A 56,503-nucleotide genomic window follows, 5' to 3' on the forward strand; every position below is an offset into this window, starting at 1 on the left:
GGGATCCTGTGCTGCACCGGCTGGGCACAGCCGAACCCGTCGCCCTGGCTCTCAGTACACCCCTGAACATCAGCCTCGCCCGTACCGTGTACGCACCCGACAGGAGCGATCGGGATCCGGCCGAACTCTGCGACACCGCGCGCTTCCCGACAAGTGCCGTGATCGGGGAGCACCTGTTCGACGCCTTTATCCCGAGCGCGTACCGCACACCCAGCAGCGTTGCCACCCGGCAGGATGACTGCGGATGGACGGTCGAACGGGCGGAGAAGGCCTTCCTGTTCCTAGCCAGGGCCCTCCATTCGGGCAGCATCTCGGCGATCCGCCCGATGGCGGACCTGCGGGACCGTCTGGTGCCAGACGTCTGGCGCAGGATCACCTATGCGGTCGCCTCCGTCGCCCTCGTCGTGCTCCTGGCTCTGCTGGTGCAGGAGTACTCCGGCAGCCTCCCCGACTGGTGCTGGTACACGGTGGCCGCATGGACGGTCTACAGACTCGCTCGGATTCAGTCCTACAAACTGCTGTACTGGCCTTCATCGATGCTGGCCGGTTTGATTGGCCAGTGGCGGTACGCCGGGGCGGCTTGCGCGGTTGTCGCGTTCTGGCCTTTGCGACTGCCGCCCTTGTGGATCGCTGGCTGGTGCGCGGGCTGGCTCGTCAGCCTGGTCATGGCAGATAGGCGGGACTTCTGCAGGCTCTATACGTGGGCCTTTCACCATACGTGGGCGATTCTCAGACCCTATTCGTGGTCTGAATTGCTGGCCGCTGCAGGCACCGTGGCCGCGGTCCAGGCAGCCGACAGGTACGCCCACCTGCCGATCGCACCCTGTCTCGTCGGCCTCGCGGCTTGGCAAAGCTACCGGCTTGTGGCCGGGGCGGCGCTCTATCTCCGACCGATGCTTAGCCGACGGCCACCACCACCCCGCGTACGCATGGGCTTCGGCCGCAGTCTCCGCGACACGTGGGCACCGTGGTGGGCGCGCAACAACACCTTCCGCCGCTGGCACAAGATCCTTTACCGCGTCACGGACTGGCTGGCCGAGCCGATCGTCGCCGTGATCGCTCTCGTGGTCACGCTCTGGCCGGAACCTGCCCGGCAATGGAGCGCCTATGGCCTGCGGGAATGGGCGGTGGTCGGATGCGCGGCTCTTACGGCGGTAACCATCGTCCGGAAGTTCCTGGCGCGTCTCGCGATACGTCTGACGCCCGTTGTGGTGGTACTCATTCTCGTGATCGCACTCTGGCAGTGGCTTGGCACGGATTGGGCCCGGTTCGAGCCATGGGAATGGACGGCAGTCGCACTGACGGCCCTGGCGGCGGAAGGACTGGTTCGGCAGATGACGGCGCGGGCCGCCTCGTCGCTCGGGACGCTGCTGCTCCTGACCAGTTTCCTGCCTGTGCGGGCCTTTCTGGCGTTGACCGGCGACGTCCCCTGGCGCCTGGTCCGCTTCCTGGCCCATGCGCACGAGACCCATGGCGTGCTGCGCCGGTCCGGTGCCGTGTATGAGTTCCGTCATGTCGAGTTGCATCGCCGCCTCGCCGAACGCTGGTACGAGGAGCACTGGTCAAATCGGCTGGCCGCACGAATCGAGGAGCGGCTGCCGATATCCAGGGAAGGGCAAGGGAGCGGGGCGGGTACCCGATGAGCGCTCGACATATGCGACCGGCCCGCCGCCGCGGTCGAAGGGCGTGCGCCGGGCACCTTCCCTGGTCGAATACTTTCCTTCGGTGGCTCCGCATCGGCCCTCCGAGGGCTCTTCGGCGGCTAGTAATAAGCCGAGCTTCTGCGGCACGTGCGCCCCCAGACCATTAGCGTACGAGCGGGCAGGGCTGCATCAACCGCCGGCTGGCGCTTGGCGCGTCCACTGGCTCGTGCGGGGGCTTTTGTGGGTGAGGCGCCGGGTCATCATGGTGATGAGTGCCCAGTTCAGGTGTGCTTCGGAGTGCTGGGGCAGGCGTTCGTAGTCGCGTGCGTTGCGGCGGGCGTTCATGCACCAGCCGATCGTGCGTTCGACTTTCCAGCGGCGGGGCAGGACGACGAAGCCCTTGGTGCCCTTGGGGCGGGAGACGATGCGCAGGGTGAGCCAGAGGCGGTCGCGGGCCCAGTCGACGAGGTCGCCGGCGTAGCCGCGGTCGGCCCAGATCTGGGTGATCTGCGGCTGGGTGAGGCGCAGGCGCCAGAAGACGTCGCGGGCGGCGTCGCGGTCCTGGATGTCGGCGGGCGTCACCGTGAGCATCACCGGCAGGCGGAGCGTGTCCACGGTGATGTGTCGTTTGCGGCCGTTGATTTTCTTGGCGGCGTCGTAGCCGCGGCTGCCGCGGCCGACGGTGGAGGCGCCCTTGACCGACTGGGAGTCCACGATCAGTGTCACCGGGTGCGGGCAGCGGCCTTTGCCGGTGCGGATCCTCCGACGGAGCTGATCGCGGATGTGGGTGACGACCCCGGCTCGGTTCCATCGCCAGAAGAACCCGTAAACCGTCTCCCAGGGTGGGAAATCCGCAGGCAGTGCCCGCCACTTCGCGCCGTTGTCGACGATGTAGCGGATGCCGTCGACGATCTCTCGCCGGGGCCATTTCTCCGGCGAGTAGCTCGTGAGGCGATCGACTACGGCGTTTCCGGAACGCCGTTCCGCGACGCCCGCCGCTGACGACAGGCCCTTACCCGGCAACGGTCCGAGCAGTACACCGCCGCCTTCGACCGCTCCACTCCCACCGTCCACGTCCGGCCACAAACCGGGCACTGCGCCTGCTCACCCCGCTGCATCGCGATGACCCGCTCCCGGGTCCGCTGAAGCCTCCGCCACCGCCGTGACCTGCACCGTCCTGAGCAGAACACAGCCTCCGCCGCCATCGTCTGCGGCAGCGGATCACCGCACTCTCGGCAGTACCGCCGAGCCGTCCCGCCAACCCCCACAACCCAGATCATTCAGCCGTACCCACCTCACGGCCAGGGATCAAAAACACCTACTAAAAGAGTGTTTTGTCCCGGGGATGTCGTTTGGTGGCTCTTTGGGTGTCAGGTCGATTCAAGAGTGCCGGGGCCAGGGATATCTCGTGTGTCAGGTGATGCCGTTGACGACATGCGCAGGCCTTTTCGGCCCGTTCGCTCCTGTCTGATCCCAAGGCGCCCCTGCTGAACCCCTTTTGCGCCCTGCCGATGCGAGGGTCCCGACGGTAATACCGAAACATGACGCGACAGCGCCCGTATCCCAGTGATCTGTCCGATGCCCGCTGGGAGTTGGTTGAGCCCGCCCGGACTGCCTGGCGGGCCGAGCGCAGGGGCAAGGGCCTGGATATCGGGCGCCCGCCCCAGCATGACCTGCGCCGGATCATCGACGCCATCCTGTATGTCGACCGAACCGGGATCCCTTGGCGCTACCTGCCGCACGACTTCGCACCGTGGGAGACCGTCTACGGGTACTTCGCCGCGTGGCAGAAGGACGGTGTCTTCCACCAACTCAACGGCATCCTTCGCCAGTTGGTCCGCCAAGCCGAAGGCCGGAACGCCGAGCCGAGCGCCTGCGTGCTCGATGCCCAGAGCGTCAAGACCTCCGCGAACGTGCCGGCTTCTGGGCAGGGAATCGACGCAGGGAAGAAGATCGCAGGCCGCAAGCGTCACCTCGGCGTCGACACTCTCGGCCTGCTCCTCGCCGTCTGGGTCACCGCTGCCAGCGTCTCCGGCATCCACCTGCTGTCCCGGATCGCCACTTCAAACCCGCAGGTCAGAAAGGCCTGGACGGACACCGGGTATCGCACCAAAGCCATCGATCACGGCGCACGTCTCGGTATCGACGTCGAAGCCGTCCGCCGCGATCCGTCCGCGAAGGGATTCAAGGTGATCCCGCGGCGCTGGGTCGTCGAGCGGACCTTCGGCTGGCTGATGCACCATCGCCGTCTCGCCCGCGACTACGAGACCCATCCTCATCGCTCCGAAGCCATGATCCGCATTGCGATGATCGACCTCATAAGCAGACGGCTGACCCGCGAATCCACCCTGAACTGGCGCTATGCCTGACTTGGAACCAAACAACATCCCCAGGACAAAACACTCTTTCAACGTTTTCCATCACGGTGCCGAGCATTCCGGGTCGTCGACGATCACCGCGTTCGCCGGAATGATCACGACGACGTCGTTGTCCTCCGCCTGCTCGAACTTGGTGGTGGCGTAGCCCCGCTTGCCGTCCCCGACACACTTCGTGGCGAGGTTTCCGAAGCCGTCCGGGAAGTTGTAGACCTCCGCCGCGGTGTCCTCGCCCGCCTTTCCCTGCACCGGGGCGTCGCCCTTGCCCCGCTCGTCGTCGTGCTCCTGGGAGCAGCCGGTGAGCAGGACGGCAAGCAGCAGCGCACCGCAGGTGGCGACGCCCGCTTGCGTCGGCCGACGACGACGGCGCCGGCAAGGCCGCAGGCGGCGCTTCCCCGACCGCGGCCCTGCCGTCATGCTCAGCCCGCGCATGACTTGTCCTCGACGATCTGGACGTTCGACGGAGCGTCGGCGTTCGTCGTGACATACGCGCGGAAGCCGTGGCCCACGCACTTGGTGGCGAGATTCCCGAAGCCGTCCGGCATGTTGTACACCTCGGCCGGGCTGTCGTCCCCCTTGCGGCCCTGCACCGGGGCGTCGCCCATGCCCCGCTTGTCGTCGTACTCCTGAGAACAGCCCACAAGAAGGCTTCCCGCGGTCAGCGCCAGGGCCGCGGCCCAGACCGATGCTCGTACACGCCTCATCAGAAGTCCCCCGTACCGGCAAATCGGATGGTGTCTCTGAAGACAGCGCGGTGGCCTGGTCCGGTTCCCCTGTTGGGTCTCCGCGAGCGTGATGCGTGGAACCGTCAATCGTCCGAGACGCGTACGACCGCGAGCGTGATGTTGTCGGGGCCACCTGCCGAGATGGCGGCCTTCCACAGTTCGAAGGGCAGAGCGCAGTGCCGGTGGCAGAACCTTCCTATAGCCGACCCGCATCCACGCAGCGGCCCGCCCTTGTCGGCGACGGCTGAAAAGTGGTTCTGGATCACTTTCAGTGCCAGAGCCACGGACGGTCACCGAAACCGCGATCATGAACGGCTGTGGGTGATGTCTTCCTTGAGGACCTGTGGTTCCACCGGGTCGATGGTGTACGGATCGAAAATGTAGCGGTGGACGGTGAGTTGGTCGTCGTGCGGGCCCGGGCGACGGTGGAGTGGGCCGCGTGTTCCGGCTGTGGTGCGATGTCGCGGCGGGTGCACAGTCGGTACGTTCGGCGCCTTGCGGACAGCGCGGTCGGGCACCGCAGGGTGGTGATCGAGTTACGGGTCCGCCGGTTTCGCTGCGGCGAGGGCGCGTGTCCGCAGACGACGTTCGTTGAGCAGATCAGCGGGCTGACGTTCCGCTACGGTCGGCGAAGTGCCGGGCTGCAGGTAGTGCTTGAACGGCTGGCGCTGATGCTGGCTGGCCGGGCGGGTGCTCGGCTGGTGGACACGCTTGCCGTCCCGGCCAGCCGATCTACGCTGTTGCGCCTTATTCGGGCCCTGCCCGAACCGGAACCGCACACGCCGAAGGTGCTCGGGGTGGATGAGTTCGCGCTGCGCAAAGGGCATGTCTATGCCACCGTCCTGGTGGATATTGAGACCAGGCGCCCGGTGGATCTGCTGCCTGACCGCAAGGTGTCGACGGTGGCCACCTGGCTCGCCGAGCATCCCGGTGTTGAAGTGATTTACCGTGACCGCTCGCTCGCCTATGCCGAGGCCGGCCGCCTGGGCGCCCCGAACGCGGTCCACGTCGCGGACCGGTGGCATATCTGGAAGAACCTCGCGGATACCGTCGAGAAGACCGTCGTCCAGCACCGCGCCCTGCTGCGCGAGCCGGATGTTGACCAGCCCCGCACCGCCGCGTTCTCGGAGATGGCGGAGCTCGTGGCGGACACTGCGGCCGAGCCGCGACGGTCGGGCAGACTCCCCGACCGGGTTCGAGAGCGACACGCGGCCGTCCACGACCTGCTCAACCAGGGCGTCGGGCTGCGGGCCATCGCCCGGCAGTTGGGCCTGGCCCGCAACACGGTCCGCCGCTTCGCCCATGCAGTGACCGCGGATGAGCTCCTCGTCGGGAAATGGACGAATCTCCCGAGCATCCTCGATCCTTTTAAGCCCTACCTGCACCAGCGGTGGAACGAGGGCTGCACCACCGCCCGCCGCCTGTTCGAGGAACTCCGCGACCGCGGCTACGCAGGAGGCGAAAGTGTCGTTCGGAGGTATGTGCACAGGCTCCGCGACGCCTTCCCGCACGACGATTCGCCCCGCAAACATCCCTCAGTCCGGGACGTGACCAGCTGGATCACCCGCCACCCGGACAGCCTCAACGACGACCAGTCCCAGCGCCTCAAGGCCGTCCTGGCCCGCTGTCCGGAACTCGACCGGACTGCACAACACGTCCGGGCATTCGCCGAGTTGGTGAACGACCGTCAAGGCCGACGACTCGGCCAGTGGATCGACGACGTCCAGGCCGACGACCTGCCGGCTCTGCGCTCCTTCGTCACCGGCCTCGGCCAGGACCTCGACGCCGTCGTCGCTGGCCTCAGCCTGCGCTACAGCTCCGGCGCCGTCGAAGGCCACAACAACAAGATCAAGATGTTGAAACGCCAGATGTTCGGCCGCGCCAACTTCGACCTCCTGCGCAAACGAGTCCTCCTCGCGGCATGAAGCCGTTCATGATCGCGGTTTCGGTGACCGTCCGTGGCTCTGGCACTGAAAGTGATCCAGAACCACGATTCACGCGTCGCCGACACACTGACAAGCACTTCCAGCTCGAGGCCCGATTCGCCCACCCGACGAACTCCATCGAGACCGCCCGCGCCTGACTGACGGGACAGCGCATTGTGCCAGGACTCGTGCTCACCACCGGCGACGGCACAACGGCTACGCCGGAGAACACGAAGTCGACGCAGAAGGAGACATTCGCGCTCGATCCCTCGGGGCGGCGTCGCTCGGACTCGGCTCACGAACAGCGCAGCCGGGTCGCAACCGCCTTCCTCAGGCGTCGCGCTTCCCGGGCATGCGGCCGAGGACCTGCTCGTCCATTCCAAGAGGCCGGTCAGGGTATGGGTAGAGAGGCCGCATGGACTCGTACTGCGGGGTCAGGTCGTGCGGTGCGACCAGGATCGGCGAGCGGAGACCCCTTCCGAAGTCCCGGACCCACCGGGAGGCCTGCCACCGGTACCGCGTGCGGCGCAGGACAACGGCCCGCTCATCGCTGTACGGTTCACCGCCCGGCCAGAAGACCGCGTACCAGCAGCCCCTGCCGCGCAACGACTCCCAAGCACGCCAGAGCTTGCCGGACCAACCGATGCGCGCGTCTTGCTGGTCGGCGTTCAATTCCTCATCCCCCTCTGGCGATGGCTCAGGCAGCGGTATCACCGTCAGGGTTCCTTCTTTGCCTGCTGCCGTGCAACTGGCCCACCTCGTGAGGGGATGGTCATGATGCCGCGTCCTCGGTATGCCGGCAGGGGCGGCGGCATCCCTCAGAAGTGGCACCGGAATGCGTCGATCGCGGGGCGCACCTCTTGCGCTCGGTTCCATTCCCCGTGCCATTGCGCCTCATAGTTGCTGAAGTGTCGGGACACCAGTGAGCCGGCCACGTCCGCGACGGCCTCTGGTGGCGCAAACACCCGGTGCAGCGCGGCGAGTGGCCCTCTGAGGAGCGCAGACCCGGGACTGCCGCGGAGCAGGGCGTGGGACCAACCAGAGTCTTCCTGCCACGTGAGCTGGATGCCGCCCAGGCCGGCGCAGCGACTCACATCCCAGATGAGCACCAGGTACATGGTCACGTCGCGCATGCGGTAGGTGCGCTCCACGCGGACGATGCCGGGCGGGATGCCCTGGGCGGTGAGCGCCTGGTCGATGGCCTGAGCGTACGGCCAGTGCGGCAGCGAGCCGGCCGGGAGCAGCCCGGGCGGGTTGAGCAGCACCAGTCCCGCCTCCACATTCGAGCGGGTTGAAAGGGTCAGGAGACACGCAGGAACGAGGCGGCCGGGCCGATCACGCCGGGCCCGAACTTCGCGCGGATGCGATCGCTGACCGCTTCGGCGACCGGCCGGTCCTCACGCTCCCCTTCGCAGCCGGCCGTGGTACACGGCCAAGACGTCCGCGGGTGTGGCGCGGCCCACCCAATGCTCCAGGGCGGCGGGGTCAGGTGACGGGGAAAGCAGTCGGGTTCATCGCGAGCGCGCGGATGCAGCGCCCGTCCGCGTCGAGTTGGCGCCCCATCTGCTTCATGGTGTGCAGGCAGACGGCTCGGTCGGTCACGGTGTACTCCGGATGGCTCTCGGACAGGACGCGTTCGAACTCCGGGAGCTCGGCCGGGGTTCGTAGCCACACCATCGTCAGCAGGTTGTCGGGACCCGACAGGGAACAGCTCAGGCGGACTTCGGGGCGCGGGACGAGCGCACGCGCGACCTGGTCGAGAGAAGAGGGCGGTACGCGCGCCCACAGGATGGCGGTCGTCGGCCATCCGGACACCGATTGCGCCACCTCGCATCTGAGCCGCAGGGAGCCGCTGGCAAGAAGCCGGTTCACCCGCCGACGGACGGTGGCCTCGCTGACGCCTGCCTGTTCGGCCATCTCCGTAAAGCCCATGCGCCCGTCTGTGTGGAGCAACTCGTAGAGGGATCGGTCGACCTCGTCCACCCTGATTCCGCGGGCTTCGACGGCCGGCGCCTGGAGGGTCTGCTGCTGCGCTGGGGCAAGACTCCGCAGGCGCCAACGACTCGGTTCGCTGTAACCGACCGTGCGGATCTCGGACTGGTACGACAGCACGCCGGGCATGACGTCCAGGACGTCGCGCAGGAAGTGGGCCACGGCTGCGGGGCTTCTCCGGGCGACCACCACGAGCAGGGAACTCGCTCCCGTCGTGTGGTGCACGTAGCGCACGGCCGGATTCTCCACGAGACGTGTCGCCACATCATCGAAGTGACCTTGTGCCGTGACGACACGGACGTACGCCATGCACGAATCGCTGTGCCTGGACGGGCCCACGGTGCAGGTCACCCAGGCCAGACCGGCCGCGCTGAGGCGCTGCCACCGCCGCGCGACGGTGGCCGAATCGAGCCTGAGCGTCCGGCCCAGGACGGCCCACGTCGCCCGTGGGGCCACCTGCAGCGCGTTGATGAGCTCGAGATCAATCTCATCGACGACGAGATCAGGCAGGTCACTGAGGGTCATGTAGCGGAGTATGCAATATTTCGGCTTGATTCAGCGAACAGACGACGAATTTCAGCGTCCAGGATCCGGTGCGCCGCAGTGGGGTGAGTCTGAGGGACACGAACAGGAAGGTGCATCCATGGACCGGGACAGTCAGCTATCCAGCGAAGGCCGATTCGATCGGGTCGTTCGGGCCGCGGTCGAGGCGGGACTCACCGGGGCCGCGCATCCGGTGGCCGGGTTCATCGACATCGACGGGGTGCACACGACGGTCGGCGAACTGCAGAGCGCGTTCGAAGGGGTCACGGTTCTGCACGCCTTTGCCGCGAAGGCATGCCCGCTCGTCCCGGTGCTGCGGTTGCTGGCAGCCAGAGGGCTCGGCTGCGAGGTGGCCAGCCCGGGCGAACTGGCACAGGCTCTTGCTGCGGGGTTTCCTGCCGAACGCATCGTTCTGGACTCGCCGGCCAAGACGCGCGCAGAACTGGCCGAGGCGCTCGAACTCGGAGTGGCGGTGAACGCGGACAATCTCGACGAGCTCAAGCGGATCGACGAACTGGTCACGCCACAGACGGCTTCCGTCCTGGGAATCCGCGTCAACCCCCAGGTGGGAGCAGGGTCGATCAGTGCGATGAGTACGGCCTCCGCCAGTTCGAAATTCGGTGTCCCGCTCGCCGATCCCGACATGCGCGACGAAGTGGTGTCGGCATTTGCCGCCCGACCCTGGCTCACGCGCCTGCACGTGCACGTCGGCTCGCAGGGCTGCCCGCTGGAACTCATCGCCGAGGGCGTGCGCGCGGCGTATGAACTCGCCGAAGAGATCAACGCCGCCGTCGGGCGGCGCCAGGTAATCAGCCTGGACATCGGCGGAGGCCTGCCGGTCAACTTCGACGACGACTCGGTCCGCCCCAGCTACACGGAGTACGTAGCGGTGCTGCGGGCGCGCGTGCCCGAACTCTTCAGCGGCCGCTACTCGCTCGTCACCGAGTTCGGTCGGTCCCTGCTGGCAAAGAACGGCTTCATCGCCGCGCTGGTCGAATACACCAAGGACGCCGGCGGGCGGCGCATCGCCATCACCCATGCCGGCGCGCAGACCGCGACGCGCACCGTGTTCATGCCTCAGGCGTGGCCGCTGCGAGTAGAGGCCTACGATGCCGGCGGCCGACGCCGCCGCGGCCGCGAACTGGTCCAGGACGTGGCCGGGCCATGCTGTTTCGCCGGCGACGTCGTGGCCCACGGCCGCGAGCTGCCGGAGCTGACGGAAGGCGACCTGGTGGTCCTGCGCGACACCGGCGCCTACTACTTCTCGTCCCACTTCTCCTACAACAGCCTGCCCCGCCCGGCCGTACACGGATTCAGCAGTGCCGGTGACGGCACGGTCTTCGTCCCCATCCGCACCGCCCAGTCCACGGCGGAAGTCGTCGCAGAGGCAGGCGCGGAACACCGCGACGCCCTCCTGGCCCTCAGCGCCGAGGACCGCTGAAGTCACCTCGAGCACCACACTCCGCGCGTGGCCCCACGGGCCGGTCCCTCGCCTCGCGCCGGGACCGGGCCGGCATGCACAGCGCCGCGGCACACCGGCCGCCGCTTCCGCCGGTGCGCCACGCACCGAGCCAGGAGCCGCCAGCACAGCTGGATACGCCCGAACGCGACTGTCCAGGATCGCGCGCTCCTGCCCGATGTACCTCCCTGAACTGGTCGCTACTGCAAGCACAGACCGAGCAAAGGATGACCATGCGTGTCTTCACCGCCGGGATCGGCACCGAGACGAACACCTTCTCGCCCCTGCCCACCGGGATGGACGCCTTCCACGAGCACGGCTACTTTCCCGCAGGAACGCATCCGGAGCACATGACCCGGTACTCCGCCCCCATGACGGTGGCCAAACGACGGGCCCACCAGGAAGGGTGGACGATCCTCGATGGGGTCTTCGCCAACACCCACCCCGCAGGCCTGGTCTCCCGCGAGGCCTACGAGGGCCTGCGCGACGAGCTCCTGGCGGACCTGGGGCGCAGTCTGCCCGTCGACGTGGTTCTCCTCGGCCTCCACGGCGCCATGGTCGCCGACGGCTACGACGACTGCGAGGGCGACATCATCACGCGGGTACGAGAGGTGGCCGGTCCGGATGCAATGATCGGATGCGAACTCGATCCGCACGCACACCTGAGTGACGCCATGGTGGCCAACGCCGACGTCCTGATCGCTTACAAGGAGTATCCGCACTCGGACATCGAGGACCGGGCCGTGGAGCTCGTCGACCTGTGTGCAAAAACGTTCGCCGGGGAGATCCGGCCGGTTCCCGCCGTCATCGACACCGACATGGTCATCCCCCTGCACACCTCCCGCGAGCCGGGCCTCTCGTACGTCGCCCGGATGAAGGCCCTGGAAGGACAGGGCGGCGTGCTCTCCGTGTCCACCATCCAGGGCTTCGCCACAGGAGACGTACCGGACATGGGAACGAAGGTCCTCGTCTACACGGACGCAGACCTGCCGACGGCTCATAAGACGGCACAGCAACTGGCAGACGAACTGATCTCCCTGCGGGAAGAGTTCCTCGTCCGGTACCTGATGGTCGATGAAGCTCTCGACGCCGCGCTGAGTCAGCGCCCCAGGCCCGCCATCCTCGCTGACCGCTCCGACAACCCTGGAAGCGGCGCAGCCGGAGACTCCACCTTCATCCTGCAGCGGCTGATCGAACGAGGAATCACCAATGTGGCCCTCGGACCACTGTGGGACCCGATGGCGGTGCAGACCGCCTTCGCAGCCGGCGTGGGCGCGCGATTGCCGCTGCGCGTCGGCGGCAAGACCAGCCCCATGTCAGGAAGCCCCGTCGACGAGGTCTTCCAGGTGAAGGCGCTGCGCCGCAAGCACACGGAGACCAATCAAACAGGAGAGCCTCTGTCGGTCGGGGACGCCGCCCTGGTGGAAGCCAACGGTATCGAGTGCGTGCTCACATCCGAGCGGGCACAGGCCCTGAACATCGATCTGTTCACCGGACTGGGGTGCACCCTCGATGACAAGGCCGTAGTGGTCGTCAAGTCCGCCCATCACTTCTACAAGTCGTTCTCGCAGCTCTCGCCCCACGCCTTGTATGTCGGTGCGCCTGGTTCGGCGACTCCCCGGTGGAGCGATCTGACGTATCAAAAGGCGAGGCTTCCCAAGTGGCCGATCTCTGAGAAGTAAGCAGCTCCCGCACGTGCTGCTGGTCTCCCGCAGGCCTCGCCCACGCAGCACTGCCCCTCAGCAACCGACCGACGCGCCCTTTGCGGGCCCGCACACCTGGCACCGATGTCCCGGCAGGGACCGTCCGTGCCGCCCCTGGAAAGCCACTCATCCAACCGACACGGAGGCACGCCATGAGCGACTTGCACGACTGTCCGCGAACCGGTCCTACGACCGCTGTAGCGACGTCCCCCACCAAGGAGTCCGAGATGCCGCTCGGCCCGAATGACCGGTCAGAGCCCAAAGGGCGCCGCCTTGTCCCTGCGACAGCCGCTGTCGGCCTGGTTGGCTCCCTGATCGCAGGGATCGCGACGTCGCCACCGACGCTGTGGGGCCTGCTGCCAGTCGTCTTCTTCTCACTGCTCACCCTGCTGGGGATGGACATCCTCATCGCGACAGCCGTGTCGGTGATGAGCGTGCTGCTCATGCTCCTGCCGGCTCCCAGCGCCATCGGGGACATGTTCGGCGCTTCGCTCGGGGAAACCGTGACGATGATCGGCGTGATCATCATGCTCGGCGCCGGCACAGGTGAGATTCTCCGCATCACCGGTGCCGCCAACACCATCGTCAAGTCCATGCTGCGGGTGACCGGCGACAAGAGTCCCAAACGCACCATCCTCGGCATCATGCTGGTCTGCCTTGTCCTGGTCGCCGCGCTGGGCACTCTGGCGGGAGCGCTGGCCGTGGCGGCCCCGCTGCTACTCCCGGTGGCCGCCCGTCTCGGCTTCACGCGTTCCGCAACAGCAGCAATGATGTTTCTGGGCGGCTCCGCGGGCCTGGCCGTTGCCCCCTTCGCGGGAACCAACGTGGCGATCATGACCTCAGCGGGCGTCAGCTACCCGCAGTACCTGCTCTACGGTGCCGCCCCGCTGGCCGTGCTCTCTGTCATCGGCGGCATGATCGTCATCCCGTGGGTGCAACGGCGTACCGAGAACACCGGTGATGAATATGACGGCTCGGAGGTCGCCGAGACCGACGAGCCAACCCCCGGTATTCGGCGCACCCGCGCGACCGTCGCCTTCGCTGTCACCCTGGCTGTCTGCGTCGGTTACGCCATCGCTGCCGGCGCCGGAACATCGTTTCCGTTGCTCGCCCTGCCGGTGATCGCTGTCGTCACCGGTGTCGCCGGCGGCCTGCCGGTCCCTACGACAGTGCAGCACGCGATTCGGGGAGCCTCTACGCAGCTCAGGATGTTCTTCCTGTTCTGGCTGATGGCCGTCTTCTTCATGGCCATCGAACACTTGAAGCCGTTCGACGTGCTGCGCACGATGTTCAACGACGACCTCGGCTCGATGTCCCCCCTGGCATTCGTGGCAGTGACTGCCCTGCTGGGCATGCTCGGCGCTCCTGGAGCGGCAGCCGCACACGTGGTCCTTCTCGACCAGGTCTTCGGTGACCTCGCGACCAGCATCGGCGTGAGCGCCAATGCCTGGGTGATCGTGCTGCTGTTCGCCTCGAAGCTGGACACATACGGTCCGTTCCCCAACGGCAACATGGTGGGAGCGATGGGCCTGGCCCGGTCGTCGAACCTGCGCAACCTGCTCGTCACGGGCGTCCTGATTCTTGTTCCGGCGACCCTGCTGTACGCCGTCATCCTGGTCTTCGAGCTGCGCTGACACAGCCGCCCTCCACGCTCGGAAAGTTGAGGCGCCCCGAGGTTCTTGGACAGCGATCCCCATAGGATCGAATATGCGGGCGTCGACCTCCGCAGTCCACTTCGCGGCCGCCGGCCAGGAAGCCACCATGGGCGCAGCCCGCCGCATCGCTGCCCTCACCCACGGGGACCGCGCGGCCTGGGAAGGCACCGCGATCTTCCACGAGCTCATCCGCGTCACGTTCGAGGACACTGACCCACTCGCCGCGCTCCCGGACGTCCTGGCTCTTGTCCACCCCGACCACCGCGGCCGCTACGCCACCGTCCTCGCGCCCGACTGGCACCCCGATCAGGCGACCGAGTTCAACGGTGCCGTCTGGCCCTGTCTGGGCTCCGCCGTCTGGGCCCTGCGCACCACCGATAGCTTCGAAGACGCGATACGCGCAGCGATAGACCTGGGCGGTGACACGGACACCGTCGCCGCGGTGACCGGAGGCCTCGAGGGGCGTATTACGGGCTGGACGCGATCCCCGCCCACTGGACCAAGCCGCTCCATGTCCCCCTCCCAGGATTCGACGGACGAGTGCTGTACCTGCCCGAACTGCTCCACCTTGCACACCGCCTCGGAGAGGGGCTGTCGATGAGACGGGTGTGATTGCCCGCAATAATGCCGTCGGGGCCGTCGCCTCGCAGCAGACGATGGCTGGTCGTCGCCCACCCCTGGAGCCTGATCACTCCTGCGGGGCGGTCGGGGCGTCGGCAGCCCCAGCAGAACCGGGCCGCCGGGCACTGCCGCGTCGAGTTGGCCGATCTTGGATTCGGCCCCGGCGAGGCTGACGCGGAGCCCATCGATCTCGCCGAGCCAGCCTTCGTGCTCGGCTTCGCTGATCCGATCCAAGAGGTTGTCGCGGATCTCCACCAGCCGGCCGCGCTGGGCGGGGTCGGGGCGTAGGAGGGGGCAGCGGCCCGACCCGACCAAACGACCCCGCCTCGTCGAGGTCATCGACAACCTCAACGCACGCATCGAGGAAGCCGAACGCGAGGGCTGGCTCGGCGAAGTCGAAGGGCTCCAGGTCAGCCTCGCCGGCGCGCCAAAGCCAAACTCGCTCAGAGCAACCAGCGAACGACCGTCACGCTCGGCATGCCCGACCTCAGCCGCATCGCCGGACGCACCGTCACAAGTAATAGACAAGGAGATCTGTGACGTCGGGACTGACTCCGAAGGTGATCAAGCGTCCCAGAGGTTGCACCAAGCATCGATCCTGCTTCTGGACGCATCAGCCCACGCATCTGCTGTTCCGCGGGTATGCGGAAGCGCATCGACCCACCGTTCCCAAAGACCGTCCCGGACAACGAACCGCTCGGCATGGCTCGTGCCCAACCGGGAGTCCAGTCGCAGCAAAGCCCCAAGGGCGGGGCCCTGGTCATACCGGCACTCCAAGTGAGGAAGATACCGATCCAAGTAGGACACCAAGATCTCCGCATCGTTTTTGCACCGAACTGGGCGAGCGCGAAGCAGTAGCCCTGACCTGCATACGTCAGCTCGCTGGCCAGCAGCAGTTCTCCAACGCGCTCCCGCCACTCACACCGTCGAGCCACCCCAACGAGCCATGCAGCGGTCAGTCGGGAACGCCATTCGTATCCGAGCAAAGCACCGATCTCCTCTGGACTCACTTGAAGAGCATCGGCTCGCAAGGCAGCAATGAACGCAGACCGCTCCGATTCTCCGAGTCGGAGAAAACCACCGCCCAGAAGTTTCAAATATCGCCGCTCATTGGAGACATAGCGGGCCACAACGTGTCCTTGGCCAATGTCTTGCGGATGCTGCACGCTCATCGCCGCATCATGGCTCATCCCCCGGAGGGCCGCCAGGACCGCCTCCGACTTAGAGGATGTCTCACGTGGCGAGTTTCGCGAGCTTCTTGTAGCAGGTGAGGGCGGCTGCGAGGCCGAGGAAGGCGAGGAAGTGAGATCCCTTTCGCTCGTACCGGACGGTGAGCCAGCGGAAGCCAGGCGATCGACCGCTCGATCTTCCAGCGGTGCCGGCCGAGCCGCTCGCTCGATTCGATCCCGGGACGCGCGATGCGCGGGACGAGCCCTCGCTCACGCAGCCAGGTGAGGTGTTCGGCGGAGAAATACGCCTTGTCCGCGCGGAGTTCGACGGGCCCACGCCGTCGCGGCCCGCGGCGGGAGCGGACGGCGGGTATACCGCGGATCAGCGGCTTCAGAGCCAGGCTGTCGTGGGTGTTCGCACCGGACACCGCGACGGCCAGCGGGATGCCCTGGGCCTCGGACAGCACATGCAGCTTGCTGCCCTTCTTTCCGCGATCGACCGGGGTCGGCCCAGTCAGCGTGCCCCCCTTGGCCCGGACCGAGGCGGGATCGACGATCGCCGAGGCCCAGTCCAGCTCGCCCCGCGCACCGAGTTCGTCCAGGACCGCCCGGTGGAGCCGACGCCACAGTCCCGCCCGGGTCCACGCGGTGAACCGGCGATGCGCGGTCGCGAGCGAGACGCCGAACGTCTCCGGCAGATGCCGCCAGGCGCACCCGCTGGTCAGCACATACACGACCGCCTTGAACACGGCCCGCTCGTCACACGGACGGTCCCGCCGCCCTGCGGACGGGAGTTGAACGACGGCAGCAACCGTGCGACCAGCTCCCACAGACCGTCAGGAACCAGCCGCTGCGACAGATCGACACCCACAAGCAGCAATGATGCCGCAGCTCACCACACGAGCACGTGAGACATCCTCTTAGAAGAGCCTGTATGAGACCGCGTTATGGGGCAGCCGCGCATTGCACACTTCGGCCGCACTCTCGCCTTACAGCAATCGTTCTTTCACTCCGGCCGCCGCTGGCGTATCACTTCACGGGCACTTTCATTCTGAACAGTTTCTCCGCATTTCGGAATGCAATCTTTTCCTTGTCTTCGCGTGGCAAATCGACTCCGCGGAACCAGTCGGTCTGTTCCTTTATGTCCGCGAACGGGTAGTCGGTTGCGAACATCACTCGATCCACGCTTATGTACTTCAGCAGGAGATCGAGCAGTTCAGTCTGGGGGAATGCGCTGGTTGTGACCCAGAAGTTGTCCTGGAAGTATTGCGCGATGGGCTTCTCGAGCGATTCTTTGGTCGGCTCGCCCATGTCATTGACGATCCGCTCGTAGTAGAAGGGAAGACCTTCGCCCATGTGGCCGATGATGATTTTCAGTTTGGGGAATCTGTCGAAAACCCCGTACGTGATCATCCGAACGCATTGGGTCAGCACCTCCTGGTGCCAGCCATATCCAGACCCACTAAAAATGTAGTCTTGGAACTCTTCCGTGTATTCAGACCGTGTGGTGCTGTAGTAGATCTTGAAGACCTCGTCAGCTGGATAGCCGGGATGCAGATAGATCGGCACATCGAGAGCAACGGCACGTGCCAGCACAGGCTCAAAATCGGGATGATCGAGATACTTCTTCGTGATGTGTCCGTTGGTCAGTGCGCCCAAGAAACCATCTTCCCGAACCGAGCGTTCCAGTTCGTCCGCCGCCGCCTCCGGGCTCTGCAAGGGCAAGGTGGCGAAAGCCTTGAAGCGGCCCGGATATTTGGCGATTGGCCCTTCTACAAGTTGCCGGTTGAGACGATAGGCAAGGTCGATGCCCCTTTGCCCAGGGACATTTTGCACGGAGGGTGTATGAGCAGAGAGGATTTGAACGTTGAGTCCCCCCTTATCCATATCGCCGATGCGGCGTTGACCTAGATCCGAAAGACCAATTTCCTCAAGGAAATCTATGTGATCCTGATTGATGGAGTTCAGCTTCAACAACGTGGGAGTCGTAAAGGTCTCCTCCGTGCCGATGAAGGACAGGTCCTGGTCCCGTCGTGAAATGTCCGAAGTCTTGTCCGAAGTCTCGTTCTCGTTCACTTCCGAGACAATGGCGTGCGTGGACAAGCCGGCACCAATGCCAAGTGCCGTGCTGGCGGTGAGAAAGCCGCGGCGTCCCATGGGCTTCATGTCAGTCCCTCTCTTCAGGCGTTTGTGTGGTGAGGTATCCGTACGGCATCCGTCTGCGAGATGTTTCAGGGGGTCTTCGCGTCCTGCTCGCGCACTGCGGCAGCGCTCAGAGAGAACGCCGTCGCCAGCGCCCTGGTGGCCGCCTCGAACCGCAACCGGCCGGGCTGCGCATTCCCTCCCCGATGGTGCTGCGTCGACTGCCATCACTAGCCTTCTACATACGGGTTGCATCGCTTATCCGCATGCCTACTTCCTACCGAGCGAACCTGAGACGAACGTTAAAGAGCTGCTCACGCGTTCTGCTAAATGATCAGTTGTGGGAGCTTCTCGAGCCGTTGCTTGCGCCGTGGCCCTATGAAGACGCCCGGTCCGCGGCCGGTGCCGGATCGGCAGTGCCTGCAGGGCATCTTGTACGTGCTGCATACCGGGATCGGCGGAGAAGACCTTCCGCAGGAACTCGGCTTCAGGTCAGGCATGACGTGCTGGCGGCGGATCAAGCGGTGGATCAACGCCGGGGTGTTCGACGATCTGCATCGGATCCTGCTTGCCCAGCTGAACGCGGCAAACGAGATCGACTGGTCCCGGGCGGTGATCGACGGCAGCCACATCGACACGAAAAAAGAGGGTCCCGGACCTTGAGTTCGCCCCCATTTCTAGCCCCCACGTGAGCGGAGTCGAGGACCACGCGCGAGACGTCGATGAGGCCGGCGTCATCGACTCGATGCACCTCCTCGCGTCGCGCCGCACCACTGGCGGCCCTCGTCGACCGCACCACGGACGCCACCGGCCACACCCTCGTCTACGAGTGCGCCTTGATCCGGAACCCGCCGGCTCCGGATCAAGGCGCACCTCCCGCACGACGCAGCCCGCGCAGACGTGGAGAACCGCATCGACAAGACCGCGACGCTCACCAAGGAGAGTGCGTTCTTCGCCTTCCCGTTGGCCCTGGACAACCCCGTAGTGCACACGGAGGCCACAGGCGGCGTCTTCGGCACCGTCCGGGAGACCGTGCCGGGGTCTGCCACCCACATGCGGGTGATCCGGCGCTGGATCCGCCTGAGTGACGACACCCATCACGCCGCGCTGGCAATGGCCGGCGCCCCGCTCGTCCAACTCGGCGGAATCGTGATTCCCTACGCGCCCTACCCGCAGTCGCTCCCGCAAGAGGAACCGGGCACCGTGTTCTCCTGGGTGCACAGCAACATCTGGGACACGAACTTCCCCGCCCGGCAGGCGTTCCACCACACGTTCCGCTACAGCATCGCCATCACAGAGGCCGACGAGAAGGCCGCAGGGCCCATCGACCAGCTGGCGGCGCGCACCGCCGCCGTCACCAGCCATCCGCTGATGCCAGTCCGCGCCCGCGCCGAAACCCGGGCCGGACTACCAGCACAGACACGGTTCCTGACCCTGGACCACCCCCTGGTACGGCTCGTGGGCCTGACCGTCCCGAGCGAGGGACAGCTCATGATCCGCCTGCAGTCCCTGGCGGACGCCCCGGTCACCTGCCGCATCAGCACTCCGCTCGTCGTCGGCGCAGCCTTCCGTACCAACTGTCTTGGTTTGACACCGCATGAGATCGGTATCGAACCGGAGGGCACCGTGCCGGCGCTGGGCACGGTGGCGGTCGTCCTCCACCTGGACTCGTCCGAAGAGTGACTCCTCACGGCATGGAGGCTTCGATGTCGTGGCATTGGCCCTCGAAGACTCCGACAGCATGCTCGGAGCGCTGCGTCGGCGGGCCGCGGAGCGCTCCGAGCGAGACGGTCAGAACGAACAGGTGTCCATCCAGCGCGTGACCAGGGACGGATTGTTCTTGTCCGGATCACGTACGGGGCCACACAGGAACGGGCTGAAGCGCGTGTCGGCACGCAGCCAGAGGCTGAGGAACGACACGATCCACTTACCCTGCTTGGCCTTGTTGCCTGAGCCCGTCATCGGGCACAGGTGGTCGCCCGGAACCTCGATGTAGAGCTTCTCTGCCTGGGACATGGAGTTGTACCAGGGCACCGCGTAGTCGTTGCCGTGGGCGACAGGGTCGCTTTGGCAGGTCAGGAAGAACGTGGGCTCGGTGACTGCGGAGAAGTTCGTGTCCGGGTAGTACGGGGCCGTGGGCACGCCCGCCCGGAAGCGCGCGTCGTCCCGGAGGGCCGCCATGACACCACCGCCGCCCATCGAGTGACCGACCGCCCCGAGTGCGCCGCTGACCCTCCCGGACAGCGGGTTGCCGGCTGCGTTGCCGAGCGCGATCAGCTGGGTGCCGGCGGCGGTGATCTGGCGGCCGCGCGATGCGGGATCGTCGGTGAGAGTGTTGGTGCCGACGTTGATGACGACGAAGCCCCAGGAGGCGAGGCGGGGTGCGAGCCACTGCAGGTTCTGCTGTGTGCCCTGATACCCGGGCATCAGTACGACGCCCGGGTACGAGCCGCTGTCCGTGGGGTACGTGACCGTGCCTGAGCCGTATCCGCTCGGGCTCGGAACGGCGTAAGTGGCGGTGGTCAGCGGCCCGTTGGCGGTCTCCAGGGAAGTGGCCGTCGGGTCCGGGATGCCGTTGCCCGGAGGAGTGCCGCCACCGGAGCCGTACACCTGAAACTCGAACAGCGAGTAGCCGTAGGTGGTGCCGCGCTGGGTACCCAGCATGCGGACGTACCGGCCGTTGCCGTTCACGTCGAGGGTCTGCACACCGCCGGTGCCGGTCGTGGTCGAGTGGACGGTGGTCCAGGCGGTGCCGTTGGTGGAGGTCTGGATCTGGAACGCGCGGGCGTACGCGGCCTCCCAGCGCAGCACTACTTGGCTGATGGTGGCAGTGGCGCCCAGATCGACGCTCAGCCACTGCGGGTCGCTGAAGGTGCTCGCCCAGCGCGTCCCGGTGTTGCCGTCCACGGCCGCCGACGCGGGAGTTGACGTGTTCTCGGTGGACGAGGCGGTCGCGGGTCTGCCCTGGGACAGCAGGTCCGCGGCGGCCGCCGGCGGGGCGGCCGCCGTCAGCAGGGCCAGTGCCAGGCCGATGGTGGTCGCGAGGGCGATCAGTGCCGTCATGGCACGGGAACAGGGCCGTAACGGCACGGCCGTGTGAAGTGAACTACTGGACGGACGCATTGCGTTACCTCCGGATTGCGGTGAGAGCGCGGTAACCGGACAGCGGGGTGCGCCTGTGCCGTGAGAGCTGCCGGAATCACCGGCAGCTCTCACGGTGCGGAAGGACAAGGAAGGGATGCCGCGTGCGGCGGCTACCGGGACTGTGCGAAGAGCCAGTCGATGACCACGTCGTTCTCATACGTCTGGGCCCATGCGAGGTGTGGGTTCACCGGTGTCGTCCCGGGCGTGTAGCTCGTGAACAGGACGTGACTGCGCATGGCACGCGCCTGCCGCAGGAGCGCCCGGGACCGGGCCTCGAAGTCCGCCTTCGGCAGATCGTTCGCCCACTCCCCCCGGCTGACCCGGGCACCGGCGGTCTCCAGCGCGTTCATCAGCGTCCAGGTGCCGGGCTTGCCGAACCGGCCCTCGCGGTACGGGACGACCGGGTCGTCGATGGAATGGTCGGCCCAGATCGGGATGTGCGTGATCCTGTCCAGGGTGGCCGCGTCGCCCCAGCCGGCCGTGGGCAGGGCGGCCGCGAACTCGTCGGGTCGCTTGGCCAGCAGGCTGTAGATACCGCGCCCGCCCGAGGACAGTCCGACGAGATAGAGCCGGGCCGTGTCCACGTTTCGGGAGTGCTCGCTCACGAAGGTGTCGATGAGTTCGATCAGAGCGGCCTGGACCTTGGCATCGGTCCAGTCCGTGCCGTCGGGTCCGTCCATGGGACGGGGCAGGGGGATCTGCGGAGAGAGCACGAAGGCGGGGTCGCGGCGCTGTCGTTCCGGTTTGGCGAACGTGACGGCGATCCGGTTGGAGGTGAGCTGGGTCATGTTGTTGTCCGCGACCTCACCACCGCCGTGCAGGGTGACGACGAGCGGGTACCGCTTGCGTGTCTGCGGGTTCCGTACGAATCCCTCGGGCCGGTACAGCCGGAAGTCCAGTTCGAAGCCCGTGGAGTCGGTGAAGGAACCGGCGGCGAAGTCGTCGACCACGGGAGTGGTGACGTTGTCGTTCCGGACCGCGAACGGACCGGACCTGAGCACTGGTTCGCCTCCCGGGGTGTGCACGTCCGCCACCTGTCTCACGGAGTAGGCGCGGTCCAGCGGAAGGGGATCGATACCCGCGGCCCGCGCGTTGGAGTCGTTCGGGTCGAGTTCGATGATCAGCCGGTCCCCCGGCCGTCCGGGGTGGGACCGGTCGTCCACTTCGGCGGTGCTGCTGGAGTAGACGCGGGTCACCGTACGAGCCGCTGACTGGCCGCCCACGGTGGCCTTCACCTGGAAGGCCGAGGGCGGGATCACCCCGCCGCGCAGGTCGATGCGGTGCGAGTACCGGAGTGCGACGGCTGTCACCAGCCAGTTGTTCCTCGGCGTCACCCGCGTCAGGAGGTCCGTCCGCAGGACCGGATTGGGTCCGGAGGCCGTCTGCCGTCCTTCGGACGAGGCTGTCGGGGTGTCGGCGACCGCTGCGGTTGCCGTGCCCACGGCCTGCGCCCCGACCGCACCTGCTGTGACTGCGAGAGCCGTGCGTCTGGTGATCCGTCTCATGGGTCCTCGTCTCGGTCGTCGGGGCACCCGGACCGGGTGCCTGGTGTGTCTGGAGGAGCTCGCTCAGCTCCGGACTCCCGGTGGCAGGCGGCGCGTTGGCGGACTGAGCAGCATGTGCGGTGGCTGCCGGGAGATGCGGCCGGCGGACACTCCGCTCAGGCCCGACGACACCGTCACAAGGGGAACGCGCCGGTCAACAGGGCGCCGGCGGTCATGACCAGGGTGGTGCCGAAGGCCCAGCGGAAGATGAAGCGCTGGTGTTCGCCCAGCGACACACCGCTCATGCCGACCAGGATGAACGTGGACGCGGTGAGTGGGCTGAGCGGGAACCCCGTGGTCATCTGGCCGAGAATGGCGGCCCTGGCGACCTCGGCCGGGTCCGTGCCGAAGCCGTGCGCGGTCTCGGCGAGCACGGGCAGGACGCCGAAGTAATAAGCGTCCGGGGTGAAGACCAGGCTCAGCGGCATGGCGGTGACGGCCACCGCGACGGGCAGGTGGGATCCGAAGGAGTCGGGGACGACGGAGACGAGCGCCTGTGCCATCTCGTCGATCATCCTGGTGCCGGTGAGGATCCCGGTGAGGACGCCGGCCGCGAAGATCATCGTGGTGACCAGGACCACGCTCTTGGCGTGCTTGTCGAGCAGCGCCTGTTGCTGTTCCCAGGTGGGGTGGTTGACCAGCACCGCGATCGCGAACCCGAGGACGAACAGCACCGGAAGCGGCATCACTTCCTGGATCAGGCAGACCACCAGGGCGACGGTGAGCAGGAGATTGAAGACGTTCAGCCAGGTCCTTCGCAGCGGCGGGACCCGGACGGTGCCGGGCCCGTCCCCGGGAGCCCGGAGGGTTTGACGCTCCCCCTCGGCCGTCGCGGGGGTGGCGTGCCGACTCGGCTCGGGTTCCGTGGTCGCCGTGAGCGTCGTCGAAGCGGCGGGTTCACGGTCGTCGCGCTCGTCGTCGTCCTCGCACCCGTCCGTCGCCGGGCCCTGCGGGGGCAGTGCGGCGAGACGGTTGCGTTCCCGGCGGCCGAGCAGGTACGAGGCCACCAGCACCCAGACGACACCGAATGCCATCGCGGGCAGCACGGGGTTGAAGACCTCGGAACTGTCCAGCTTCAGCGCCGCCATGGCGCGTACGGTCGGACCGCCCCAGGGAACCATGTTCATCACGCCCGCGCCAAGGCAGACCACTCCGGACAGCACCAGGGGGTTCATGCCGAGCTTCTTGTAGACCGGCAGCAGTGCGGAGACGGTGATGAGGAAGGTGGAGGCGCCGTCGCCGTCCAGGGCCACGCACAGGGTGAGGACGGCCGTGGCGACGGTGATCCGCAGCGGGTCGCCACGTGCCACGCGCAACAGGCCGCGGATCAGGGGGTCGAAGAGCCCGGCGTCCACCATCAGGCTGAAGTACAGGACCGCGAAGGCGATCATGATGCCGGTGGGGGCGACTTTGGACAGCCCACCGAGAATGAACTCGCCCAGATCGCCCGCGAAACCGCCGATGAGCGCCGCCAGCACCGGAAGCAGGATCAGAGCGACCAGTACCGAGGCGCGTTTGGTCATGGTGAGCACCAGGAGGACGGCGATCGTGGCGAAGCCCAGGGCTGCCAGCATGACGGCGCTCGCTTTCTCGAAGACGGCCCTCGGCGGCGATGAGCGGGACTGAACGGGGAAGGCAGGGCCGAGGCGTTACGCGAGAGTTTCGGAGCACCGGCGGATCGGTGTCCAGCATCAAACCGAGATCTGTTCATGCGTTAAGCGCATCAATGGGAGCAGGGCGCCCTATGCTCGTCGCCCATGGAGGCCACCACCCTGCGTCAACTGGCGGCGTACGCGGCCGTCGCCCGGGCCGCGAGCTTCACCGCGGCCGCCGCGGAGATGCATGTGTCCCAGTCTTCACTCAGTCGCGCGGTCGCGGATCTGGAGCGACACCTGGGCGTCCAACTACTGGAACGGGACACCCGCAACGTACAGTTGACCGCGGCGGGCCGCGAAGCCCTGCGTGTCGCCGAGCAGATCGTCACCGCTCACCAAGCGGGCATGAAGGAGCTCAGGCGATACCTGCTCGGCGAGTCGGGAACGGTCGCCGTGGCCACCCTTCCCTCCGTCGCCGCGGTACTCCTTCCGCAGGTGATCTCCGACTTCCGCGAGCGGCGCCCACAGGTGGCGGTACGACTCCTCGACGGCCTGGAGCGGTCGGTACTGGACCGGGTCCTGTCCGGCGACGCCGACTTCGCGATCACCACCGTCGGCAACCCGCCGGAGCAGTTGGAGCACCGCCCTCTGGTCCAGGACCGCTTCGTCGCGGTGCTGCCGGTAGGCCACCCGCTCGCCGACCACCACGAGATCACCTGGGACGACCTGGCTCGTCAGCCGTTCCTGGCCGTCGGGCGCGACTCGAGCGTGCGCCGGCTCACCGACGCGGCGTTCGCCCAGATCGACGCGCACGCGCTACCAGCGGCCGAGGCGGGCAGTATCGCGACCGTGGGCGGACTGGTGACCGCCGGCCTCGGGGTGTCGGCGATGCCCGCCCTGGTGCTCCCGCTGATGGGTGCCGGAGCGGTCGTCTGCCGTCCTCTGGCGGACCCCGTGGTGGACCGGCGCCTGGACATCGCGCTGCGCGCCCGGCGAACGCTCCCGACCGTGACGGAGCGGTTCCTGGAGACGCTCGAAGAGTTCCGCCTCCAGAGGCGTCCACTTCCTCCCGGGGTTTCATGGGCTTGAGGCCGCGCGCCACCCCCTCCCCAACTCATGCATTTTTCGCATTGATTGATGGCCTTCTGTTGCTCGACAGGCATTTCTCCGCTCCGGCAGTCTGAACACCACGTCGACGGCCGCACCGCACCAAAGAGGGCGACGCTGCCGGAGACCCACACGGAACGGCAGGGCAAGGGAGCTCAGCAGTGTCGGACAACGAGCGGAACACCACCGCAAGCGGGCAGTTGCGCGGGCTGAAAGTGGTCGAGTTCGCCCATGTGGTGGCCGGTCCACTGGCGGGCTCGATGCTCGCCGACCAAGGGGCCGACGTCGTACACGTAGAACCCCCCGGCGCCGGAGACGCAGCCCGCGCGATGGGGCCTCAACGTGACGGTGTTCCCCTGTGGTTCAAGGTCGCCGGCCGCAACAAACGCTCAGTCACCCTCGATCTGCACCACGAGACCGGCCGACTCGTCGCCCACCGGCTCGTCGCCTGGGCGGACGTCGTCATCGTCACCCTGCGCGCAGGACGCCTGCGCAGCTGGGGACTCGACTGGGACTCCGTACACCGGATCAACCCCCGGGCCGTGCTGCTGCAGATCTCCGGCTTCGGCGCCACATCGTCACAGGCGGACGCGCCCGGCTTCGGAAAGGTGGGTGAGGCGCGCAGCGGAGTCGTCCACCTGACCGGCTTTCCCGACGGCCCGCCCGTGCACACCGGCTTCTCGCACGGCGACGCCGTGACCGGCCTGATGGGCGCCTACGCCGTCCTCGCCGCCCTCCACCGCCGCGACCACGACCCGGGCTTCGACGGCGAGTGGATCGACCTCGCACTCTTCGAATCCCTGTTCCGCCTCGTCGAGTGGCAGGTCATCGTCCACGACCAGTTGGGGCAGGTACCCGAACGCTCCGGCAACCAGTTGGCAGTCGCCCCGGGGGCCGTGATCAACACCTACCGCTCCCGCGACGGCGAGTGGATCACGGTGACCTCCGCCACCCTGCGATCGGTCCGCAACATCGCCCGCCTGCTGGGACTCCCCGAGAAGGAGTTCACCACCGCTAAGCAACAGTACGACCGACGCGAACAGTTGGACGAGAACCTGCGCAACTGGGTGGCGGAGCGCGTCACCGCCGAGTGCCTGGAGGAGTTCGCCCGTGCCGAAGTCGTGGCCTCACGGGTGTTCGACGCCGCGGACATCGCAGCCGACCCGGTGTACGCCGAACGCGAAGACATCGTCACCGTCGACGACCCCGATCTCGGCCCGGTACGTATGCAGGCGGTGATCCCGCATTTCCGGCAGCGCCCCGGCCGGGTCTGGCGGACGGGACCCTCCCTCGGGCAGGACAACCACCTGGTCTACGGACAGTGGCTCGGACTCAGCGCGGACGAACTGGCCGATCTGGAGAAGAGCGATGTCATCTAAGGAGTCCTCGAAGAACCCTGTCGAGGTGGACACGGGAGTGGTCGACCGGCCCCCGCTGCGCTCCCTGCTCTTCGTCCCCGGCACCAGAACCGACTGGCTGCCCAAGGCCCGGGCGGCGGGCGCCGACGCGGCCATCCTCGACCTGGAGGACGCGGTGCCCACCGCGGACAAGCTCGCCGCCCGCGCGCAGGTGGCGGACGCCCTCGAACGGGCCGCCGCCATGCCGGCCGAGCAGGCGGGACGGATGGCGCTGTTCGTCCGTGTCAACCCACTGGACGACTGGGCCGGGGCTGAGGAACTGCGGGCCGTCGTACAGGCCGGACTTGCCGGGATCGTCCTTCCCAAGGTCCGCTCCGTCCAGGACGTGCAGCTCGCCGACCGGCTGCTGGTCTGGTGCGAACAGGAACAGGGCCTCCCGCCGGGACGGGTCGCACTGGTGCCCCTGCTGGAGACTGCTCGTGGCCTGCGCGAGGCCTACGACATCGCCCGGGCCGCCGCGCGCATCGCCTACATGGGCGCTCTCAGCGCCCCCGGCGGCGACGTAGAACGCGCCGTCGGCTACCGCTGGAGCCCAGAGGGAACCGAAACGGTCGCACTGCGCTCCCGCGTACTGCTGGACGCCAGGGCAGCCGGAGCGCCATGCCCGGTCAGCGGACTGTGGACGCGGGTCGGCGACCTGCCAGGGCTTCGCACCTTCGCCGAACAGAACCGCTCCCTCGGCTACGAGGGCATGATGGCGATCCATCCCTCCCATGTCCCCGTGATCAACGAGGTGTTCTCGCCCAGCTCAGCCGAACTCGCCCGCTGCGCGGAGCTGATCGCGGCGGTCGAGTCGGCACAGAGAGAAGGGACGGGCGCCGTGACCTTCCAAGGCGAGATGGTCGACGAGGCCATGGCACGCACGGCCCGCATTGTTCTTGAACGACACGGAGCATGAGCCTAGGCAGTTGTGTACGGCCCTCGTGAGCGGCGCCACGAGGGCCGCCAGGGATCCGACGTTGGGTAGCCCGCTGCAGACAGGCACCAGCTGACTCAGAGCGTCGGCAAGTCCGATGTCTTCCACCGCCCGTCCCAAGTGCCCGCTGATGCGCGTGAAACTGCCTCCCACCTGGTCATCCGGTTCGTACTCGAAGGCGTGGCGACCGGCATGCTGCGCGACAATATCTCGGAGAGCGATCGGCTGCACTGCCTTGATCGCATCGATCACCCGCTCGCCAACGCCGCCGGCGCCATCGTCGCGGGCCGTCTGTCCTGCTCCGACGCCATGCCGACCGAGGCCGAGCAGTGGGGAGGGGGCCCGGCCGTGACGCGGTTCAATGGCGGCCATGATGCGTAGAACGTCATCCACCACCGTCGCCGCCGTTGTCGTCGTTGTCGTGTTCACTGCTCTCATGTCGTGTTCCCCGGATCCTTCGGACGGCTCCCCTGCCGAGGGCCGGCCCAGTGGATCCGGCTCTGGGGCACCGGAGTCGGACCCCAGGCCGACTTCCACAGCGTCGGCCACGCTGTCGCCTTCGCCAACCGGGCCGTGCGCTGACGGGACGTGTGAGATCGAGGTCGCTGTGGGGGACGTCGTAACAGTGCCGGAAAAGTACGGCTTGGGTCCGATCGAGGTCACGGCGATCACCGGCGGTGAGGTCGAGATGGTCGCGCCGCTGACTGGGTCGGGCTACAGCGTTTCAGGCTGTTCCGGGGGCGGCGGTGTGTCCTCGAAGGGCAGCGGCGGTGTAGGGCTCAGCTGCGGCGAGGGACCCGCCGCGACCATCAACGACGCCATGAGCCTGAAGGTCGTCGAGATCCGCGACGCCGGCGCCGTCCTTCGTATCGAACCCGCTGGGTGACGTACGACTCGGCCCTCGGGGCAGGGTTCCGTACAAGGGTGCCGGTCACGCGGGAACGGTGCCGGGAGGGCTGGATGCCGGCGGCGCCGACGAGTGCGACGGCAGTCCGATGAGGCCCGGTCAGTGGTGCGAGCCGGTAGCGGTGAATCCCTCAGTTACGGCGAGGAAACCTAGAGAACCGACTGTTGCGGGACATGAGGTCGTTGACGCGTGATCAAGTCCTACCTGCGTCGCGCCAGTTGTTGGAAGACCGCGGTGCGCCTGGACGTTGCCTCCAGATATGAAGATCAGCGAAGCTTCCAGAGCCAGCGGTGCGAGCCCGCGGTCATTGCGACACTACGAAGATGAGGGCTTGATCGTCCCCGGTCGTTTCAGCAATGGGTTCCGCGACTACTGCCAGTCCACTGTCGACCGGGTGCTCGTCATCCGCTCGCTGCTGGAGTCCGGACTGCCCGTGCGGTTGATCAAGGAGGCTCTGCCCTGCACCACTGACGAATCCGATGGCGGCACGGATGTGGTGCACGCGGAGTTCCTGCGCGAGGTGCAGAGCCATCGTGATCGCCTCTCTGCGCGTATCGCCGTTCTCAGCGATCAGCGGGCGGCGCTCGATGCCTACCTGCTCGATGCCTACCTGCAGGAGGCTCGGCGCACTGGCCCATGACCCGCCACTTGACCTTGACGCAAGTGTGAGACTCCTACGTTTCGTTCATGGAGATCATCGAGCAGCAGCGCGGCGCCGGACAGGCGGTACGAGCACTGGTCCAGCGGTCGCAACAGGGACCGAAGGACCTGGCCCTCACGACCGATCAACGCCGGCCCACCCCGGGGCCCGGCGAGTACCTGATCCGTGTAGGCGCCGCCGGGGTCAACTTCGCTGACGCCATGCAGACTCATGGCACTTACGAAGGAGGCCCGCAGGCCCCCTATGTGGCGGGCTTCGAAGCCGGCGGCGAGATCGTGGGCATCGGCCCGGACGTCGAGAACCCGCTTCCGCTCGGCACCCACATCGTCGGAGCCGGACCGGGCGCCTTCGCGCAGTACATGACGATGCCGGCCGCTGGTGTACTCCCCGTGCCCTCCGGTTGGAGCGACGCCGAAGCCCTCGGCTTGGTGCTGAACTGGGCCACCGCATTGGCGGCACTGAAGCCGTTGGGCGAGATCAAGACGGGTGAGGTGGTGCTCGTTCACGCAGCGGCCGGAGGCGTGGGGCAGGCTGCCGTCCGCCTCGCCCGCCACTATGGTGCACGTGTGATCGCCACGGCGTCACCGGCCAAACACGACACCGTCAAAGCGCTCGGTGCCGACGAAGTCCTGGACAGCACGCGCCCCGACCTGGCCGAGGAGATCACCCGCCTGACTGGCGGGGTCGACCTGGTCCTGGAATCGGTGGGACAGGCCACGTTCGAGGTGAGTCTGTCGATCACCAAACCCTTCACCGGACGCGTCGTCGTGTTCGGTGCCGCCTCCGGCGATGCCACCGTGACCACGCACGACCTGGTCTTCAAGCACCAGGTCCAGCTCAAGGGCCTGCACATCGGCGCGCTGGCGACCGCAGTACCGTCCCTCTACCAGTCGTTGCTCATCGAGATCGACGCACTCATCGCTCACGGCGTGTACCCGCCCGGCACCCCACAGGTGCACCCCCTGGCCGAGGGGCCGTCAGTGCTGCGCCAACTCGAAGCCGGGCAGACCCGCGGCAAGCACGCCCTCGATCCCTGGCGCTGAGAATGCCTGTGCCCGACCGCAACGCACCCCTGTGCCCCGAGGGGCGGCCGCGCCTCATCCGACGTTGCCGCGACCGCCCGATCGCTCACGTGGCGGCCGAGACGGGCATCTCCCGCTCGTACACGTCGAATTGGGGCAACCGCTTCCGTCGCTGTGGTGAACTCGGTCTGGTCGACCGTTCCTCAGCACCCCAACACCGGCCGCCCTCGACCAACGCGGACATCGTGGCCAGGATCGAGGCACTCCGACGCATCGAGAAGTGGTCGGCGTCCCGGATCACATTTGAGCTCGAGGGTGAAGGAGTCTCGCGCAGTCGCCGCACCGTCTCGTCGACGCCGTAGAGCCCTGCGACCGTGCGCTCGTTGAGAAAGGACTCGTCTGCTGCCACGCGGTAGCCCTCGGTGTCGCGCATGAACAGTTCCATGGTGACCCAGAAGGGCCCGCCGTCCGGCTCCCGATGCGGGCCCAACTCCGGTCCGGTCGTGATGCGCACGCGCATGCCAACGCGCACGGGCGGGGACGCGGTCACGGCCGTGGAAGCGCCCTCGGCGCGGACACTCGGTGCCACGCGGCCCACGGGCCACTACTGCACGGCCCGCCCCCGTACGGCCTCATGCTCTCTCCCGGCGCACAGGAGGCGGCGGCGTAGCCACGTTGCGACAGCGTCACCTAATTGTTATGGCGGATGACAAATAGCGTCTCCCGCACTCTGGCGCACCGGTTCCGGACCGCCGTAAGTTCCCGCTCACAACATTCAGCCGGGCGCATCACCCGACACCCGGCAATTCCCCCGAGAGCGCGCTTCTCGCCTTCCTTCTCACCACCCTCGTACGTCCGGTCGTCCGGCCGTAACACCAGAAAGGACCCTGCCCATGCGCAAGGGACTCCTCTTCACCGCCGCCTCGGTGGCACTGGTCAGCTCGCTCACTGCCTGCGGCGACTCCTCGTCGGACAACAGTGACTCCGGCTCCGACGCCAAGCCGAAGATCGGTGTGATCCTCCCGGACAGCAAGTCCTCGGCCCGCTGGGAGACCGCGGACCGCAAGTACCTCTCCGAGGCGTTCAAGGCTGCCGGCGTCGAGTTCGACATCCAGAACGCCCAGGGCGACAAGCAGGAGTTCCAGACCATCGCGGACCAGATGATCACCAGCGGCGTGAACGTCCTGGTGATCGTGAACCTGGACAGCGGCACGGGCAAGGCAGTTCTGGACAAGGCCAAAGGGCAGGGCGTCGCCACGATCGACTACGACCGGCTCACCCTCGGCGGCTCCGCCCAGTACTACGTGAGCTTCGACAACACCGCGGTCGGCAAGCTGCAGGGCGAGGGTCTCAGCAAGTGCCTGAGCGACATGAAGGCCAAGAAGCCCATCGTCGCCACGCTCAACGGCTCCCCGACGGACAACAACGCCACTCTCTTCGCCGAGGGCTACAACGGCGTCCTCGACCCGAAGTACGCGTCGGGCGACTATGTGAAGGGCCCCAACCAGTCCGTCCCGGACTGGGACAACGCCCAGGCCGGCACCATCTTCGAGCAGATGCTCACCAGCGAGCCCAAGATCGGTGGCGTGCTCGCCGCCAACGACGGTCTCGGCAACGCGGCCATCGCCGTCCTACGCAAGCAGAACCGCAACGGCGAGGTCCCGGTCACCGGCCAGGACGCCACTGTGCAGGGCCTGCAGAACATCCTTGCGGGCGACCAGTGCATGACCGTCTACAAGGCGGTCAAGAAGGAGGCCGACGCCACTGCCAGGCTCGCCATCTCCCTCGCCAAGGGCGAGAAGGGCGAGACGAACGCGACCGTCGAGGACCCCGAGGGCAAGCGCAAGGTCCCGTCCGTGCTGGAGACGCCGGTGGCCATCTACAAGGACAACGTCAAGGACGTCGTGGACGACGGCTTCGTCACCAAGGAAGAGCTGTGCACGGGCAAGTACGCCGCCCTGTGCGCCAAGGCCGGCATCAAGTAGCCCTGACCGGCCGGCCGGACCACTACCCCTGGTCCGGCCGGCCCGAACGCGGGTCCCGGGGCTCCCACCTCCCCGGGACCCGCGGCCTCACGACCGTAAGGAGCCGTCTTCCATGACAGCGACCCCGATCCTTCGACTGCGAGGGATCGACAAGAGCTTCGGCGCCGTGCAGGTACTGCACGACGTGTCCTTCGACGTCCACCCAGGGGAAGTGACCGCCCTCGTCGGAGACAACGGCGCAGGCAAGTCCACCCTGGTCAAGTGCATCGGCGGGATCCACCCGTTCGACGGCGGCGAGTACTGGTTCGAAGGTGAGCAGGTCCAGATGCACAGCCCACGCGAGGCGGCGGCCCTGGGCGTCGAGATCGTGTACCAGGACCTGGCGCTCTGCGACAACCTCGACATCGTCCAGAACATGTTCCTCGGCCGCGAGAAGCGCCGGGGACTCATCCTGGACGACGCGACGATGGAGGAGATGGCCGCCCAGACCCTCGACGGGCTGTCGGTACGCACCGTCAAGTCCATCCGCCAGCAGGTCTCCAGCCTCTCCGGCGGCCAGCGGCAGACCGTGGCCATCGCCAAGGCCGTGCTGTGGAACAGCAAGGTCGTCGTCCTGGACGAGCCGACCGCCGCGCTCGGTGTCGCCCAGACGGCACAGGTCCTCGAACTGGTCCGGCGACTGGCCGACAACGGTCTCGCCGTGGTCCTGATCTCGCACAACATGAACGACGTCTTCGCGGTGTCCGACCGGATCGCCGCCCTCTACCTGGGCCGGATGGCCGCCCAGGTCAGCACGTCGGACGTGACGCACTCCCAGGTCGTCGAACTCATCACGTCGGGCCGCAGCGGGGACCTCGGCCTCGCCCACAGCAACGGAGTCACCGCATGACCGCCGCAGTCGCCCCCGAGAAGCCGGAACTGCCACGCGGTCCCGGTATGCCGAAGGAGAACGGAGCGGCCGGAGCCACGAGTCTGCGCTCGGTCGCCCGGAACTACGTCGATCGGGTACGCGGCGGCGAGTTGGGCGCCCTGCCCGCCGTACTCGGCCTGATCGTCCTGTGCGTGTTCTTCGCCGTCCTGCGCCCGGTCTTCCTGTCCGAGCTGAACTTCGCCAACCTGCTGACCCAGGGCGCGGGCAGCATCGCGATCGCCATGGGCCTGGTCTTCGTCCTCCTCCTCGGCGAGATCGACCTGTCCGCGGGGTACGCCAGCGGGGTCTGCGCCGCCGTCCTGGCCATCCTGCTCACCGACCACGGATGGCCCTGGTACGGCGCGGCCGGCGCGGCGATCCTCACCGGCACGTTCATCGGTCTGATGCTCGGCCTTCTGGTGGCGAAGGTCGGCATCCCCTCCTTCGTGGTCACCCTGGCCGCCTTCCTGGGGTTCCAGGGCATCGTGCTGATGCTGCTCAAGGAAGGCACCAACATCTCGATCCGGGACGAGACGATCCTGGCCGTCGCCAACAACAACCTCTCCCCCGCGCTGGGTTGGGTACTGCTCGCCGTCAGTGTCGGGGTGTACGCGGCGATCCAGCTCCGGCAGAACCGAAACCGCCGGCGGCGCCGGCTCGCCCCCGCTCCACTCACCCTGCTCGCAGTCAGGATCGGCGGATTGGCGGTGCTCGGTGCGATCGCCGTCCACCTGCTCAACCAGGAGCGCAGCCGCAACGTCATCGTCGACTCACTCAAGGGTGTGCCGATCGTGGTGCCGGTCATCGCCGTCCTGCTCGTCGCCGGTACGTTCCTGCTCCAGCGCACCTCGTTCGGCCTGCACATCTACGCGGTGGGCGGCAACGCCGAGGCGGCCCGCCGGGCCGGCATCAACGTGGCAGCCATCCGGATCTCCGCGTTCGTCATCTGCTCGTCCCTGGCCGCGGTCGGCGGCATCATCGCCGCGTCCCGGGGCAACTCGGTCGACCCCAACACCGGTGGCAGCAACGTGCTACTGCTGGCGGTCGGCGCCGCCGTGATCGGCGGGACAAGCCTGTTCGGCGGGCGGGGCAGGGTCGTTGACGCCGTGCTCGGCGGCATGGTGGTCGCGGTCATCCAGAACGGCATGGGCCTGATGGGGTACAGCTCAGGGGTCAAGTACGCTGTCACGGGTTCGGTTCTGCTGGTGGCCGCAGGCGTGGATGCGCTGTCCCGTCGCCGGGCCGTACAACGATGAGGTCTGGGGTTCCATGAAAGCCGGTCCCTCGCAGGAGGAGATTCGCCGGCACAACCTCGGCACCCTGCTCCGTCATGTGCACATCGGCGGATCCATGTCGCGGGCCGTCCTGGCCGAGCGCATGGGACTCAACCGCAGCACCATCCTGGGTCTGGTGAGCGAGCTGGGCTCGGCCGGCCTGGTCCGTGAGGAATTGCCCCGTGAGACCGGCAGGGCGGGCCGGCCGTCCCTGGTCGTGCGGCCCGAGTCCGACCGCGTGTACGTCCTCGCCTTCGACGTGGGCGTGGACCGGCTGGCCGCCGCCCGCATCGGCCTGGGCGGGGTCTTCCTCGACTACAGGGAGATCCCCGTGCTTCCCGGCCGTTGCAACGCCGGCAAGGTGGCCGAGGTCCTCGCCGGCTCCGCGCTGGAAATGGTGGGCACAGCACGGCACGGCACCTACTGCGTCGGCGTGGCCGCCGCCGTCCGCGGGATGGTGCGCCGACCCGACGGCCTCGTCCGCGCTGCCCCCCACCTCGGCTGGGAGGACGAGGAGTTCGGCGAGGACCTCATGCGCCGGCTGGGCCTCGGCCTTCCCGTGTCGGTGGGTAACGAGGCCAGTCTCGGTGCGCTCGCGGAACACCTGCGCGGTGCCGGAGCCGGCTGCCAGGATCTCGTGTACCTGCATGGCGACATCGGCATCGGCGGCGGTGTCATCACCGGTGGCCAACTGCTGGGCGGCGACTGTGGATACGGCGGCGAGATCGGGCACATGGTCGTCAACCCGCGAAATGGCAGGCCCTGTGGCTGCGGGGCACGCGGCTGCCTCGAAGCCGAGGCGGGGGAACGCGCCCTGCTGGAGGCCGCGCAGCGCGACCCGTCGGCCACCGGCCGGGAAGCCGTACGCGCCGTCGTCGAAGCGGCCGACCGGGGCGACATCACCGCCCGCGCCGCCCTGCACGACGTCGGCGACTGGCTCGGCATCGGCGTCGCCAACCTGGTCAATGTGCTCAACCCGCGCACGGTCATCTTCGGAGGGACGCTCCGCGAGGTGTTCCTCGGCTCGGCCGCCCAGATCCGCAGCCGTATCAACCGCCTTGCCCTCACGGCCTCCCGGGAGAACCTGCGGCTGCGAGTGGGGGAACTCGGCGACGACGCGGTGCTCATCGGAGCCGCCGAACTCGCCTTCTCCGAGATCCTGGTCGGCCCTCTGGAGACGCTGGCCCGCGCCGGTGCATAGCCAGTACGGCGACGCGTCCGGCACGAAGCCGGACCGCGGCGCCTAGGGCGTGTAGATCATCAGGTCTTCCTTCGTGGATACCCCTGGCTTCAGCCGGGGGAGGAAACGAAGCTCCCGCGGGAGCGGGGCATGGAGAGCCGATTCGCCGGCAGGGCGGATCGGCGTACACCAACAGCGCAGGTGGAGCCACCCCGCGTATGGCACGGGGCTCAACTGTCAGTCCTCACAGGTACGTTGGGACGCATGACGACAGATGCGATCACGGAGGCGAGCGGCTACTGCCGGTACTCCTACCGTCTGCGTTTGTCGTCTGCGGCCCGCACTGCTCTTGAGGTGGAGTGGGATCGGGTGCGTTGGGTGTGGCAAGAGTGCGTCGCGAAGTCCAGGGCCGTGCACGCGCGCAACCGGGCGACCGGTGAGAGGGCGACGTGCGGGCCGGTGCAGCTCGCGGCGATGCTGACCGAGGCCCGCGCTCGCACAGCATGGCTGCGGGAGGGTGCGTGAGTGCCTCAGCAGCAGGTGATCCGCGACTTCGGTAAGTCCCGGGCCAAGGCGCTGAAGGACATCAATGCCGGTCTTCCGATGCGAGGTCGCCTCGTCCAACAGCAGCAGCCGGGTCCGCCGCCGCAGCGCGCGGACAAGGGCGATGCGCTGCCGCTCGCCGCCCGACAGCTTCGAGGCGCGGTGTCCGACCGGGGTGTCCAGGCCGTGGGGCAGGCGCTCGACGAGGGCGTCGAGCTGCGTCCGGGCCAGGATGTCGCGGATGTCGTCGTCCGTCGCGCGGGCGCCGCGAAGATCAGGTTCTCGTGCAGCGTGCCGGCCAGCACTGGCGCGTCCTGCTCCACGTGCCCGATGGCCGACCGCAGCTCGGACAGGGACCAGTTGCACTGAGGGCTGCTGCCATTCCCACTGCGGGCTCGTTCCGTCCACCACCCGAACCAGCGATGGCACCACACCCAGTCCCCTACTGAGGGCGTCCCGAGGGAGCCGCACCGTCAGCCCCGCCGGACCGCTCCGAGCTGGGCACGGTGCAGCCCTGGGGCGGTGAATCGCTGCGCCACCGTGCGCAGGACGCGAGCCATCGCCTGGGCGGGCGGGGTGGCGGGCCGTGCCGCGGCGCGTGCGAGGAGGATACGGCGGGTGGGGGCCGGGACGTCGGAGGCGAATGGCAGGAGGCGCACGTCGCTGCGTCGGCTGGTGAGGGCCAGGCGGGGCGCGAGCGCGATACCGAGGCCGGCGGCGACCATGGCCTGCGCCTCCTGGTAGTCGTGTGAGGAGTAGGCGATGCGCGGCTCGAATCCCGCCTGGCGACAGCTTCGGCGCAGGACGTCAGCGACGGGGTGGTTGTCGGCGCGGATGATCCACTCCTGGTCGGCGAGGTCGCCGAGGCGCACGGAGGGATGTGTGCGCAGGGGTGAGTCTGCAGGGACGACCAGCACCGTGGGGTCGTCCAGCAGGTGGGTGAGGGAGAGCGCCTTGTCATCGAGGCGGTTCCATTCGTAGTCCCAGAGCAGCCCCTGCTCCACCTCGCCGGTGTGCAGCATCTCCCTGAGCTCCGCGATGACTCCGGCGCGTACCTCGATGCGGATGCCGGCGTGACGACGTCGGAAACGCGTGAGCGCCAGCGGCAGCAGGGACGCGCTTGCCGTGGGGAAGGAACCGAGCCGCAAGGTGCCCTGGTCGAGGGCGGTGAAAGAGTCCAGGTCGGCCTGGGCGGCACGGAGCTCCCGGCGGATGGCCTGACCGCGTTCGGCCAGCGCGGCACCCGCCGGGGTGGGACGGATACCGCGTGGCAGCCGCTCGATAAGAGGCTGCCCTGCCTCCTGCTCCAGCAGGGACATCTGCTGGGAGGCAGCGGAGGTGGTCATGCCGAGGGCTTCGGCTGCGGCAGTGAGTGAACCGCGTTCGGTGGCCTCGGTGAGCAGCAGCAGACGGCGCACGTTGAGCATGCCGCCGACTTTAGCTGAGCTAAACCCAGGTGAAGCGAACTGCGATTGTTCCCAAGTCATGCCTCTGCGAAGGTCTCCGCAATCGCCGAGGGGTTCACCGGTCCGCAATGCGCCCGTAACCGCTGCCTCGGCCCTTTCTCCACCTCCGTTGATCAAGGAAGAGCCTCAGACGTGCACATTCCCGCGACCCTGGTGCGTGGCGGCACAAGCAAGTGCTGGCTGTTCAACCAGGTCGAAGTCCCTGCCGACCGTGGCGACCTCGAAAAGCTGCTGGTCGCCGCGTACGGCGCCACCGATCCCGTGGAGCTGGACGGGGTGGGCGGGGCAACCCCCACCACCTCAAAGGCGGCCGTGGTCAGCGCCTCACCCCAGCCTGGCGTCGACGTCGACTACCTGTTCGCCCAAGTCGGCATCGGGACGGGCTCGGTGGAGTGGACGAGCAACTGCGGCAACTGCGCCACCGGCGTCGCCCTGTACGTGGTGGCCAAGGGAATGGTCCCGGTCACCGGCGACCGGACGCGCGTGGTGATGCGCAACACCAATACCGGCGCGGTCCTCGAAGGGATCGTCGACACCCCCGGAGGCGTGGTGCATCACTTCGGCCGCCAAACGGTACCCGGCACCCGTGCCGGCGGGGTCGCGGTCGGCCTCACCTTCCGCGATCCGGCCGGTGGCAGCACCGGATCGTTGCTCCCCACCGGCCAGGCCGCCCAGGACCTGCGGGTCGGCGCCGCCGAGCCGGTACGCGTGAGCATGGTGACCGCAGGAGCTCCGGTCGTCCTTGTCGACGCCGCCAGCGCCGGGCGTACCGGTGCCGAGTCGCTGGAGCGGATGAGCGCAGACGTTCCCTGGCTGCGCACCGTCCGTCATGCCGCCGCACCCCTGATGGGGCTGCTCCAGCCGAGCGGGGAACCGGGCGACGCGGTACCCAAGGTGGGCCTGGTCGGCCCGCCGGTGCCGTACACCACCACCCTCGGTGAACCGATCGGTGCCGAGGACTACGACATCTCGGTTCGCATGCTCAGCATGAACGCCCCGCACCCCGCGATCGGCCTGACCTCCGCCGTCGCCATCGCGGCGGCCGGGCTGCTGGAGGGGTCCGTGATCTCCCGGACCACGGGCGGCCCGACCGACGAGTGGTTGCGCCTCGGCACGCCCGCCGGCGTCGTCGCAGTCCGCTGCACCGACGTAAGGGATGGCCTGCCGCACCGGGTCACCGTGCAGCGCGCGGCCCGTCTGCTCGCCGACGCCCGCATCTACGTACCGGAAGCAGGCAGCCAGCAAGCCGCCTGAGCCGCGACGAACATCACCTCGGTCGGACCGGCTCCCAGCCGACCGCACCCGGATACCGTCGCGCCCTCGGGGCGCGACGCCACCCCGTCCCCACCGCACCAAGGACAAAGATGTCTGCTGAAGTGATATCCATAGGCGCCCTGCTGGTGATGTTCGTGGTCGGCACCGTGCTGCCGATCAACCTGGGCATCCTCGCCTTCGTCGCCACCTTCACGGTCGGCACCGCCTCGCTCGGCCTCACCGAGGACGAGATCTTCGAGGGGTTCCCGGCCAAGCTCTTCGTCACCATCGTCGGAGTCACGTACCTGTTCTCCGTCGCCCGCCGCAACGGCACCATCGACTGGCTCGTCGCGGCCGGGGTGCGGCTGGTACGCGGCAAGGTGGAGCTCATCCCCTGGGTGCTGTTCCTGGTGGCTGCCCTGCTGACGGCGTTCGGTACGTTCACCCCGGCCGCGGTCGCGATCCTCGCGCCGATCGGCATGAACTTCGCCTACCGCTACAAGCTCAACCCGCTGGTCGTCGGCATGATGGTGATCAGCGGCGGGCACGCGGGCGCGTTCTCCCCTCTCGCCGTCTCCGGTGCGCTGGTGCTCGGCCTCGTCGACAAGACCGATTTGCAGGTCTCCGCCGTGGCGCTGTTCAGCGCCAGCTTCCTGATCAACCTGGTGCTCTCGATCCTCACCTACGCCCTGCTCGCCAAGCGTCCCGCTCCGCTGGTCGAGGGCGCCGCGGAGGCAGCCGACGACGAGGACCTCGCCGTCTCCGGCAGGCCCGATTGGCGGCAGTGGCTCACCCTCGCCTCTCTGGTGGCCCTCGTCGTCGGCGCGCTCGGCTTCCACCTGGAGATCGGCTTCCTTGCACTGGCTGCCGGCGCCCTGCTCGCCCTGGTGGACATGAAGCGGCAGGAGAAGGCCGTGGACGGCATCAGCTGGTCCACTCTGCTGCTGGTCGCGGGCATGATGACGTACATCGCGATGCTGGAGAAGGCCGGCATCATCGAGGAGATCTCCGAACACGCGGCGGGCCTCGGCGCCCCGGTCGTCGTCGCCCTGCTGCTGTGCTTCACCGTGGCCATCACCTCCGCCTTCGCCTCCTCCACCGCGATTCTCACAGCGATCATCCCCATTGCCGTACCACTGCTGCTCTCCAGCCACCTCAGCGCCGCCGGACTGATCGCCGCGCTCGCCGTCTCCACGACGATCGTCGACACCTCTCCCTTCTCGACCAACGGAGCACTCGTCCTCAGCAACGCCCGTGGAGTGGACACCCGCCGCTTCTACCGCCAGGTCATCGGTTACACCGGCGGAATCGTCGCTCTCGGCCCCGTCGTCGCCTGGGGCGCCTTGGTCCTGCCCTGGTCATAGCGCAAAGACCGGCGACGGACAGTGGAGGGCGCCGAGCACGACCACGCAAGGCGCCCTCCGTGCTGATTCTGTGTGCAGGACCAGGGGGATACAGACGCAGTCGGCGACGGGGCGCGTGTACCGATGCGACGATTTCGACGCAATGCGGGTAAGGCCCTCACCCGGAGGTCAAGCGACCGCCGCTTCCGCATCGGGACTATCGCACCCGACCCCGCTCGCCGTCGCGGGCCGTCTCCGCGCCTCTGCGGCCTGTCGCATGCTGGGCTACTGAGGTTTTCGGTTTGGGTGACGTCATGGTGGTGTCGTGATCAGTCCGGTCTCGGCGATGAACCCGTCGAGCAGGTCCGGCCGGTACTGCATCCGATCCTGCTCTGAAACCCCCAACTACCCTCCGGTGCCCGGCCGTTCACGGCCGGGCACCGGCCTCGGGAAAGGCCCCCTGCCCGAGCACGTCGACTTCTTCGAGGCGATCGTCACCGCCTACCCCGACGACGCCGACCACGCCCGCGTGGCCCGGGCCGACGACATCGTCTACGGCGACCTGATCCTGGCCGCCGTCTCCCTGCACGGCACCGACTACTTCAACGACCAGTACACCGCCCACCCTCAGCCCTACAACCCGGAGCGGAGTGCGGATGCGGCGTGTGCTGTCACCTCACCCACGAGCCCGGCCCAGTGGTCGTGCTCTCCAACGGTCACCCCTGGGAGACCTGCAACCCGTGGCTCGCCGACACCCTGACGTTCCAGGGAGAGCGCGGGCGGTCAGCTGCGAACGTGCAGCCCGAAACTCGTGCGGCCCGCGGGCTCAAGTCCCTCCTTCAGGTGCAGCGAGGGGATCTCGTAGTCGCCGAAGTTCTGCCGTCGGAACGCGATCGGCTCGGTCGACTCAAGGGTGAGCAGGCGCTGTTCCCAGGCCTTGGCGACGTCCGGGTAGTCCTCGTCGGTCATCCGGTCGGTGCCGTAGAGCACGAACGGCGGCAGCACCTCGATGCCCGGGTAGTAGAGGATGCCGTGGTGGATCGGGAACAGCAGATGGTCGATGGGGCCGTTGATCCCGCGAGCGGCGTAATGTGACTCCGGGCCGCCGGCGGTCACCGACAGCAGAGCCTTCCTGCCCGCGAGGGTGCCTTCGCCGAAGCGCTCGCCGTATTTGGTGTCGCTGTGCTCGCCGACGCCGTACGCGAAGTGGTAGGTGAATACCCGGTCCACCCAGCCTTTGAGGATCGCGGGCATCGTGTACCACCACAGCGGGAACTGGAAGATGATCGTGTCGGCCCACAGCAGCTTCTCCTGCTCGGCGAGGACGTCCGGGGTGAGCGTCCCGGCGTCGAAGGCCCGGCCCGAGTCCAGGGCGACCTTCAGCGGACTTGAGGCGTGGGGCCCGTAGTCCGCGGCGTCCACGACCGCCTTCCAGTTCATCGCGTACAGATCGCTCACCCGAACCTCGTGCCCGGCGGTCTCCAATGTGGACACCGCGAGGTTCTTCAGCGAGCTGTTGAGAGACTTCGGCTCCGGGTGGGCGTAGACGATCAGCGTCTTCATGGGAACTCCTTCGGATCGGTGCCTTCGATCCTGGGCGCCGCGGCACCCGGCGTTCAGGGGCGCCTCATCCGTCGGACGGGACTTCCTGGTAACGGCAGGACCACCTTCACGGGCACCACCGACGCCATACTGGGGGCATGGACGATCTTGCGGGCTTCCTGCGGACCCGGCGTTCCCGGGTCGACCCGGCCGCCGTCGGCATCCCCACCGACAGCCGCCGCCGGGTTGAAGGCCTGCGCCGCGAAGAGGTCGCGCATCTGTCCGGAGTCAGCGTCGACTACTACGTACGCCTGGAGCAGGGCCGCGCGACCCAGCCCTCCGAGCAGGTCCTCGACGCCATCGCCCGCGTCCTCTGCCTCGACGAGACCGAACGCGGGCACCTCTACCGGCTCGCCCGGCAACGCCGCCGCCGCGCGAAGGCGCCGGGCGGCCGGGTCCGGACGGAGCTGCTGCGCGTCCTCGACCTGGTCGCCGATGCACCCGCGCTGATCATGGACTACCGCCTGGACGTGCTGGCCGGGAACCGCCTCGCCGTGCTCCTCTACGGCCGGCCGATGCCGGGCCTGAACACCGCCCGGCACATCTTCCTTGAGGAGGCCGAGCGCGGCCTCTACGCGGACTGGGAGAAATGCACCCTCGACGTGGTCGGGCACTTGCGCCTGGCCGCCGGCAAATACCCCGGGGACCCCCGTCTGGCCTCGCTCATCGGCGAGCTGGCCATGCGTAGCGAGCGCTTCCGGCGGCTCTGGGCCCGCGCGGACGTGCGCGCCCGCGCGCATGGCCGCAAGGCGTACCGGCACCCGCTGGTCGGACTGCTGGAACTGCACCAGGAGAACTTCGCACTACCAGACGAATCAGGGATGGAGCTGCTGGTGCTGTCCGCGGCCCCCGACAGCCCCGCCGAGGACGGGCTGCGCCTGCTCGCGGGCCTCGGCGCGGGCAGCGGTGACGCGCATCCCACAGTGAACGCTCAGATCCGCGAGCAACTCAACGACGCCCACCCACCTGAGGTTCCCCCGGCCTGCGGGAGGTGCTGATCAGCTGGTCAGGACGGGTTTCCGGTTCGTTCGTTCGGCCGTTGCCTGGTCGGCACAGTGCTTCTCCTCGAACTCAATCGGGCTGAGGTAGCCGCGCCATGAGCCCTCCGGGGTCGCACCGACGGCCCACGACCCGTCGGTGACAACAAGCCTGCCTACGACAACAAACGTGCTTCAGCTCAGTCAGAACCAGGGCGGAGCGGGCGAACCGTCCGGATTTAGCCCATACAGTGACCGCCTTGTGCCGATACTGTCGCGGGAATCGCTGACGTCGGCGGCTTGCTGGTAGAGGCTATCGGCACTCCCCCGGCCCTCACTCGCATTCGCGCCAGGGCGGGCCGGGGCCCTGCTCCACCAGTCGACCGCCCGGGCCAGCGACTGCCATACTCTCCAGCTTTTCATCAGCAGAAGACGGGCCCTGTTCTTTTCCGAGCACGACGTCTTCCGCGCCGATGAGATGCACAACCGCCCCCGCAGACTGCCGCTCTCAGCGGATCTCCGGCCGTTCTGGTTCATGACGGCCTGGTATGCGCTGGCCAGAGGCGTAGTGAAGGTGCCGGTGATGAACGGTTGTCCGGCTGTGCGTGGCAGCCCTACTGGACAATTCCCAATCGCCTACCCGGGCCTGGTCCGCATCCTGACCAAGTCGCCCGTCGCCACCCGCGACATCGACCTGCTCACCAGCCGGCCATGGGCCGAGGTCGGCATGACCGTAACCACCGCGGACGACAAGGTCAGTCGCTGGCTGGAGGTTCGCGCCCCGCTCGCCACCCGCCTGCGCACCCTTACGGAACTACGCGAGGCCGGCATCGCCACCTTCGCCTTCGTCGGCCCGCTCCTGCCCGCGAACGGCTCGACGCGATCGTGGCCGGCCTACTGGCCAAGCACGGACTGCGGCTGCGCTTCGACGAGGTCGTCCACCACGACGACAACGACGCCCTGCGACAGAGGCTGGCCGGTGGGCCGTTGCGTGTCTCGTGAGTTCTCGACGCCCTGATCGCAGTGATGGGCGCAGCCGTTCCCGCGGCGCCGGGGCGGGGCTCGCCCGGATGCAGGACCTTCCGTCATCGCGCACGGTGGTGCGACTGAGACCCACCAGCACCTGGCCGAACAGGACATACAGCCGAGCCTACTTGTCATCCTACGAATTTCCCCAACTCCCCTCTCTGCCCTCACCATTGACAGCGTCGCGACTCTCCTTAACCATCAGACATCCGATGAATTGGAGCCGCTCATGGATGCATATCCGAGACGTCAGATCCTAGGCGCCGCAGCCGGAGTCGCCGCAGCAACAGCCCTTCCCCTCACCTCGACCACGGCCGCACACGCCGGCGAACCACTCACCGAGCACGCAGGGCCGTGGGCTCCCGTCCCCGCCCCCGTCCCTGTCCCGCTCGACTCCCTCTACGACAACGACGGCGTCGACACGGCCTCCGCACGCGGCGGTGACTTCGACGGCTCGGGCTACACGTTCCCGGGCGAGGAACTTCCCACGGGCCGTGTCGAAGTCGACGGCACATCCTTCGTCTTCCCGACCTCGAGTGCCGGCGCGAAGAACAACGTCGTCGCACTCGGCCAGCGCGTCGAACTGCCCACAGACCGCTACCTCTCAGCCGTCTTCCTCACCGCGGGCAGCTACGGCAACGCCTCCGGCAAAGCCACGGTCCACTACGCCGACGGCTCGACCACGACCGCCACCCTCGGCGGATCCGACTGGTACGCCACGGGTGGATCGCTGTCGGCGGCGTACCGCTACGCACCAGACGGCACCAAGGACGAACACCGCGTAGGGATCGGCACGTCCGAGCTGTGGCTCGACCCACAGCGCGACGCCGTGGCAATCACGCTCCCGGTGACCAACCCGGCACAGGCGAACAAGGCTTCGCTCCACGTGTTCGCGCTGTCCCTGCAACCTGCCGCACAGGGACGTGCGCTGGCCCTGCGCGCGGCCCGGTCCACGAACTCGCTCCTGGAGACGTCCGGCGCCCAGAGCATCGAAGCCACCGTCGTCAACGCGGGGACGATCGCCGTCCTGGCCGCGGACGGCGTGTCAGTGCGCGTCGAAGTTCCGGGAGCGCGCACCGTCGAGGCCGCGCGCGTCCGCCGCCTGGACCCCGGCGAGCAGGCCCGCATCCGCGTCGGCATCCGCAACCGTGCGGGCACCGCCCCCGGCACTGCCCGGGACGGCTCGGTGACCGTCACCGGACGCGGAACCCAAGCCGCCTCGCAGAAAAGCCGGTTGACCCTCGGCGTCGCCGACTACCAGCCCACTGCGGCTTCTCTCTCCGGCCACCAGGCTCCGTACTGGTTCCAGGGCGCCAAGTTCGGCATCTTCATCCACTGGGGTGTCTACTCGGTGCCCGCCTGGTCGCCGGTCGGCAAGCAGTACGCCGAGTGGTACTGGAACCACATGCAGGACCCGGCCAACGCCGTCTACGGGTACCACAGCGAGAAGTACGGCGAGGACTTCGCCTACGACGACTTCATCCCGATGTTCACGGCGGAGAAGTTCGATCCGCGCGCCTGGGTCGAGCTGTTCCGGGACTCGGGCGCGGAGTACCACGTGCTGACCTCCAAGCACCACGAAGGCTTCGCCCTGTGGGACACGAAGGTCTCCGACCGCAACTCCGTGAAGATGGGTCCGAAACGGGACCTCATCAAGGAACTCTTCGATGCGTCCCGCCGCTACACACCCGAACTCCACCGCGGGCTCTACTTCTCCATGCCCGAGTGGTTCAACCCGGACAATCCCTGGATGGGGCACGCCCCGCGTAATCCGTACACCCAGGAGCCGGTGCCCTACACGGGTTACACCGGGGGCAAGGACTTCGTGAAGGACTACCAGGCTCCGCAAATGCTGGAGCTGATCCAGGGCTACGACCCGGAGCTCATCTGGTGCGACATCGGCGGCGCAAACGACAGCCTCCATGTCCTGGCCGACTACTTCAACCACGCGAAGAACCGCGCCCGACCCATCGAAGTCACCGTCAACGACCGTTCGGGCATCGCCTTCCACGACTTCACAACGCCCGAGTACACGACGTACGACAACACCGTCGTCGCCAAGTGGGAGTCCAGCCGCGGCCTGGACCCGTTCAGCTACGGCTACAACCAGGCGACACCTGACAACGCCTACATGACGACCGAAGAGGTCGTGCACAGCCTCGTCGACATCGTCTCCAAGAACGGCAACTTCCTCCTCGACATCGGACCGCGTGCCGACGGCACCATCCCCGAGATCATGCAGACCCGGCTGCGTGAAACGGGCCGCTGGCTGCGCACCAACGGAGAGGCGATCTACGACACCACGTACTGGTCCCGGATGGCCGAACTGGGTGAGGACCTGCGGTTCACCGTCCGCCCGGACGAGGCCTTCTACATCCACTCCCTGGCCAGACCGAGCGCCAAACTCACTGTCGAGGCGCCGGTCCCGATCCGCAGCGGCGACAAGGTGACGATGCTCGGCCACGGCCGCCCCCTGACATGGACCCTCAGCAACGGCGCACTCGTGATCGACGTCCCCGAAGCCGCACGCAAGGCGGGGCAGCACGCGTGGGTGTTCAAAGTGCATTGGCGTGCCTGAGCTTGACTCTGACGGGGATCTTGGTTGGTCTGGCTCAGGTGGGTTGTCGAGCGGACCCTCGGCTGGCTGACGCACCACTGCCGACTGGTCCGCGACTACGAAACCCACCCCCACCGTTCCGAAGCCATAATCCGCGTCGCGATGATCGACTTCCAATGAAGCCTCTATGTCCCGTCAACCCCCAATTTCGCCGCAGCGGCGTTGATGAGGTGGCAGTAGAGGCGTCGGGCGAGGTAGCGCTTGAGGCAGCGGCGGATCTCGCGGTCTGTCTTACCTTCGGTCCGCCGTCGGCCAACGTAGGCGCGGGTATGCGGGTGATGCACCATGCGGACCACCGAGATGCCGTTCAGAGCGCGGTTGAGACGCCGGTCGCCGCCGCGATTGAGGCGGTGGCGAGGGTGTTGCCCGAGGAGGCGGGGATGGGTCTCACATCGGCGAGGGCGGCGAATGCGGCTTCGTCACGGACCCGTCCCAGGTGGGACCAGGCGACCAGGACGGTGGCTGCGGTGACAGGGCCGATCCCTGTTTCCTCGGGGAGGCCGGCCGCAGGGCCGGCGTCGACGAGCTCGCCTATCCGGTTCATGTTGTCTGCGATTTCGGTTCAATTGCATCACTCCCTGCGCGTCGGGCACGCAGCGCAGCAGATCCAGCCGCAACGCGTCGGCAGCGGCATCAAGGGAGGACTCGTCACCGCTCGCTTCGAACATCGCGGTCATGAACAGTGCAGGACTGGAGGCTCCCCGCATCAGGCCGGCCGGGGTGGCGAGGTCGGTGGCGTGCTCCGTTTCGGTTTGGGTACGGAGCCGCTCCTCCAGCCGTCTGCGTACAGTGGCGGCAATCTGGTCGGCCTTGTCGCGGTAGGCGGCACTGTCGCAGCGGTCGGCGAAGGACAGCAGGTTCAAACCGATACCCGACAGCCCGCCGTACAAGCTGCTGCCGAGTCGGTCCGGGTCGACAGCACGGGCGCGGTCCACCAGTTCCACCGCCTCGTCCGGGCGGCCCAGGACCCAGAGTGCGTGCGCGATCCCGTGTGCTCCGTCGTAGAAGCCCATTGGGAGGTCGCGGCCGGGTTGGTGCAGACGGTGGATCAGCCAGTCGACCCGCTCGGGATGGTCTCCGGCGCCGCTGACGTGCAGTGCGCACAGCACGCCCGCGGCGCCGTTGGCGAAGCCGAGCCCGCCGGCTTCCTCGGTGAACTGCGCGATGTGGCCAGGGATGGTCTTCGAGCGGGTCGCCTACAAGGCTGGCGATCACACCGTTATCACCTGTCTCTGCCGGGGGTTCTGCCGCCATCACCTCTTCAGTAGTCGGGTCGGGGTGTCATGGCAGGAGGAGCACTTTGCCGGTCTGTCGTTGGCTTTCCAGGTATGTGTGGGCTTGGGCTGCCTCTGCCAGGGGAAAGGCCCGGTCGATGATCGGGGTGATCTTTCCGTCCGCCAGCAGTTCCAGGCACAGCTGCTGGTCCCGCAGGGTCGCGCCGCGCACACTGGCGATCCTCACCTGCCCGCCGATGAGGGCGAGTGCGTCCAGCTCGAGCCGGGATCCCTGGTCGGTCGGTGTGCCCAGGACGATGACCGTGCCACCGAGGCGTATACAGGAAAGGGACAGCTGGAAGAAGTCGTTGCCGCCGACACAGTCCCAGACGGCGTCGGCGCCCAGACCGCGCGTCAGCTCCCTGACCTGTGCGGGCAGTCGCGGATCGGTGGAGTGCACGATGTGGTCGTAGCCGAGCTTCCTGAGCGCTTCGTCGCGGTGCGGCTTGGTGGTCGTGCCGATGACGGTGGCTCCGCTCAGCTTCGCCAGTTGTGCGCAGGCGATCGCCATCCCCCCGCTGGCGCCGGTGATGACCACCGTGTCGCCGGGACCGACAGGTGCCTGCCGCGCGCAGTTGAGCGGAGTGGTGTAGGTCCACATGGTGGCTGCGGCTGTCTCGAAGTCGACGCCGTCGGGGATGGGCAGGATCGCGTCCTGGCGACGCACAACGTACTGGGCGTATCCGCCGAAGACCTGGTGTCCGGGGTAGGCAGTGTCGATGCACAGGTTTTCGAACCCGCGTACACACAGGGCGCAGTTACGGCACGGCGGGTGCGGAAGCTGCACCACCCTGTCGCCGGGGCTCCACCTGGTGACGTTCTCGCCGGTGGCGACGATTTCACCAGCCGCGTCCCGGCCGAGCTGGAACGGCACAGGCCACGGCGGCCGCCCTGGAAGGGGCTGCGGCAGGTTGCCCGAGCGGTAGCGCAGGTCCCAGCTGTTGACGGCCGTGGCGTGCACGCGCATCAGGATGTCATCGGGGCCGACCTCGGGAATCGGCGCCTCGATGTACTTGAGCACCTCGGGCCCACCATGCTCGAACAGGCGGACCGCCATCATGGTCTGTTCCACTCTCACGTTCCTTCAGATCGTTACGCGGTTCATGTAGGACTCCATGGAGCCGCCTGTGCCTCGCCCACCTGGTGAGACCGTGGGCGAGCGCACCTCGGCCAGGCGGCTTACCAGGGATGGATCGGGAACTGAACATTCCGACGATCGGCCACTTGGTCTCGGGGCCGGTGAGCGTCAGTTCGAAGTTCCGCCCCGCCGTGTCCGGGTCGGGCGACGGCGTCGGGATCACGCGCAGATCTACGGCTGAGCGCAAGTCCGGCGCACCCGACGCCCAAGGCAGCCTGTGCTGCTGGCGGTCGGCTGTGGAGCGGACCCGCGGGCAACGCCGCCGCTGCCCCCGCACCGGCCGTGAAAAGGCCGGCGGTTCCTTCATGCGGCGCGTGCTCGCTCAGCGTGTGCCCCACCGGATCCACGTGCCCGCTCGACTCCAGATGAAGGAGCGCGCCCAGCACGACGGACCCGGACAGCGCGATATCAACCGCCGTCGTCAAGTGCCGCACACCATGGTGATCAACGGCGGTCGATGGCGGGACGAGGAAGACCTGCATGCCCTCCAGGCAACAGCCGCCTCATAAAGCATGTACCACTGGGCGTATGAAGCTTCCATGAAGCCGGCTCTCCACGCTGGCGCCCGCTCCCCGTCCCCGACCGAGATGTCGGTGACGCCCTCGTCGGCCCAGTCGACGATGCCGACCGCTTCCGAGCCCAGAGTGAAGGGGAGGATCAAGGGGAACAAGCGATGCGGCCAGCCGCCGCGGACACTGTGGTCCACGCTGTTGACTCCGACGGCCATGACCTTCAGCCGGACGTGGCCGGGTGGGCACTCGGCTCCTCGATCTCCGCGAGCCGCAGGGCCTCGGAGCCGCCGAACTCCTCGTACAGGATCGACGAATACTTCCCGTCGTACCCGGTATCACCGCAGCGGGGAATTTCGGACAACGCCTCCGTCCTCGGCAGGGGCGGTGCCACTCCCCCTGTCCTTCCTATCCTTCTGGCTGGCCGCCGAGGTGGCCGCGCCGCATCCCCTGGTGTCAGCGAAAGGGAGTTGGCCCTGCTGACCGCGCCCAGGGAAGACCTGCGGACCGAGCGATTCCCGGGACGCTGGCCGTGTCACGCGCCCAGGCAAGCCGCACACGTGCCCTCGTCGTCGCCGAGGTCGGCGACGTGCATTGAGCGCAGTGCTCGGCGTCCTTCACGACCGCGGCCTGCTCATCACCGCCGCTCCGGGGCCGATGGGTCGATGGAGTCAGCGGGATCCTGAGGCATGCCGCCCTCTGGGGCGGGTTCCTGCGGTAGGCGCAAGGTGAACGTTGCTCCCTTGCCCAGTCCAGCGGATTCCGCGGTGATGTCTCCGCCGTGGGCGCGGGCGATGCCTCGGGCGATGGTCAGGCCGATGCCGCTGCCGCCGGCGGCAGCGGGTCGGCCGGGATGTTCGAGGCGTTCGAAGCGGTGGAAGATGCGCTCGAGGTCATGTTCGGCGATGCCGATGCCGTCGTCCGTGACGCGGACGATCACGTGGCCGGGAGACGCTTCGGTGTGCACGGACAGCGCCACATACCCGTGCGCATCGCACGCAGCCAGTGCGTTGCCGAGCAGGTTCACCAGGATCTGAGTGATCCGGTCCGGGTCGCAGGAGGCGCTGACGGGGGTGCCCGCGTCGACGGCAAGGGCTACCGTCTGGTCCTCGTACTGAGGGCGCAGTCGCTCGGCTGTGGCCCGTGCCAGCGTGGCCACGTCGGTGGGCTTGCGGTGAAGATCGAAGGCAGCCTCCTCCGACCGGGACAGGCTGGAGAGGTCGCCTGCCAAGCGCTGCAGCCGGTGAAGGTCGTCGGCGAGGGAGGCGAACATCGCCTCGTCGGGGATGAAGATGCCGTCGGCCACACCCTCGATCTGGCCGCGTAGGAGGGTGATGGGGGTCCGCATCTCGTGGGCCACCTCCGAAATGAGCCGGGCGCGACGACGTTGGGTGTCGGCGAGGGCTGCCGCCAGCGTATTGACGTCTTCGACCAGCGCCGCCAGGCCCGGCTCGCTGGGGAGTTCGAGGATGTCGTCGTAGTGTCCCTCGGCGAGCCGGCGCGTAGCGGCGCGCACCTTGTCGAGGGGGCGCAGCAGAAACCGGGACAGGGCGACGGACGCCGGGAAAGCCGCGCCCAGTCCGAACAAGAGGCCGATCTGCAGGACCACGTCGCCTTCGATGTCGTCGAGCCCGAGCCACACCTCGATCAGCGCGCTGATCGCCGCCATGGCCGCCAGTGCCAGGAGGAGCACCATGACGTGCGAGAGCACCAGCCGGTTGCGCAGCGACATCCGCTGCTGGATTCGGCGCAGCCGCGCACGATATGTGCGGTAGGCCGGGAAGCCGGGGGACGGCATGGCTGGGTGTCCTTCCTGGCCGTCAGACGGGGCGCCCGACGAACCGGTAGCCGATGGTGCGGACGGTGCCGACGAAACGGGGTGCGCTCGCCTCGTCGCCCAGCGCGCGCCGCAGAGTCCGGATGTGTACGTCCACGACGCGCTCGTCGCCGAAGAAGTCCTCGCCCCACACGTGGGTCAGCAGTCCGCGCCGGGTGAAGACCCTCCCAGGGGCCCCGGCCATTGCGAACAACAGATCGAAGTCGAGAGCGGAAAGCTCCACCGTCCGGTCGGCATCGACGAGGACTGTTCGTGTCTCGGGATCGACAGTCAGACCGTCGAAGCGCAGCACGGCGTCCTCCTGGGCCGCCTCGGGGCGGCTGTCGGTGCGCCGCAGGATGGCACGTACCCGTAGTGCCAGTTCGCGGGGGCTGAACGGCTTGGTGACGTAGTCGTCGCTGCCGGTGGTGAAGCCGATCAGCCGGTCGACTTCCTCGTCCCGGGCGGTGAGCATGATGACCGGGATCTGGCTCGCCTCCCGGATGCGGCGCAGGACCTGGAATCCGTCCAGCCCGGGGAGCATCACATCGAGCACAACGAGGTCCGGCCGGTCACGGGTGACCGCTTGCAGGGCGGACGGTCCGTCCGCGGCTTCGACGACGTGGAACCCGTCCGCCTCCAGGTAGCCGCGCACGGTCATGCGGATCTTGGGTTCGTCATCGACGACCAGAACGCGCTGCGTACTCATCGTGCTCGCTTTCGCCCGAGGTGGGGAGGGAAGGGGAGGGCCGTCATGGCCGCGGGGTGACCGGCGGCGTGGAGGTGGAGGGCCTCGAATGTGACCAGCGTACGGTGGATGTCGTCGTCGGTAACGATCTCTCGGACTGCCTGGCCCTTCCGGCGCCGGGCCGCCGGGTCGTCGAGCAGTACCCCGCACGGATCCTCGTCACCGGTGCACGTTGTGGCCGCGCTCCACCTGGGCACCTCGGCTTGGCCCTCGCCTGGCTGCGTACCGCGGCAGCCGAGCCCACCGCCGCACCGGGCCCGCCACCGCAACGGGCCGAACGCCGAGGGCCGCGGTGATCTCGCTGAGACAGGAGCGACGACCCGCCACGGTCGAAGCAGCCCTGTGCGAACCTGCTTCCCCGTCCTGCCTGCTTCCCCGTCCTGCGGGCCGCGTTCGACCGGCAGGCGACGTCGATTTCCCGTCGATGGCCCCTCGGTTGGCCGCGCTGACCTTGCACAGAGCACCGCCCGCGCCCCGTCGGCGGGGCAGCGGGCGGCGGGCTCGGCTCGTGGTCGTGGCTCAGCGCGAGCCGGCGCGGCGTATACGCGCCTTCAGCTTCGGGAACTGCTCGAGGGCGTTGGTCCGCTCCAGAGCGATCCGCTGGCGCCGACTGTAGATCTCGTCGACGGTCGGTTCGGGGTCGCCTGCCTTGAGATTCGGCAGGCTGCCCTTGAGGAAGGGCATCGTCTCGACGTTGTCGGCCGCGTAGAGGTGGCGGGTCGCGGGCCAGTCGCTGCCGAACATGATGTGGTCGTCGGGCACCAGCGACGCCAGCGGCTCCAACTGCGCGGCGGTGAACGCCTGTGCATTGTCGAAGAACATCCGCTTGATGTACTTGAGGGGTCCTTCCGGCAGCACCTCGTTGAACGGCGGGAAGGCCGAGTGCCGTGTCGCAAGCCGGAAGGCCAGGAACGGCAGTGCCCCGCCGCAGTGCGTGAAGTGCCAGCGGATGTTCGGGTAGTCCCGCAGGACACCGTTGTAGATCAGGCTCGTCATCGCACGGGTCGCGTCGAAGTTGTACTCGAAGACGTTGTTGCCGGCCGGGATGTCGGGGCCGAAGCAGAGCTTGGGAGCCGGGTTGTTCTCCGGACCCGTCGGGTGGACATAGACGTAGGCATGGCGGTCGTTGAGGACCTCGTACAGAGGCGCGAACGAAGGATCCCCCAGGTAGACGCCCTTGTAGTTGGTGAGCAGGCAGATGCCGTCGAGATCCAGCTCGCCGAGCGCTCGGTCCACCTCGGCCACCGAGCCGTCGATGTCGGGCATCGGGGTGACCGCGAAGATCCCGAACCGGTCGCCCCGGGTCTGCACGAGGTTGTGGGCGTAGTCGTTGACCGCGCGGGCGGTGGCGCGCCGGTCGTCGACCGGGCCGACGGTGACCTGGAGGTCGCCGAACGACAGGACGCTGGCCTGGATCCGGTACTGGTCCATGAAGGCAACGTGCCGCTCGACCGACCACGGACCGTACGCCCCGGTAATGGCGCCGAGGAGGCCGTAGCGCTGCAGGTAGTCGTTGTACACGTCGGGCGAGTAGTGCGCGTGGGTGTCGATACGCCAGTTGCCCTTCGGCAGCCCCGGACCGGACGATGCCGTCTCCGGACTGGCCATGGCAGCAGGCACCGTGGCCGCCGCCGCCGTGACGAGCGCCGCGGCCGATGCGCCTTCGATCATCCTTCGACGCGAGATGTTCCGTCGCAGGTTCATTTCAAGTTCCCCTCTTCGTTCTGGGTGCGAGTCAGGTCGTATGTGCGTGCGTCACGGCTCCGTCGCCAGGCCGGGCAGGGCCCACGCAGGACGCGATGGTCCCCGCCGTGATGAGGGCCGCCCTCTCCTCAGGCGGGTATGCGCGAGGTCCAGGCCGGTCCGGGAGCGCAAGCGGGTAGGCCGCTCCTCGGCCCGGCCAGTCGCCGCCAACAGGCTGATCCGACAGTCAGCCGTGGGATCCCGATGGCGCCGACGTAGCCGCACCGGCCGGCAGTCGGCTGCGGCGCGGACCCGCGAGCAACGCCGCCGCCCTCACCCTGGTGAACAGGCCGGCGGTTCCGTCCCGCAGCGCGTCATCGCCGACCTCCTGCCCAGCGGAATCCACGTGCTTGGACGACCCCGGACGCAGGAACGCGCCGATCACAGCGGAGCCGGACAGCGCGGTGTCAACCGCCGTCGTCAGGTGCCGCACGGCAGGGTGACCAACGCTGTCCACCGGCGGGATGAGGAGTGCGTGCATGACCGCCAGACAACAGCCGCCCCATAAAGCACGTACCGCTCAGCTCATGAAGCTTCCATGAAGCCAGGCGCCGGACTGACGCCCACTTCCCGAGGCGGTCTCCTCCTTCTTCCAGATTCAGGTGCCGCCCCGGCCGCCGTGCTGAAGAAGCTGACGCGGAGGGCCAGGTGCTGTCACCTGACTCGTACGACGAACGCGAGACTGACTCGGACGGGTCCGTCAGGAGTGGTGGTCAGCTCTTGGAAGCCTCAACTCGACGGGGGCGACGACGGATTGACACGAGTCCGTTCTCGCTGCCTGAACGCGGTTGTTCCGGTTGGTCTCCGTCAAGACCTCTCGGTGACTACTACTGGAAGTCCTGCGGTGTGTCGGCGTGCTGGAGCGTGGTGAGCCACTGGGTGACGACGGCGTCGATGAAGGTGTCGGTGACCTGGCCTCGGTCGAGGAAGAGGCGGGCGAGGACGGGTCCGTAGAGCAGGGTGAACTCGTCGTCGCTGATCTGGATGCCCGAAGGCTCGAGCAGTTGGTTGAAGCCGGTGTAGCGGTCTTCGCTGATGCGGACGAGTGCCCGGGCGCTGTCGGGGTCGTGGTCGGCCTGAGCGGTGACGGCCAGTGCCGCGGTGCGTACGGCCGGGACGCTGACGCCGGCGCGCAGGCTTTTGAGCCAGGCGGTGGCCACCTTGCGTACGTCGTTGCCCGGTTGGGGGTAGGTGCCGAGGTCGGGGCCTTCGAGGACGAGGTCGAAGAGGAGTGCGGCTCGGGTGGGCCAGTGCCGGTAGAGGGTCTGGCGGGTGACGTCGGCCCGCTCGGCGAGCAGGGCGTAGGTCAGCCCGGACGGGCCGACCTGGGGCAGCAGTTCTCGTGCGACGGCCAGCACGCGGTTGCGGGTGCGCTGCACGCGCGGGTTGCCCGGGGTCGGCTGACGGCGATGGAGGGGCTGCTTCATGCCACCACCCTACCCACACATCATACATTGCGTGTGATTGAGGTCACAATCCAATCCGAATCATACGTTGCGTGTGATAGTTCTTGGAGCGTAATCACACGCACTGGATGATTCACTTGTCACGGTGCACCTTCGAAAGGTGAACAGCCATGTCATCTCGGAACCTGCCCGCACCCGCGTTCGCCCGCACCCGCCTGGGCTCCGGCCCCGGCCTGCTCCTCGCCCACGGCGCCGGCAGCAGCCTGGCCGGCACCTACGGCCCCGTCCTGGAAGCACTCGCCGCCCGCCACACCGTCGTCGGCATCGACTACCCCGGCAGCGGCGACACCCCCCGCTCCACCACCCCGCTGACCCTCGACGACCTCGCCGACCAGCTCATCACCGCCGCCGACGCAGAGGGCCTCGACCGCTTCGCCGTGTCCGGCTACTCCCTCGGCGGCCCGGTCGCCATCCGCGCTGCTACCCGCCACCCCGAGCGCGTCACCGCACTCGTCCTGACCGCCGCCTTCCCGCATCGCGACAACCGGCTCGCTCTCGCCTCCTCGGTCTGGAGCAAGATCGCCGCATCCGGCGACCGCGAACTGCTCGCCGAATTCCAGCTCATGATGGCCCTCGGCACGCAGGCGCTGGAATCCATGCCCGCCGAACAACTGCAGCAGACCCTCGGCTACGTCGCCGCCGGCGCGGCCGACGGCAGCTCCGAACAGACCGACCTCGTCGGCCGGCTCGACGTCCGGGACGACCTCGCCGGCATCACCGTCCCCACTCTGGTCGTCTCGACCACCGACGACCGGCTCGTCTCCACCGCCCTGCACCGCCAGCTCGCCGAGACCATCCCCGGCGCCCAGCTCGCGGACATCGCCACCGGCCACCTGCCGATGCTGGAGCGGACCGACGAATGGCTGCAGCTAACCACCGACTTCCTCGACAAGCACCACGCCTGACAACGCACCACGGGCGCGGCCACGCAACGAACAACAGGCGCAGCCCCTCCCCCGGACCGGCGATTGATCGCGAGTCACTTACAAGCCCTAATGATGGAATTGTCCGCCTCGCGGTCCCGAATCACTTGAATTCTGTGGGTTCGTAGACCCACTTCCCCTCTCGAGTTCATGGAGGAACCATGCTCAGCTTCGGCAATCTCGACGGGTCCACCCACTTCCGCGACCAGCAGAAGGAGAAGGGCGGCCCGGTCACCATCATCAACACGTTCGTCGCCCCGGAAGGTAAGGAGGACGAGGTTGTGGCCGCCTGGACGGACGACGCGGAGTACATGAAGAAGTCGGGGAGCCTGCTTTCGGTGCAGCTGTACCGGGGCATCGGCGGCAGCCGACTGTTCACCAACGTCGCGGTCTGGAAATCCACCGAGCACCTCCGTGCAGCGCTCGGCACGCCGGAGTTCGCC

General features: G+C 67.8%; 49 protein-coding genes and 11 pseudogenes (2 of these 60 only partly in view). 33 read left to right on the plus strand and 27 right to left on the minus strand.

Translation table 11 applies throughout. The features are described from left to right. Nucleotides 1-1,643 carry the 3' portion of an NACHT domain-containing protein gene (locus tag ACN20J_RS01090; RefSeq protein ID WP_419664871.1) on the plus strand. The gene continues 973 nt to the left of window position 1, outside the view, so 1,643 of the gene's 2,616 nt are visible here — the last part of the coding sequence; its start codon lies beyond the left edge, outside the window; it ends in the stop codon at nt 1,641-1,643. 198 nt (nt 1,644-1,841) lie between these two features. Here the strand turns inward: ACN20J_RS01090 and ACN20J_RS01095 are convergent. Beyond that, nucleotides 1,842-2,738 (minus strand): annotated as a pseudogene (locus tag ACN20J_RS01095) (IS5 family transposase); the annotation flags it as partial. A 446-nt stretch (nt 2,739-3,184) separates the two neighbouring features. Here ACN20J_RS01095 and ACN20J_RS01100 point away from each other — a divergent pair. Further along, on the plus strand, nt 3,185-4,012 hold the full coding sequence (locus tag ACN20J_RS01100) for an IS5 family transposase (protein WP_419664872.1): 828 nt from the start codon (nt 3,185-3,187) through the stop codon (nt 4,010-4,012). Nucleotides 4,013-4,063: 51 nt separating this feature from the next. On the opposite strand, the gene ACN20J_RS01105 is transcribed toward ACN20J_RS01100, so the two are convergent. The 3 genes from ACN20J_RS01105 to ACN20J_RS01115 all read right to left on the minus strand — a co-directional run bounded on the left by ACN20J_RS01105 (nt 4,064) and on the right by ACN20J_RS01115 (nt 5,027). Beyond that, the gene (locus ACN20J_RS01105; protein ID WP_419664873.1) at nt 4,064-4,450 is read right to left on the minus strand and encodes a hypothetical protein; all 387 of its coding nucleotides are present in this window, start codon (nt 4,448-4,450) and stop codon (nt 4,064-4,066) included. Further along, nucleotides 4,438-4,722 carry a hypothetical protein gene (locus ACN20J_RS01110; protein WP_326732820.1) on the minus strand — a complete coding sequence of 95 codons (285 nt, stop codon included), beginning with the start codon at nt 4,720-4,722 and terminating at the stop codon, nt 4,438-4,440. The genes ACN20J_RS01105 and ACN20J_RS01110 overlap by 13 nt, the downstream gene beginning before the upstream one ends. Nucleotides 4,723-4,826: 104 nt before the next feature. After that, on the minus strand, nt 4,827-5,027 hold the full coding sequence (locus tag ACN20J_RS01115; protein WP_419664874.1) for a hypothetical protein: 201 nt from the start codon (nt 5,025-5,027) through the stop codon (nt 4,827-4,829). A 33-nt stretch (nt 5,028-5,060) separates the two neighbouring features. On the opposite strand from ACN20J_RS01115, the gene ACN20J_RS01120 reads away from it, so the two are divergent. Beyond that, nucleotides 5,061-6,668, plus strand: coding sequence for an ISL3 family transposase (locus tag ACN20J_RS01120; protein ID WP_419664875.1), 1,608 nt, complete (start codon nt 5,061-5,063; stop codon nt 6,666-6,668). Nucleotides 6,669-6,998: 330 nt separating this feature from the next. Here the strand turns inward: ACN20J_RS01120 and ACN20J_RS01125 are convergent, their stop codons facing one another. From ACN20J_RS01125 to ACN20J_RS01135, 3 genes are all read right to left on the minus strand, one after another. Then, complete coding sequence (locus tag ACN20J_RS01125; protein WP_419664876.1) at nt 6,999-7,340, minus strand: hypothetical protein; 342 nt, start codon at nt 7,338-7,340, stop codon at nt 6,999-7,001. Between the two features lie 146 nt (nt 7,341-7,486). Continuing rightward, the gene (locus ACN20J_RS01130) at nt 7,487-7,933 is read right to left on the minus strand and encodes a DUF6292 family protein (protein WP_419664877.1); all 447 of its coding nucleotides are present in this window, start codon (nt 7,931-7,933) and stop codon (nt 7,487-7,489) included. Nucleotides 7,934-8,153: 220 nt separating this feature from the next. Beyond that, nucleotides 8,154-9,185 (minus strand): Lrp/AsnC family transcriptional regulator, encoded by a 1,032-nt coding sequence (locus tag ACN20J_RS01135; RefSeq protein ID WP_419664878.1) that lies wholly within the window; start codon nt 9,183-9,185, stop codon nt 8,154-8,156. Between the two features lie 118 nt (nt 9,186-9,303). Between ACN20J_RS01135 and ACN20J_RS01140 the strand changes: the two genes are divergently transcribed. The 5 genes and pseudogenes from ACN20J_RS01140 to ACN20J_RS01160 all read left to right on the plus strand — a co-directional run bounded on the left by ACN20J_RS01140 (nt 9,304) and on the right by ACN20J_RS01160 (nt 14,929). Further along, nucleotides 9,304-10,644 carry a diaminopimelate decarboxylase gene (locus tag ACN20J_RS01140; protein ID WP_419664879.1) on the plus strand — a complete coding sequence of 447 codons (1,341 nt, stop codon included), beginning with the start codon at nt 9,304-9,306 and terminating at the stop codon, nt 10,642-10,644. A 251-nt stretch (nt 10,645-10,895) separates the two neighbouring features. Next, a complete protein-coding gene (locus ACN20J_RS01145) occupies nt 10,896-12,344 on the plus strand; it encodes a M81 family metallopeptidase (RefSeq protein WP_419664880.1) in 1,449 nt (482 codons plus the stop codon). A 248-nt stretch (nt 12,345-12,592) separates the two neighbouring features. Next, nucleotides 12,593-13,999 carry a Na+/H+ antiporter NhaC family protein gene (locus ACN20J_RS01150; protein ID WP_419664881.1) on the plus strand — a complete coding sequence of 469 codons (1,407 nt, stop codon included), beginning with the start codon at nt 12,593-12,595 and terminating at the stop codon, nt 13,997-13,999. A 64-nt stretch (nt 14,000-14,063) separates the two neighbouring features. Next, nucleotides 14,064-14,632 (plus strand): annotated as a pseudogene (locus ACN20J_RS01155) (ADP-ribosylglycohydrolase family protein); the annotation flags it as partial. Further along, a complete protein-coding gene (locus ACN20J_RS01160; RefSeq protein ID WP_419664882.1) occupies nt 14,633-14,929 on the plus strand; it encodes a hypothetical protein in 297 nt (98 codons plus the stop codon). A 276-nt stretch (nt 14,930-15,205) separates the two neighbouring features. On the opposite strand, the pseudogene ACN20J_RS01165 reads toward ACN20J_RS01160, so the two are convergent. The 3 genes and pseudogenes from ACN20J_RS01165 to ACN20J_RS01175 form a co-directional block, all read right to left on the minus strand. Further along, nucleotides 15,206-15,831: pseudogene (locus ACN20J_RS01165) on the minus strand (DUF6000 family protein). 43 nt (nt 15,832-15,874) lie between these two features. Then, nucleotides 15,875-16,681, minus strand: a pseudogene (locus tag ACN20J_RS01170) (IS5 family transposase). 158 nt (nt 16,682-16,839) lie between these two features. Beyond that, nucleotides 16,840-17,976, minus strand: coding sequence for an amidohydrolase family protein (locus ACN20J_RS01175; RefSeq protein WP_419664883.1), 1,137 nt, complete (start codon nt 17,974-17,976; stop codon nt 16,840-16,842). Between the two features lie 354 nt (nt 17,977-18,330). Here ACN20J_RS01175 and ACN20J_RS01180 point away from each other — a divergent pair, with 354 nt between their 5' ends. After that, nucleotides 18,331-18,615: a transposase gene (locus ACN20J_RS01180; protein WP_419664884.1), complete on the plus strand. Its 285-nt coding sequence runs from the start codon at nt 18,331-18,333 to the stop codon at nt 18,613-18,615. A 1-nt stretch (nt 18,616) separates the two neighbouring features. Here the strand turns inward: ACN20J_RS01180 and ACN20J_RS01185 are convergent. Further along, nucleotides 18,617-18,700: pseudogene (locus ACN20J_RS01185) on the minus strand (IS5/IS1182 family transposase); the annotation flags it as partial. Nucleotides 18,701-18,852: 152 nt separating this feature from the next. On the opposite strand from ACN20J_RS01185, the gene ACN20J_RS01190 reads away from it, so the two are divergent. Continuing rightward, nucleotides 18,853-19,635, plus strand: a complete 783-nt coding sequence (locus tag ACN20J_RS01190; RefSeq protein WP_419664885.1) for a hypothetical protein — start codon at nt 18,853-18,855, stop codon at nt 19,633-19,635. Nucleotides 19,636-19,743: 108 nt separating this feature from the next. On the opposite strand, the gene ACN20J_RS01195 is transcribed toward ACN20J_RS01190, so the two are convergent. From ACN20J_RS01195 to ACN20J_RS01205, 3 genes are all read right to left on the minus strand, one after another. After that, a complete protein-coding gene (locus tag ACN20J_RS01195) occupies nt 19,744-21,015 on the minus strand; it encodes a discoidin domain-containing protein (protein WP_419664886.1) in 1,272 nt (423 codons plus the stop codon). Nucleotides 21,016-21,206: 191 nt separating this feature from the next. Then, complete coding sequence (locus tag ACN20J_RS01200) at nt 21,207-22,601, minus strand: prolyl oligopeptidase family serine peptidase (RefSeq protein ID WP_419664887.1); 1,395 nt, start codon at nt 22,599-22,601, stop codon at nt 21,207-21,209. A gap of 173 nt (nt 22,602-22,774) precedes the next feature. After that, on the minus strand, nt 22,775-24,214 hold the full coding sequence (locus tag ACN20J_RS01205; RefSeq protein ID WP_419664888.1) for a CitMHS family transporter: 1,440 nt from the start codon (nt 24,212-24,214) through the stop codon (nt 22,775-22,777). A gap of 183 nt (nt 24,215-24,397) precedes the next feature. Between ACN20J_RS01205 and ACN20J_RS01210 the strand changes: the two genes are divergently transcribed. The 8 genes and pseudogenes from ACN20J_RS01210 to ACN20J_RS01245 all read left to right on the plus strand — a co-directional run. Beyond that, nucleotides 24,398-25,324: a LysR family transcriptional regulator gene (locus tag ACN20J_RS01210; protein WP_419664889.1), complete on the plus strand. Its 927-nt coding sequence runs from the start codon at nt 24,398-24,400 to the stop codon at nt 25,322-25,324. A gap of 179 nt (nt 25,325-25,503) precedes the next feature. Then, entirely contained in the window at nt 25,504-26,721 is a 1,218-nt protein-coding gene (locus ACN20J_RS01215) for a CaiB/BaiF CoA transferase family protein (RefSeq protein ID WP_419664890.1), read from the plus strand. Next, the gene (locus tag ACN20J_RS01220) at nt 26,711-27,658 is read left to right on the plus strand and encodes an HpcH/HpaI aldolase/citrate lyase family protein (RefSeq protein ID WP_419664891.1); all 948 of its coding nucleotides are present in this window, start codon (nt 26,711-26,713) and stop codon (nt 27,656-27,658) included. Before ACN20J_RS01215 ends, ACN20J_RS01220 begins: the two co-directional genes overlap by 11 nt. A 198-nt stretch (nt 27,659-27,856) precedes the next feature. Beyond that, nucleotides 27,857-28,057 (plus strand): hypothetical protein, encoded by a 201-nt coding sequence (locus tag ACN20J_RS01225; RefSeq protein WP_419669101.1) that lies wholly within the window; start codon nt 27,857-27,859, stop codon nt 28,055-28,057. A 226-nt stretch (nt 28,058-28,283) separates the two neighbouring features. Beyond that, nucleotides 28,284-28,562, plus strand: a complete 279-nt coding sequence (locus ACN20J_RS01230; protein WP_055616895.1) for a hypothetical protein — start codon at nt 28,284-28,286, stop codon at nt 28,560-28,562. A gap of 280 nt (nt 28,563-28,842) precedes the next feature. Continuing rightward, nucleotides 28,843-29,223 carry a MerR family transcriptional regulator gene (locus ACN20J_RS01235; RefSeq protein ID WP_419664892.1) on the plus strand — a complete coding sequence of 127 codons (381 nt, stop codon included), beginning with the start codon at nt 28,843-28,845 and terminating at the stop codon, nt 29,221-29,223. A 47-nt stretch (nt 29,224-29,270) separates the two neighbouring features. After that, nucleotides 29,271-30,287: a zinc-binding dehydrogenase gene (locus ACN20J_RS01240; RefSeq protein WP_419664893.1), complete on the plus strand. Its 1,017-nt coding sequence runs from the start codon at nt 29,271-29,273 to the stop codon at nt 30,285-30,287. An 8-nt stretch (nt 30,288-30,295) separates the two neighbouring features. Then, nucleotides 30,296-30,616, plus strand: a pseudogene (locus ACN20J_RS01245) (helix-turn-helix domain-containing protein); the annotation flags it as partial. 53 nt (nt 30,617-30,669) lie between these two features. Here ACN20J_RS01245 and ACN20J_RS01250 read toward each other — a convergent pair. Next, nucleotides 30,670-30,786 (minus strand): annotated as a pseudogene (locus ACN20J_RS01250) (hypothetical protein); the annotation flags it as partial. 373 nt (nt 30,787-31,159) lie between these two features. Here ACN20J_RS01250 and ACN20J_RS01255 point away from each other — a divergent pair. From ACN20J_RS01255 to ACN20J_RS01275, 5 genes and pseudogenes are all read left to right on the plus strand, one after another. Next, on the plus strand, nt 31,160-32,251 hold the full coding sequence (locus ACN20J_RS01255) for a sugar ABC transporter substrate-binding protein (RefSeq protein ID WP_361900928.1): 1,092 nt from the start codon (nt 31,160-31,162) through the stop codon (nt 32,249-32,251). A gap of 112 nt (nt 32,252-32,363) precedes the next feature. After that, nucleotides 32,364-33,140, plus strand: a complete 777-nt coding sequence (locus ACN20J_RS01260; RefSeq protein WP_189845438.1) for an ATP-binding cassette domain-containing protein — start codon at nt 32,364-32,366, stop codon at nt 33,138-33,140. Then, nucleotides 33,137-34,417, plus strand: coding sequence for a sugar ABC transporter permease (locus ACN20J_RS01265; protein WP_079053474.1), 1,281 nt, complete (start codon nt 33,137-33,139; stop codon nt 34,415-34,417). Before ACN20J_RS01260 ends, ACN20J_RS01265 begins: the two co-directional genes overlap by 4 nt. Before the next feature lie 13 nt (nt 34,418-34,430). Further along, nucleotides 34,431-35,636, plus strand: a complete 1,206-nt coding sequence (locus ACN20J_RS01270) for an ROK family protein (protein WP_419664894.1) — start codon at nt 34,431-34,433, stop codon at nt 35,634-35,636. 243 nt (nt 35,637-35,879) lie between these two features. Then, nucleotides 35,880-36,230, plus strand: a pseudogene (locus ACN20J_RS01275) (RNA-guided endonuclease TnpB family protein); the annotation flags it as partial. Here the strand turns inward: ACN20J_RS01275 and ACN20J_RS01280 are convergent. Together ACN20J_RS01280 and ACN20J_RS01285 are read right to left on the minus strand one after the other, a co-directional pair. Further along, nucleotides 36,222-36,520 (minus strand): annotated as a pseudogene (locus ACN20J_RS01280) (ATP-binding cassette domain-containing protein); the annotation flags it as partial. The pseudogenes ACN20J_RS01275 and ACN20J_RS01280 overlap by 9 nt on opposite strands. A gap of 111 nt (nt 36,521-36,631) precedes the next feature. Beyond that, nucleotides 36,632-37,585, minus strand: a complete 954-nt coding sequence (locus ACN20J_RS01285) for a LysR family transcriptional regulator (protein ID WP_189845435.1) — start codon at nt 37,583-37,585, stop codon at nt 36,632-36,634. A 171-nt stretch (nt 37,586-37,756) separates the two neighbouring features. Here ACN20J_RS01285 and ACN20J_RS01290 point away from each other — a divergent pair, with 171 nt between their 5' ends. From ACN20J_RS01290 to ACN20J_RS01300, 3 genes are all read left to right on the plus strand, one after another. Further along, nucleotides 37,757-38,878 (plus strand): PrpF domain-containing protein, encoded by a 1,122-nt coding sequence (locus tag ACN20J_RS01290; protein ID WP_419664895.1) that lies wholly within the window; start codon nt 37,757-37,759, stop codon nt 38,876-38,878. Between the two features lie 110 nt (nt 38,879-38,988). Beyond that, nucleotides 38,989-40,242, plus strand: a complete 1,254-nt coding sequence (locus ACN20J_RS01295) for an SLC13 family permease (RefSeq protein WP_361919460.1) — start codon at nt 38,989-38,991, stop codon at nt 40,240-40,242. Nucleotides 40,243-40,636: 394 nt separating this feature from the next. Next, complete coding sequence (locus ACN20J_RS01300) at nt 40,637-40,981, plus strand: hypothetical protein (RefSeq protein WP_419664896.1); 345 nt, start codon at nt 40,637-40,639, stop codon at nt 40,979-40,981. Nucleotides 40,982-41,004: 23 nt separating this feature from the next. Here the strand turns inward: ACN20J_RS01300 and ACN20J_RS01305 are convergent, their stop codons facing one another. Continuing rightward, complete coding sequence (locus ACN20J_RS01305) at nt 41,005-41,784, minus strand: NAD(P)H-dependent oxidoreductase (protein ID WP_419664897.1); 780 nt, start codon at nt 41,782-41,784, stop codon at nt 41,005-41,007. Between the two features lie 137 nt (nt 41,785-41,921). Here ACN20J_RS01305 and ACN20J_RS01310 point away from each other — a divergent pair, with 137 nt between their 5' ends. The 4 genes and pseudogenes from ACN20J_RS01310 to ACN20J_RS01325 form a co-directional block, all read left to right on the plus strand. After that, nucleotides 41,922-42,821: a helix-turn-helix transcriptional regulator gene (locus ACN20J_RS01310; protein WP_419664898.1), complete on the plus strand. Its 900-nt coding sequence runs from the start codon at nt 41,922-41,924 to the stop codon at nt 42,819-42,821. 514 nt (nt 42,822-43,335) lie between these two features. Then, nucleotides 43,336-43,818 (plus strand): hypothetical protein, encoded by a 483-nt coding sequence (locus ACN20J_RS01315; protein WP_419664899.1) that lies wholly within the window; start codon nt 43,336-43,338, stop codon nt 43,816-43,818. 237 nt (nt 43,819-44,055) lie between these two features. After that, nucleotides 44,056-46,404, plus strand: a complete 2,349-nt coding sequence (locus tag ACN20J_RS01320) for an alpha-L-fucosidase (protein ID WP_419664900.1) — start codon at nt 44,056-44,058, stop codon at nt 46,402-46,404. Between the two features lie 36 nt (nt 46,405-46,440). Continuing rightward, nucleotides 46,441-46,563: pseudogene (locus tag ACN20J_RS01325) on the plus strand (IS5/IS1182 family transposase); the annotation flags it as partial. 5 nt (nt 46,564-46,568) lie between these two features. Here the strand turns inward: ACN20J_RS01325 and ACN20J_RS01330 are convergent. Then, a pseudogene (locus ACN20J_RS01330) lies at nt 46,569-46,993 on the minus strand (transposase); the annotation flags it as partial. 731 nt (nt 46,994-47,724) lie between these two features. Further along, nucleotides 47,725-48,789 (minus strand): quinone oxidoreductase family protein, encoded by a 1,065-nt coding sequence (locus tag ACN20J_RS01335; RefSeq protein WP_419664901.1) that lies wholly within the window; start codon nt 48,787-48,789, stop codon nt 47,725-47,727. A gap of 116 nt (nt 48,790-48,905) precedes the next feature. Between ACN20J_RS01335 and ACN20J_RS01340 the strand changes: the two genes are divergently transcribed. Then, nucleotides 48,906-49,364, plus strand: coding sequence for a hypothetical protein (locus ACN20J_RS01340; RefSeq protein WP_419669102.1), 459 nt, complete (start codon nt 48,906-48,908; stop codon nt 49,362-49,364). Here ACN20J_RS01340 and ACN20J_RS01345 read toward each other — a convergent pair. The 7 genes from ACN20J_RS01345 to ACN20J_RS01375 form a co-directional block, all read right to left on the minus strand. Continuing rightward, nucleotides 49,277-49,582 carry an alcohol dehydrogenase catalytic domain-containing protein gene (locus ACN20J_RS01345; protein WP_419664902.1) on the minus strand — a complete coding sequence of 102 codons (306 nt, stop codon included), beginning with the start codon at nt 49,580-49,582 and terminating at the stop codon, nt 49,277-49,279. The genes ACN20J_RS01340 and ACN20J_RS01345 overlap by 88 nt on opposite strands. A 5-nt stretch (nt 49,583-49,587) precedes the next feature. After that, nucleotides 49,588-49,728 (minus strand): hypothetical protein, encoded by a 141-nt coding sequence (locus ACN20J_RS01350; RefSeq protein WP_419664903.1) that lies wholly within the window; start codon nt 49,726-49,728, stop codon nt 49,588-49,590. Nucleotides 49,729-50,001: 273 nt separating this feature from the next. After that, nucleotides 50,002-51,162, minus strand: coding sequence for a sensor histidine kinase (locus ACN20J_RS01355; protein ID WP_419664904.1), 1,161 nt, complete (start codon nt 51,160-51,162; stop codon nt 50,002-50,004). A gap of 22 nt (nt 51,163-51,184) precedes the next feature. Continuing rightward, nucleotides 51,185-51,889: a response regulator transcription factor gene (locus ACN20J_RS01360; protein ID WP_189845427.1), complete on the minus strand. Its 705-nt coding sequence runs from the start codon at nt 51,887-51,889 to the stop codon at nt 51,185-51,187. 558 nt (nt 51,890-52,447) lie between these two features. Further along, nucleotides 52,448-53,599 carry an amidohydrolase family protein gene (locus ACN20J_RS01365; RefSeq protein ID WP_055612996.1) on the minus strand — a complete coding sequence of 384 codons (1,152 nt, stop codon included), beginning with the start codon at nt 53,597-53,599 and terminating at the stop codon, nt 52,448-52,450. Nucleotides 53,600-53,858: 259 nt separating this feature from the next. Next, nucleotides 53,859-54,152, minus strand: coding sequence for a hypothetical protein (locus tag ACN20J_RS01370; RefSeq protein ID WP_419664905.1), 294 nt, complete (start codon nt 54,150-54,152; stop codon nt 53,859-53,861). Nucleotides 54,153-54,498: 346 nt separating this feature from the next. Further along, the gene (locus tag ACN20J_RS01375; protein ID WP_419664906.1) at nt 54,499-55,098 is read right to left on the minus strand and encodes a TetR/AcrR family transcriptional regulator; all 600 of its coding nucleotides are present in this window, start codon (nt 55,096-55,098) and stop codon (nt 54,499-54,501) included. Nucleotides 55,099-55,247: 149 nt separating this feature from the next. Between ACN20J_RS01375 and ACN20J_RS01380 the strand changes: the two genes are divergently transcribed. Then, entirely contained in the window at nt 55,248-56,042 is a 795-nt protein-coding gene (locus tag ACN20J_RS01380; RefSeq protein ID WP_419664907.1) for an alpha/beta fold hydrolase, read from the plus strand. Between the two features lie 179 nt (nt 56,043-56,221). Next, nucleotides 56,222-56,503, plus strand: the 5' portion of a protein-coding gene (locus ACN20J_RS01385) for an antibiotic biosynthesis monooxygenase family protein (protein ID WP_419664908.1). Its footprint extends 90 nt past the window's final position; only the first 282 of its 372 coding nucleotides appear in the window; its start codon is at nt 56,222-56,224; its stop codon lies beyond the right edge, outside the window.

This window comes from Streptomyces sp. 2-1, from assembly GCF_048564895.1.
In the GTDB taxonomy this organism is placed as follows: Bacteria; Actinomycetota; Actinomycetes; order Streptomycetales; family Streptomycetaceae; genus Streptomyces; species Streptomyces phaeochromogenes.

Bases quoted from the DNA above. Each gene is read 5' to 3' on its own strand.
- ACN20J_RS01100 (WP_419664872.1), top strand. From the start codon at position 3,185: ATGACGCGACAGCGCCCGTATCCCAGTGATCTGTCCGATGCCCGCTGG.
- ACN20J_RS01105 (WP_419664873.1), bottom strand. From the start codon at position 4,450: ATGCGCGGGCTGAGCATGACGGCAGGGCCGCGGTCGGGGAAGCGCCGC.
- ACN20J_RS01110 (WP_326732820.1), bottom strand. From the start codon at position 4,722: ATGAGGCGTGTACGAGCATCGGTCTGGGCCGCGGCCCTGGCGCTGACC.
- ACN20J_RS01135 (WP_419664878.1), bottom strand. From the start codon at position 9,185: ATGACCCTCAGTGACCTGCCTGATCTCGTCGTCGATGAGATTGATCTC.
- ACN20J_RS01140 (WP_419664879.1), top strand. From the start codon at position 9,304: ATGGACCGGGACAGTCAGCTATCCAGCGAAGGCCGATTCGATCGGGTC.
- ACN20J_RS01145 (WP_419664880.1), top strand. From the start codon at position 10,896: ATGCGTGTCTTCACCGCCGGGATCGGCACCGAGACGAACACCTTCTCG.
- ACN20J_RS01150 (WP_419664881.1), top strand. From the start codon at position 12,593: ATGCCGCTCGGCCCGAATGACCGGTCAGAGCCCAAAGGGCGCCGCCTT.
- ACN20J_RS01175 (WP_419664883.1), bottom strand. From the start codon at position 17,976: ATGAAGCCCATGGGACGCCGCGGCTTTCTCACCGCCAGCACGGCACTT.
- ACN20J_RS01180 (WP_419664884.1), top strand. From the start codon at position 18,331: ATGAAGACGCCCGGTCCGCGGCCGGTGCCGGATCGGCAGTGCCTGCAG.
- ACN20J_RS01195 (WP_419664886.1), bottom strand. From the start codon at position 21,015: ATGACGGCACTGATCGCCCTCGCGACCACCATCGGCCTGGCACTGGCC.
- ACN20J_RS01200 (WP_419664887.1), bottom strand. From the start codon at position 22,601: ATGAGACGGATCACCAGACGCACGGCTCTCGCAGTCACAGCAGGTGCG.
- ACN20J_RS01205 (WP_419664888.1), bottom strand. From the start codon at position 24,214: ATGCTGGCAGCCCTGGGCTTCGCCACGATCGCCGTCCTCCTGGTGCTC.
- ACN20J_RS01210 (WP_419664889.1), top strand. From the start codon at position 24,398: ATGGAGGCCACCACCCTGCGTCAACTGGCGGCGTACGCGGCCGTCGCC.
- ACN20J_RS01220 (WP_419664891.1), top strand. From the start codon at position 26,711: ATGTCATCTAAGGAGTCCTCGAAGAACCCTGTCGAGGTGGACACGGGA.
- ACN20J_RS01235 (WP_419664892.1), top strand. From the start codon at position 28,843: ATGAAGATCAGCGAAGCTTCCAGAGCCAGCGGTGCGAGCCCGCGGTCA.
- ACN20J_RS01240 (WP_419664893.1), top strand. From the start codon at position 29,271: ATGGAGATCATCGAGCAGCAGCGCGGCGCCGGACAGGCGGTACGAGCA.
- ACN20J_RS01255 (WP_361900928.1), top strand. From the start codon at position 31,160: ATGCGCAAGGGACTCCTCTTCACCGCCGCCTCGGTGGCACTGGTCAGC.
- ACN20J_RS01260 (WP_189845438.1), top strand. From the start codon at position 32,364: ATGACAGCGACCCCGATCCTTCGACTGCGAGGGATCGACAAGAGCTTC.
- ACN20J_RS01265 (WP_079053474.1), top strand. From the start codon at position 33,137: ATGACCGCCGCAGTCGCCCCCGAGAAGCCGGAACTGCCACGCGGTCCC.
- ACN20J_RS01270 (WP_419664894.1), top strand. From the start codon at position 34,431: ATGAAAGCCGGTCCCTCGCAGGAGGAGATTCGCCGGCACAACCTCGGC.
- ACN20J_RS01285 (WP_189845435.1), bottom strand. From the start codon at position 37,585: ATGCTCAACGTGCGCCGTCTGCTGCTGCTCACCGAGGCCACCGAACGC.
- ACN20J_RS01295 (WP_361919460.1), top strand. From the start codon at position 38,989: ATGTCTGCTGAAGTGATATCCATAGGCGCCCTGCTGGTGATGTTCGTG.
- ACN20J_RS01305 (WP_419664897.1), bottom strand. From the start codon at position 41,784: ATGAAGACGCTGATCGTCTACGCCCACCCGGAGCCGAAGTCTCTCAAC.
- ACN20J_RS01310 (WP_419664898.1), top strand. From the start codon at position 41,922: ATGGACGATCTTGCGGGCTTCCTGCGGACCCGGCGTTCCCGGGTCGAC.
- ACN20J_RS01315 (WP_419664899.1), top strand. From the start codon at position 43,336: ATGACGGCCTGGTATGCGCTGGCCAGAGGCGTAGTGAAGGTGCCGGTG.
- ACN20J_RS01320 (WP_419664900.1), top strand. From the start codon at position 44,056: ATGGATGCATATCCGAGACGTCAGATCCTAGGCGCCGCAGCCGGAGTC.
- ACN20J_RS01340 (WP_419669102.1), top strand. From the start codon at position 48,906: ATGGATCGGGAACTGAACATTCCGACGATCGGCCACTTGGTCTCGGGG.
- ACN20J_RS01345 (WP_419664902.1), bottom strand. From the start codon at position 49,582: ATGGCCGTCGGAGTCAACAGCGTGGACCACAGTGTCCGCGGCGGCTGG.
- ACN20J_RS01355 (WP_419664904.1), bottom strand. From the start codon at position 51,162: ATGCCGTCCCCCGGCTTCCCGGCCTACCGCACATATCGTGCGCGGCTG.
- ACN20J_RS01360 (WP_189845427.1), bottom strand. From the start codon at position 51,889: ATGAGTACGCAGCGCGTTCTGGTCGTCGATGACGAACCCAAGATCCGC.
- ACN20J_RS01365 (WP_055612996.1), bottom strand. From the start codon at position 53,599: ATGATCGAAGGCGCATCGGCCGCGGCGCTCGTCACGGCGGCGGCGGCC.
- ACN20J_RS01370 (WP_419664905.1), bottom strand. From the start codon at position 54,152: ATGCACGCACTCCTCATCCCGCCGGTGGACAGCGTTGGTCACCCTGCC.
- ACN20J_RS01375 (WP_419664906.1), bottom strand. From the start codon at position 55,098: ATGAAGCAGCCCCTCCATCGCCGTCAGCCGACCCCGGGCAACCCGCGC.
- ACN20J_RS01380 (WP_419664907.1), top strand. From the start codon at position 55,248: ATGTCATCTCGGAACCTGCCCGCACCCGCGTTCGCCCGCACCCGCCTG.